The organism is Streptomyces sp. NPDC005423, assembly GCF_040606415.1.
GTDB lineage: Bacteria > Actinomycetota > Actinomycetes > Streptomycetales > Streptomycetaceae > Streptomyces.
On sequence record NZ_JBEXET010000055.1, the window covers coordinates 1 to 43,918 of the forward strand.

The 43,918-nt window shown below is 69.9% G+C and carries 36 protein-coding genes and 1 rRNA gene; 13 read left to right on the top strand and 24 right to left on the bottom strand.

Annotated features, from left to right (window positions below):
• On the top strand, nt 1-993 hold a 993-nt coding region (locus ABZT12_RS34740), incomplete at its 5' end, for a DUF2637 domain-containing protein (protein ID WP_356392327.1).
• 111 nt (nt 994-1,104) lie between these two features.
• Here the strand turns inward: ABZT12_RS34740 and lysS are convergent.
• Complete coding sequence (lysS, locus tag ABZT12_RS34745; RefSeq protein WP_356392330.1) at nt 1,105-2,844, bottom strand: lysine--tRNA ligase; 1,740 nt, start codon at nt 2,842-2,844, stop codon at nt 1,105-1,107.
• A gap of 218 nt (nt 2,845-3,062) precedes the next feature.
• On the opposite strand from lysS, the gene argS reads away from it, so the two are divergent.
• On the top strand, nt 3,063-4,841 hold the full coding sequence (gene argS, locus ABZT12_RS34750) for an arginine--tRNA ligase (protein ID WP_356392332.1): 1,779 nt from the start codon (nt 3,063-3,065) through the stop codon (nt 4,839-4,841).
• 39 nt (nt 4,842-4,880) lie between these two features.
• Here argS and ABZT12_RS34755 read toward each other — a convergent pair whose 3' ends face one another.
• Nucleotides 4,881-5,315, bottom strand: a complete 435-nt coding sequence (locus ABZT12_RS34755; RefSeq protein ID WP_356392334.1) for an ATP-binding protein — start codon at nt 5,313-5,315, stop codon at nt 4,881-4,883.
• A 149-nt stretch (nt 5,316-5,464) separates the two neighbouring features.
• Between ABZT12_RS34755 and ABZT12_RS34760 the strand changes: the two genes are divergently transcribed.
• The 4 genes from ABZT12_RS34760 to ABZT12_RS34775 all read left to right on the top strand — a co-directional run bounded on the left by ABZT12_RS34760 (nt 5,465) and on the right by ABZT12_RS34775 (nt 7,906).
• Nucleotides 5,465-6,250, top strand: a complete 786-nt coding sequence (locus ABZT12_RS34760; RefSeq protein WP_356392419.1) for a helix-turn-helix transcriptional regulator — start codon at nt 5,465-5,467, stop codon at nt 6,248-6,250.
• Nucleotides 6,247-6,486 carry a DUF397 domain-containing protein gene (locus tag ABZT12_RS34765; RefSeq protein WP_356392336.1) on the top strand — a complete coding sequence of 80 codons (240 nt, stop codon included), beginning with the start codon at nt 6,247-6,249 and terminating at the stop codon, nt 6,484-6,486. Before ABZT12_RS34760 ends, ABZT12_RS34765 begins: the two co-directional genes overlap by 4 nt.
• 241 nt (nt 6,487-6,727) lie before the next feature.
• Nucleotides 6,728-7,504: a DUF4253 domain-containing protein gene (locus ABZT12_RS34770; RefSeq protein ID WP_356392339.1), complete on the top strand. Its 777-nt coding sequence runs from the start codon at nt 6,728-6,730 to the stop codon at nt 7,502-7,504.
• Nucleotides 7,505-7,591: 87 nt separating this feature from the next.
• Nucleotides 7,592-7,906, top strand: a complete 315-nt coding sequence (locus tag ABZT12_RS34775; RefSeq protein WP_356392342.1) for a hypothetical protein — start codon at nt 7,592-7,594, stop codon at nt 7,904-7,906.
• Nucleotides 7,907-7,964: 58 nt separating this feature from the next.
• On the opposite strand, the gene ABZT12_RS34780 is transcribed toward ABZT12_RS34775, so the two are convergent.
• Nucleotides 7,965-8,240: a hypothetical protein gene (locus ABZT12_RS34780; protein ID WP_356392345.1), complete on the bottom strand. Its 276-nt coding sequence runs from the start codon at nt 8,238-8,240 to the stop codon at nt 7,965-7,967.
• A gap of 104 nt (nt 8,241-8,344) precedes the next feature.
• Between ABZT12_RS34780 and ABZT12_RS34785 the strand changes: the two genes are divergently transcribed.
• The gene (locus tag ABZT12_RS34785) at nt 8,345-8,569 is read left to right on the top strand and encodes a hypothetical protein (RefSeq protein ID WP_356392348.1); all 225 of its coding nucleotides are present in this window, start codon (nt 8,345-8,347) and stop codon (nt 8,567-8,569) included.
• Between the two features lie 136 nt (nt 8,570-8,705).
• Here the strand turns inward: ABZT12_RS34785 and ABZT12_RS34790 are convergent, their stop codons facing one another.
• From ABZT12_RS34790 to ABZT12_RS34805, 4 genes are read right to left on the bottom strand one after another with little or no spacing between them, the layout of a single operon-like run.
• The gene (locus tag ABZT12_RS34790; protein WP_356392351.1) at nt 8,706-9,044 is read right to left on the bottom strand and encodes a hypothetical protein; all 339 of its coding nucleotides are present in this window, start codon (nt 9,042-9,044) and stop codon (nt 8,706-8,708) included.
• Between the two features lie 47 nt (nt 9,045-9,091).
• Nucleotides 9,092-16,021, bottom strand: coding sequence for a polymorphic toxin-type HINT domain-containing protein (locus tag ABZT12_RS34795; protein WP_356392354.1), 6,930 nt, complete (start codon nt 16,019-16,021; stop codon nt 9,092-9,094).
• A 31-nt stretch (nt 16,022-16,052) separates the two neighbouring features.
• Nucleotides 16,053-19,673, bottom strand: coding sequence for a LamG-like jellyroll fold domain-containing protein (locus ABZT12_RS34800; RefSeq protein WP_356392357.1), 3,621 nt, complete (start codon nt 19,671-19,673; stop codon nt 16,053-16,055).
• A 32-nt stretch (nt 19,674-19,705) separates the two neighbouring features.
• Complete coding sequence (locus ABZT12_RS34805) at nt 19,706-21,184, bottom strand: VCBS repeat-containing protein (RefSeq protein WP_356392360.1); 1,479 nt, start codon at nt 21,182-21,184, stop codon at nt 19,706-19,708.
• Between the two features lie 483 nt (nt 21,185-21,667).
• Here ABZT12_RS34805 and ABZT12_RS34810 point away from each other — a divergent pair, with 483 nt between their 5' ends.
• Together ABZT12_RS34810 and ABZT12_RS34815 are read left to right on the top strand one after the other, a co-directional pair.
• Nucleotides 21,668-23,599, top strand: coding sequence for a glycosyltransferase family A protein (locus ABZT12_RS34810; RefSeq protein WP_356392363.1), 1,932 nt, complete (start codon nt 21,668-21,670; stop codon nt 23,597-23,599).
• A gap of 442 nt (nt 23,600-24,041) precedes the next feature.
• Complete coding sequence (locus ABZT12_RS34815; RefSeq protein ID WP_356392366.1) at nt 24,042-24,251, top strand: hypothetical protein; 210 nt, start codon at nt 24,042-24,044, stop codon at nt 24,249-24,251.
• Between the two features lie 32 nt (nt 24,252-24,283).
• On the opposite strand, the gene ABZT12_RS34820 is transcribed toward ABZT12_RS34815, so the two are convergent.
• The 7 genes from ABZT12_RS34820 to ABZT12_RS34850 form a co-directional block, all read right to left on the bottom strand.
• Complete coding sequence (locus ABZT12_RS34820; protein WP_356392369.1) at nt 24,284-24,643, bottom strand: DUF805 domain-containing protein; 360 nt, start codon at nt 24,641-24,643, stop codon at nt 24,284-24,286.
• A gap of 362 nt (nt 24,644-25,005) precedes the next feature.
• Entirely contained in the window at nt 25,006-26,004 is a 999-nt protein-coding gene (hemB, locus tag ABZT12_RS34825; protein WP_356392372.1) for a porphobilinogen synthase, read from the bottom strand.
• A 130-nt stretch (nt 26,005-26,134) separates the two neighbouring features.
• Nucleotides 26,135-27,838, bottom strand: a complete 1,704-nt coding sequence (locus ABZT12_RS34830) for a uroporphyrinogen-III synthase (RefSeq protein WP_356392375.1) — start codon at nt 27,836-27,838, stop codon at nt 26,135-26,137.
• Nucleotides 27,835-28,794 carry a hydroxymethylbilane synthase gene (gene hemC, locus ABZT12_RS34835; RefSeq protein ID WP_356392378.1) on the bottom strand — a complete coding sequence of 320 codons (960 nt, stop codon included), beginning with the start codon at nt 28,792-28,794 and terminating at the stop codon, nt 27,835-27,837. The genes ABZT12_RS34830 and hemC overlap by 4 nt, the downstream gene beginning before the upstream one ends.
• Complete coding sequence (locus ABZT12_RS34840; RefSeq protein WP_356392381.1) at nt 28,791-30,563, bottom strand: glutamyl-tRNA reductase; 1,773 nt, start codon at nt 30,561-30,563, stop codon at nt 28,791-28,793. Before ABZT12_RS34840 ends, hemC begins: the two co-directional genes overlap by 4 nt.
• Nucleotides 30,560-31,321 (bottom strand): redox-sensing transcriptional repressor Rex, encoded by a 762-nt coding sequence (locus ABZT12_RS34845; protein WP_356392384.1) that lies wholly within the window; start codon nt 31,319-31,321, stop codon nt 30,560-30,562. Before ABZT12_RS34845 ends, ABZT12_RS34840 begins: the two co-directional genes overlap by 4 nt.
• 235 nt (nt 31,322-31,556) lie before the next feature.
• Nucleotides 31,557-31,829, bottom strand: a complete 273-nt coding sequence (locus ABZT12_RS34850) for a glutaredoxin family protein (protein ID WP_356392387.1) — start codon at nt 31,827-31,829, stop codon at nt 31,557-31,559.
• Between the two features lie 103 nt (nt 31,830-31,932).
• Between ABZT12_RS34850 and ABZT12_RS34855 the strand changes: the two genes are divergently transcribed.
• From ABZT12_RS34855 to ABZT12_RS34865, 3 genes are all read left to right on the top strand, one after another.
• Nucleotides 31,933-32,880 carry an HAD-IB family hydrolase gene (locus ABZT12_RS34855; protein ID WP_356392390.1) on the top strand — a complete coding sequence of 316 codons (948 nt, stop codon included), beginning with the start codon at nt 31,933-31,935 and terminating at the stop codon, nt 32,878-32,880.
• Nucleotides 32,881-33,184: 304 nt separating this feature from the next.
• Complete coding sequence (locus tag ABZT12_RS34860; protein WP_356392393.1) at nt 33,185-33,964, top strand: ECF subfamily RNA polymerase sigma factor, BldN family; 780 nt, start codon at nt 33,185-33,187, stop codon at nt 33,962-33,964.
• Nucleotides 33,965-34,198: 234 nt separating this feature from the next.
• Nucleotides 34,199-35,413, top strand: a complete 1,215-nt coding sequence (locus tag ABZT12_RS34865; protein ID WP_356392396.1) for a DUF5667 domain-containing protein — start codon at nt 34,199-34,201, stop codon at nt 35,411-35,413.
• Between the two features lie 70 nt (nt 35,414-35,483).
• On the opposite strand, the gene ABZT12_RS34870 is transcribed toward ABZT12_RS34865, so the two are convergent.
• The 5 genes from ABZT12_RS34870 to ABZT12_RS34890 form a co-directional block, all read right to left on the bottom strand.
• Nucleotides 35,484-36,557 carry a lysophospholipid acyltransferase family protein gene (locus ABZT12_RS34870; RefSeq protein ID WP_356392399.1) on the bottom strand — a complete coding sequence of 358 codons (1,074 nt, stop codon included), beginning with the start codon at nt 36,555-36,557 and terminating at the stop codon, nt 35,484-35,486.
• Between the two features lie 14 nt (nt 36,558-36,571).
• Complete coding sequence (locus tag ABZT12_RS34875; RefSeq protein ID WP_356392401.1) at nt 36,572-37,627, bottom strand: NAD-dependent epimerase/dehydratase family protein; 1,056 nt, start codon at nt 37,625-37,627, stop codon at nt 36,572-36,574.
• Between the two features lie 227 nt (nt 37,628-37,854).
• Nucleotides 37,855-37,953, bottom strand: coding sequence for an AURKAIP1/COX24 domain-containing protein (locus tag ABZT12_RS34880; protein WP_003948845.1), 99 nt, complete (start codon nt 37,951-37,953; stop codon nt 37,855-37,857).
• 109 nt (nt 37,954-38,062) lie between these two features.
• Nucleotides 38,063-38,275: a helix-turn-helix domain-containing protein gene (locus ABZT12_RS34885; RefSeq protein ID WP_004984898.1), complete on the bottom strand. Its 213-nt coding sequence runs from the start codon at nt 38,273-38,275 to the stop codon at nt 38,063-38,065.
• Between the two features lie 129 nt (nt 38,276-38,404).
• Complete coding sequence (locus ABZT12_RS34890; RefSeq protein ID WP_356392403.1) at nt 38,405-39,220, bottom strand: phosphatase; 816 nt, start codon at nt 39,218-39,220, stop codon at nt 38,405-38,407.
• 232 nt (nt 39,221-39,452) lie between these two features.
• Between ABZT12_RS34890 and ABZT12_RS34895 the strand changes: the two genes are divergently transcribed.
• Nucleotides 39,453-39,884 (top strand): spore-associated protein A, encoded by a 432-nt coding sequence (locus tag ABZT12_RS34895; RefSeq protein ID WP_356392406.1) that lies wholly within the window; start codon nt 39,453-39,455, stop codon nt 39,882-39,884.
• Nucleotides 39,885-39,932: 48 nt separating this feature from the next.
• On the opposite strand, the gene ABZT12_RS34900 is transcribed toward ABZT12_RS34895, so the two are convergent.
• The 5 genes from ABZT12_RS34900 to rrf all read right to left on the bottom strand — a co-directional run.
• On the bottom strand, nt 39,933-41,105 hold the full coding sequence (locus ABZT12_RS34900; RefSeq protein ID WP_356392408.1) for an acetoin utilization protein AcuC: 1,173 nt from the start codon (nt 41,103-41,105) through the stop codon (nt 39,933-39,935).
• Entirely contained in the window at nt 41,056-42,267 is a 1,212-nt protein-coding gene (locus ABZT12_RS34905) for an MFS transporter (RefSeq protein WP_356392411.1), read from the bottom strand. Before ABZT12_RS34905 ends, ABZT12_RS34900 begins: the two co-directional genes overlap by 50 nt.
• 67 nt (nt 42,268-42,334) lie before the next feature.
• Nucleotides 42,335-43,042: a VC0807 family protein gene (locus ABZT12_RS34910; RefSeq protein ID WP_356392413.1), complete on the bottom strand. Its 708-nt coding sequence runs from the start codon at nt 43,040-43,042 to the stop codon at nt 42,335-42,337.
• Nucleotides 43,043-43,134: 92 nt separating this feature from the next.
• Nucleotides 43,135-43,779: an HAD family hydrolase gene (locus tag ABZT12_RS34915; RefSeq protein WP_356392416.1), complete on the bottom strand. Its 645-nt coding sequence runs from the start codon at nt 43,777-43,779 to the stop codon at nt 43,135-43,137.
• A 62-nt stretch (nt 43,780-43,841) separates the two neighbouring features.
• Nucleotides 43,842-43,918: ribosomal RNA gene (gene rrf / locus ABZT12_RS34920) — 5S ribosomal RNA — on the bottom strand; the annotation flags it as partial.

A 43,918-nucleotide genomic window follows, 5' to 3' on the forward strand; every position in this document is an offset into this window, starting at 1 on the left:
ACCGCCGACAAGCACATGGAGGGCGTCCGGCTCACCCGCTGGCTGCTCTCCCCGCTGCCGACCTTCCTGCTCTGGCGCCGGATGAAGCTGTGGGAGCTGCGCTCCTACGAGCAGGTCATCAAGCTCGAACAGGAACGTCTCGTCTACCAGGCCCGCCTGCACTCCCGCTTCGGCCGCGCCTGGCGCCGCAAGGCCCCGGTCGAGTCCCTGATGCCCCTGCGGCTCGCCCGCTACGGCGTCCCGCTGACGGAGACGGCCCCCTCGGGTCTGGCGGCGGCCGGCATCGAGCCCGCGCTGCTCCCGCCCGCGCCGCAGCCCGCCCTGGATCCGGCCGGCCCCGTCCCGGCCGGCCGCGCCCGCGAGACGGCGCCCGCCATACCCGACGGCGGGCCGGCCGTCCGCGAGCAGCGTCCCGCGCTCCCAGCGGACGAGCCCCCCGAGCCGCAGGACTACACCGAGCCGCAGAACCCGTGGCTCCAGGCGCGGGACCCCCAGTCCATCGCGTACCACGGCGGCTACGACCCGACGTACGACCCGGAGGCCGCGTACACCCAGTGGTACGAGGAGCAGCAGCAGGCCGAGGAGTTCGAGGCCCAGCAGCAGGAACAGCAGCAGCAGGCCCAGCGGTACGAGGTACGGCAACGGGCCGAACAGCCGCCGTTTCCGCGGCAGCAGGGGCTCCCGCGGCAGTACGAGGAGCCGCCGGTCCTCGCGCCGGAACCGTCTTCGGAGGACACGGGTACGTTCCCCATCCCGTCGGGGCCGGGCCGTACGCGTGAGCTGGGCGCGGGCGGCGGCTCGGAGCCGACCGAGGAGGACTACTACCTGGTCTTCAAGAAGTCGATAGACGGCAGCTACCCGACCTCGGGCCAGTACCGGGGCGACGTGGAGGCGACGTACGGCATCACGCTCCCGCAGCGCGAGGCCGACCGCATGGTGAACCGCTTCACCAACCGCCACACGGCGGAACTCCAGGAGGACCACATCGCGTAGCGGCGGACGCCCGGAGCGGACGACCGGCGCGGCGAACGACCGAGGGGGCCCTCGCCATGAGGGCCCCCTCGTCGTGTCGCCGTGCAGCCGTGTCGCCGTGCGGCTGCCGGGTTACTCCCCGAGGAGGTTACGCACCCGGTCCTGGCCCACCGCGAGCAGCAGCGTGGGCAGCCGCGGCCCGGTGTCGCGCCCGACCAGCAGGTGGTAGAGGAGCGCGAAGAACGCGCGCTGCGCGGTCTTGATCTCGGGCGGGAGTTCCTTGGGCGTGGCGTCCGGGGAGAAGCCTGCCTGGATCTTGGGAACGCCGTAGACGAGGTGGCTGAGGCCGTCCAGCGACCAGTGGTCGGCGAGGCCGTCGCGGAGCAGGCGCAGGGACTCGCGGCCCTGCTCGTCGAGGGACTTGAGGAGTTCGGCGTCGGGTTCGTCCCGTACGACGGTCCGCTGCTCGGCGGGGACCTGGGTGTTGATCCAGGCCTCCGCCTTGTCGAGCCGGGGCCGTACCGCGTCGAGGGAGACCAGCGGGTCGGCGGGGTCCAGCTCGCTCAGGATGCGCAGCGCCTGGGTCTGGTCGCCGCTGGTGATGTCGGCGACGGACGCGAGGGTCCGGTACGGCAACGGGCGGGGCGTACGCGGCAGTTCACCGGCGGCCGTGCCCACCGCGCGGGAGTGCGCGGCGATGTCGGCCGGCAGGGAGGAGCCCGCGGCCACCTTCGCGTCGAGCTTGTCCCACTCGTCGTAGAGGCGCTGGATCTCCTGGTCGAAGGCGATCTTGAAGGACTGGTTGGGGCGGCGGCGGGCGTAGAGCCAGCGCAGCAGCTGCGGTTCCATGATCTGGAGGGCGTCGGCCGGGGTGGGGACCCCGCCCTTGCTGCTGGACATCTTGGCCATGCCGCTGATGCCGACGAAGGCGTACATCGGCCCGATGGGCCGCTCACCGCCGAAGATGGAGACGATCTCGCCGCCGACCTGGAAGGACGACCCCGGGGACGAGTGGTCGACCCCGCTCGGCTCGAAGACGACGCCCTCGTAGGCCCAGCGCATCGGCCAGTCGACCTTCCAGACCAGCTTGCCGCGGTTGAACTCGCTGAGCCGGACGGTCTCGGTGAAGCCGCACGCGTCACAGGTGTACGACAGCTCGGTGGTGTCGTCGTCGTACGCGGTGACGGTGGTGAAGTCCTTGCCGCAGCCGCCGCAGTAGGGCTTGTACGGGAAGTAGCCGGCGGAGCCGGCCGAGCCGTCGTCCTCGGCGGCGGCGCCGGAGCCCTCGACGGCCTCCAGCTCGGCCTCGTCGACGGCCTTCTGCTGCTTCTTGGCCGGGGCCTTCTTCGTGCGGTACTGGTCGAGGACGGCGTCGATGTCACCGCGGTGCCTCATGGCGTGCAGGATCTGCTCGCGGTAGACGCCGGAGGTGTACTGCGCGGTCTGGCTGATGCCGTCGAACTCCACGCCCAGCGCGGCGAGCGCCTCGGCCATCGGGGCCTTGAAGTGCTCCGCCCAGTTCGGGTACGACGAACCGGCCGGGGCGGGGACGGAGGTCAGCGGCTTGCCGATGTGCTCGGCCCAGCCGGCGTCGACGCCCGCGACCCCGTTCGGCACCTTGCGGTAGCGGTCGTAGTCGTCCCAGGAGATGAGGTGACGGACCTCGTGGCCCCGGCGGCGGATCTCGTCGGCGACGAGGTGCGGGGTCATGACCTCGCGCAGGTTGCCGAGGTGGATCGGGCCGGAGGGCGAGAGCCCGGACGCGACGACGACCGGTTTCCCCGGGGCCCGGCGCTCCGACTCCTCGATGACCTCGTCCGCGAAACGGGAGACCCAGTCGGTGGTCTCGGTGCTCTGAGCCACGATCGGCACGTCCTTCTTTCTCCGGGGCAGCCGTACGGTCCAGCGGCCAACCCCGTCATTCTCCCAGCTCCGGCGGCAACCACGAAAACGCCTTTCCAGGGACCGGCCCAGGGGCACGGGGAACCGCGCGGCACGCCCCCCCGGGCCCGCACCCGAAAAACCGGCTTTACCCCCCATGGGATACTGACCGTGTCCACCGAACCCACGAGGAGAACGGCACCCACCCCATGACCTCGGTCACGTCGCTCACCGACCTAGTCCACCAGCGCCTCTCCGACGCCCTCGCTTCCGCCCTCCCGGAAGCCGACGGCGTCGACCCGCTGCTGCGACGCAGTGACCGGGCGGACTTCCAGGCCAACGGCATCCTGGCGCTCGCCAAAAAGGCCAAGGCCAACCCGCGGGAGCTGGCGACGCAGGTCCTCGCGCGGGTCGAGTCGGGTGAGCTGATCCGGTCCATCGAGGTGTCGGGGCCCGGCTTCCTGAACATCACCGTCGGCGACCCGGCGATCGTCCGCACGCTGGCCGAGCGGTACGCGGACCCCGACCGCCTCGGCGTGCCCGTCACCGAGCACCCGGGCACGACGGTCATCGACTACGCCCAGCCGAACGTGGCGAAGGAGATGCACGTCGGCCACCTGCGCTCGGCGGTGATCGGCGACGCGCTGGTCCAACTCCTGGAGTTCACCGGGGAGAACGTGGTGCGCAGGCACCACATCGGCGACTGGGGAACGCAGTTCGGCATGCTCATCCAGTATCTGGACGAGCACCCGGGCGAGTTGGACCACAAGGCGGCCGAGGACGGCGCGGCCAGCGGCGAGGAGGCGATGTCGAACCTCGACCGCCTCTACAAGGCGGCCCGTCGACTCTTCGACTCCGACGAGGAGTTCAAGGCGCGGGCGCGGCGCAGGGTGGTCGACCTCCAGGCGGGCGAGCCGAAGACGCTGGCGGCCTGGCAGCGGTTCGTGGACGAGTCGAAGATCTACTTCTTCTCGGTCTTCGAGAAGCTGGACCTGGAGGTCCGGGACCCGGACATCGTCGGCGAGTCGGGCTACAACGACATGCTGGACGAGACGTGCCGGCTGCTGGAGGAGTCCGGCGTGGCGGAGATCTCGGAGGGCGCGCTCTGCGTGTTCTTCGACGACATCAAGGGCCCCGACGGCAACCGGGTCCCGCTGATCGTCCGCAAGTCCGACGGCGGCTACGGCTACGCGGCCACCGACCTCTCCGCGATCCGGGACCGGGTCTTCGGACTGAAGGCGACCTCGCTGCTGTACGTGGTGGACGTCCGGCAGTCGCTGCACTTCAAGATGGTCTTCGAGACCGCGCGGCGGGCCGGCTGGCTGGGCGACGACGTCACCGCCCACCAACTGGCGTTCGGCACCATCCTCGGCGAGGACGGCAAGCCGTTCAAGACGAGGGCGGGCAAGTCGGTGAAGCTGGAGGACCTCCTCGACGAGGCCGTCCAGCGCGCCACCTCCGTCGTCCGGGAGAAGGCCGGGAAGGTCGGCCTCTCCGAGCGGGAGATCGAGGAGAACGGCCGGTACGTCGGGATCGGCGCGGTGAAGTACGCCGACCTGTCGACGTCCGCCGTGCGGGACTACAAGTTCGACCTGGAGCAGATGGTGTCGCTCAACGGCGACACCTCCGTCTACCTCCAGTACGCGTACGCCCGTATCCAGTCGATCCTGCGCAAGGCGGGCGAGGCCCGCCCGGTGGCCCACCCGGAGCTCGGACTGGCCCCGGCGGAGCGGGCGTTGGGCCTGCACCTGGACAGGTTCGGCGAGACGGTGACGGAGGCCGCGAAGGAGTACGCGCCGCACCGGCTGACGGCGTACCTGTACCAACTGGCGTCCACGCTCACGACGTTCTACGACCAGTGCCACGTGCTGTCGCCGGAGAACGCGCCCGAGGTCGTCGAGAACCGCCTCTTCCTGGTGGACCTCACGGCCCGCACCCTGCACAAGGGCATGGCCCTGCTGGGCATCAGGACACCGGAACGGCTGTGAGCCGCTTCGGCACCGCGGTGATCCGCGGTGCCGAAGCCCTCACCGGCCGGCGGTCGGGGCACCCGGGGCGATTGCCCGGCGTTGCTGTGCGGCGGTGAACTCGGCCCACACCACCTTGCCGAGTTCCCGCTCCGCCACTCCCCACTTGTCGGACAGCGCGTCGACCAGCATCAGCCCGCGCCCGCCCTCGTCGGTGTCGTCAGGGTGGGCGTCGACGCGCGGCACACCTCCACCGCTGTCGTGCACCTCGACCCGCAGCACGTGCCCGTCGTACCGCAGGAACACCCGGAACAGCCGCCCCGCCGGCACCGCGTGCACCAACGCGTTGGTCGCCAACTCGCTCACACACAGCAGCACATCGGCGTCGCGCCCGGCGTCGGCGAGTCCGCACTCGGCCAGGAACGCGCGCGCGAACTGCCTGGCCGCGGGGACGGACCGGCGTTCACGCCGGAAGAAGTGTTCACTCAGGTTCACCGGACAAGAGTCGCGCAGCGTCACTACTGTTGACAGGGCGTAAGACCCGCTCCTGATTTCGTACGGTCGGAGTACGGGTCCGCGCGTGGTCCGGGACGGGTAGGCGTGGGGAGCACCACAGCGTGAACACCAGGAAGAACCGCTCGACGATGCGCATGCTGGGCGCACAACTGAAGGCGGCGCGCCTGGCGGCCGGCCACACCCAACGCGCCCTCGCGCAACCGGCGTTGGTCGACGAGGAGACCATCGCGTCGATCGAGCAGGGCAGACGGCGACTGATGCCTGACCTGGCCCGGACGCTGGACGTACTCCTCGACACGAAAGGCATGTTGGAGGCGGGCGTCGGCAACCTGCCGGAGATCGACCAGTTTCCGCAGTACGCGGAGGAGTACATGCTCCACGAGCGCGAGGCCATCGCCCTGTCCTGGTACGACAACGCCGTCATCCCCGGCCTGCTTCAGACACCGGAGTACGCCCGCGCGGTCCTGGCGGAACGCATTCCGGCCTACGACGAGGACGAGATCGCGGCCAAGCTGGCGGGCCGCGTCGAACGCCAGGAGATCCTGCGGCGCAGGTGTCCGCCGACGATGAGCTTCGTCGTGTGGGAACCGGTGCTGCACCTCGGCATCGGAGGTTCGCAGGTACGCCGCGACCAGCTCCGGTCTCTGCGCAAGTGTGCTGAACTCCCTGGGCTGGCACTCCAGTTCCTGCCGAGAAACGCCTCCTCCCATGCGGGACTGGCCGGTCCCTTCACACTCCTCGAAACACTGGACCATCAGCACCTGGCATACACCGAGGGGCAACGTGGCAGCCAGTGGGTTTCCGACCTGGACGAGGTGTCCATCCTGGCGCGCAAATATGCGATGCTGCGGTCACAGGCTCTGTCACCCCAGGAGTCCAGGGGCCTGCTCGACCGTTCGCTAGGAGATCAATGAGCACCACACTTGCGTGGTTCAAGTCGACCTACAGCGGCAGTGAAGGCGGCCAGTGCCTCGAAGTCGCTTACACCTGGCGTAAGTCCAGCTACAGCAGCGACGAGGGCGGCCAGTGCGTCGAGGTCGCCGCCTGCCCCCACACCATCCACATCCGTGACTCCAAGAACCCGGAGGCCGGCGGACCCATGCTCCAACTCGGCCCCGCGGCCTGGGCTGCGTTCACCGCCACCCGGTAGTCGACGGGTGCGGTGCCTCCGTGGGGGTCGGTATGCGGGAGCGCTCGGGGCGAGGGGGGTGGGGCGTGAAAGCGTGACACTCTGCGCCGAAGCGTCACACTTCCGCGAGGAAGGTCCCCCCGGCAGGCACCCACACCAGGTGGCACTCACCAGCCGCCTCCACGGTCCAGGTCGCTCATTCTTCTGAGCCGCGCATCGCCCGGCACGGACGTTGTCAGTGGCTGCCCCTACAGTCACCGGCATGGCGACCCTTCCCAACCCCCTGCCCCAGCTGGCGGCCGACCCGACCGGCCGAGCGCTGGGACTCGACCTCCCGCCCGGCACCGTGGTCCGCGCACCCGAGCCGCTGCTCTGGTACGCGGACGACGCAGCGGACCCGGAGGACTGGCCGACGGTACGGTCCGCCGCTCGCGGCGCCGGTCTCCTCCCCTTCCTGATAGACACCGGCGGCAGTCAACGCGGCCCGGAGGAATGGGAGTTGATGCCGGACGAGATGTCGTACCCCGGGGACCACGACGCCGAAGAGGTGCTGGCCGACTTCTGGGAGGAGTACGCGCCGCAGGAGGCGGACAGCGACGGATGGCCCGGACTCGCCCCCGCCCCTGCCCGCGCCCTGGGCGCCGACCCGGACACCCGGGCCGCCGAAGCCGCCGCCGTCCTCCTCACCACCGGCTGGTTCAAAGCACCGCGGCTCGCCCTCGCCCCCGCCCGCCGCTCCGCCGACCTCCCCGCGGCGATCGGCTGGAGCGGCCCGCTCAACCACGAGAACGACGTGGCCCGGCTCTGCGCCGTCCTCCGCTCCTGGGAGGACCGGTTCGGCCTGCGGGTCGTGGCCCTCGGCTTCGACCGCCTGGCCGCATCGGTGGCGTCCCCGCCGGCCACCCTGGCGGAGGCCGAGGCGATAGCCGTGGAGCACTACGCGTTCTGCCCGGACACCGTCGACCAGGGCCCCGGCTCGCTCGACGACTACGCGGAGAGCCTGGTCGACGAGGGCATCTGGAGCTTCTGGTGGGACTGACAGCCGACACGTCCGCGCCCTCAGCTCCGCCCGCGGGCCCGCGCACCGGCCCCCGCGACGCCTGAGCCACGAAGCACAGTCCCCTCCGTGCGGAAGCGCGGAGGGGACCTCACGGTCGAGGGTGGCTACCCGGTCCACGTCGAAGCGCTCGGCCACCGCGACGACCGAGGCATCGACCCCGCCGAGCGGGAAGTCGGCGTACTGGAGGACCAGCTCACCCCTGCGCGTCAGATCGGTGGGAGTGAGGTGGACCAGCTCGAATGTTCCCCGTGCGATCTCGGCGAGAAAGGCCGCTTCGACCTGGGCCAGCGCTCAAGCAGCCGGCAGACCTCGGTCATGACCGGGCTGGGCAGCAGACGGCGGCCGGTCAGCGAGGTCAGCAGGGAGGCACACTCCGGGTGACGCCGGTCGGCCGCGTTGAACGCCGCAGCCAGGGGTCCGGTGTCCAGGACCGTGGCAATCACGCCGAGTCGCCGAAGCGCTCGCGCATCCGCTCGCGGATGTAGTCGTCGTGCTGTTCAGCCAGATCCTCTGGGCCATTCACTCTGCCGATCAGGGCCAGCAGCCCGACAGGGACCGACTCCTCGACCTCGTTCGCGTCGACTGCCGACAGTGACTGGGCAACCTGGGACAGTTCCTCATCCTGGGTGACGAGCAGGCACAGGCGCCGCACCCGGGTCGAGGAAAGTCGGTCCACCAGGTGGTGCATGTCCTCGTGGTCGAACGCAGCGGTCACGCCGGCAGAGCAGGACGGCCCGCGGCGTTGGAAAGCTGGATCGGCAGAGGTTCACCCCCGCCGGCGGGCGGGTAGTCGCCCGAGATGCGTGAGGAACTCGGTCGATGTCTCGCCCGACGGTAGGTCGGTCGGCGATTTTCGGCCGGTGCACGGAACTCCTCGGCCACCCCCATATCGGCGTCACCGCAGGCGTCTACGCCCACGTCCGGCTCCGCCTCCAACGCGACGCCATCAACACCCTCAGCACCGCCCTCGGCAACCCGGAGAGCACCGAGACGGAAAACGGCGACGGTGACAAACCGCTGCCCTGCGCCGTCTCCGTCCGCTGACATTGCCGTCAACTACTGCCGTCACGACGCGCAGAAGCCCCGCCAGGACATGCCTGACGGGGCTTCATAAGTCCGCTTGCGTGCCCTCACAAGCCCTAAGCGGACTCACGGAACTACATAAAGGAAAAACCCCCGGTTAGGCACTCCCGGAAGGTTCTCCGGTCCAGTCAGGCGCTTCCCCGACGGCACTCACCAACCCGCCAGCCAATGCAAGTGCCTGCTCCCGAAAGAAGCCGATCCTTTCGTAGAACACCTCCTCAGAGGGCATCATGACTGGAGCGGAAACCAATGCCGCAAACAGCACGTGAATCTCATTCAGCTGGAACTCTGAATTCGACCCGGCAGCCTTCTTCATCATCTGAGCAGCGCTTGCGCGATCGACACCGAGGCGCACAATCGAAGGACAATCCCCATCGGGGCGATCCGCGTGGAACATGAGCGTCTCGCAGATCAACTGCTTCTGCACCTCCGTCAACCGCAAGAGGACTCCACTGCGAGTCGCCGTGGCTGCAACTTTCACCCTCATGGCGTCACATACCTCCCGCTTTCAAAGGCGCCTTGACTGTACCTAAACCCGTGTATGTTACGGCCAGTCGTCACAAGTAGCACACCTCGACTGGAGTCGTATGCCACACGCGATCCAGTCCTAGTATCCGTATGCGTCATCTTGCCTCGCCACGACGCAAAGTAGGAAGCCAACGCATCAGGGTCATGCCCGATACCAGGAAGATCGTGATCCGCGGCAGTGGAGGAGCCGTCATGCATCCTCTGCACCTGGTGCTCGACTCCGTCGGCTACATCCGGGCCGTGCGCACCATCTATTCGGTCATAGGTGTCGTCATCGAGCCCGCCATTGACAGGATCCATTCCATTGCAGTTGTGTACGAGTACCGGAGTTTCGCCCGCCAGCACATAGTACGTATGCAGCTCGCCCACGGTGAGGTTGTGGACCGTGGCTCTCGGGGACGTCCTGCGCTGCACGGACGTGATCTGGACGTGTGTACCGGCGCCGGTGCTCAGCCATTCGCCGGAGTGGAGGTTTGTGGCGTTGATCCACTCACCCAGCTCCGGTACCCAGAAGGGGTGTTGATCCGTCGCGGTGACCGATGCCGTCTTCGTGCCCCGTTTGCCGTCGATGTCGATGACGACCTTGACGAGGTGTTTGCGGCCGATGCCCTTGATCTGGGCGGTGACCTTCTCGGGTTTGGTCTTTCCGGTGTCCGGATCGGTCGCGAGGACTCTGTCACCGATCTTGACGTCCTTGATGGCCTTGGCCGTACCGTCCGCCATCAAAACCTTGGTGTCCGGGGTGAAGCTGTTCGGCGTCTCGCACGATTCGGCGATCTTCGCGAGCCGGTCCGCTTCCTTGCGGCCCTTCCGCCAGTCCTTGAAGGAGTCCAGCAGCTTTTTGCCGAGCCCCCAGATCCGCTTGCCCAGCTTCTCGGCCTTGGCCCACTTCCACGGCGCCGCGTACTTGTTCGCCAGCTTCGCCAGAGGCCCCCCGCCCAGGAAGGACGAGACGACGTTGAGGGCCGTGTTGCCGCAGGCGGCCAGGTTGCCGGTGGTGAAGCAGTCCAGGGCGTCCGTGATTCCGAGTTCATCGGCGGCGATCTTGCCGAGTTCCTTGGCGACGGCGATCGCCGTCTGCTCGGCCGAGTTCTCCTTCTCCTTGGCGGCGTTCGCCTGTGACGCGGCCGGCGTGGCGGATGTCGTGCCCCCGCCGCCCGTGCCTACGTCGCCGCCCGAACCGCCGCTGTCCCGCGTGCCGCCCACGCCCGGGTGCGGGGACGGACCAGGGCCGCACGCGTTCCAGCCGCCCACACAGTCGGCCCGGCGGAGGCCCGACGCGTCGCTGTGGGAGACCGGGCTGTTGTCGGCGTACGCGTAGCCGTTGATCTGCTGCGGGTCCGTGTAGTCGACCACCGGGTCGGCAGAGATGAAGCGGCCGGTGTCGGAGTCGTACTCGCGAGCGCCCAACGTCGTCAGGCCCGTCGACGCCTCCATCGTGCCGCCCACGAAGCCCTTGTCGTTCAGCCAGCCGGTGGACGAGGACGTGGAGTCGTCGCGCTCGTTGCCGAACGCGTCCATGCGGCGCCGGGTCGTCGCACCCGTCTTCGCGTCGATCGCCAGTTCCGCCGTGCCCTGGTTGTCCGAGGCGAGGAAGTGGACGCCGTCCGCTTCGCGCATCGCGACCGTGGTGCCGGCGAAGCTGTAGTAGCGGGTGGCCGTCACCTTGGCGGTGGACTTGTCGTAGTGGAGTTCCGTGCCCGGGAGGTAGAACGTCTTCTCGTCGGGTGTGTCCCGCAGCAGCCGGGCGCCCGAGGCGTCGTACTTGTACGTCGTCACCGACGCGTCGGCGTTCGTGACCGTGGTCAGTTCGCCCTGCTTGTCCCAGGCCAGGGACTGGGTGTCGCCGTCCAGGACGCGCCTGGTGGTGTTGCCCGACGCGTCGTAGGCGTACGAGTCCTGGGAGGTGACCTGCGGGGTGGTGGCCGTCGCGTCCGTCTTGGTCGTCACCGACGAGACCGTGTGCGGGCCTGAGTCGGTGCCGTTCGGGCCGGAGCCGTTACCGTACGCGTACGAACGGGTCGACGTCGCCGCCCCGTTCAGGCCGTGCCGGACCTCGCTCTTGCGGTTGCCGATCGTGTCGTAGCCGTAGTCCGTCCAGTACGGAGTCGTTCCGCCCACCGTCGTCGTCGACGCTCCCGACGCGCAGGACGCGTCCGTACTGCCCGTGCCCTGCGCGTCGTTCGAGACCACCGAAGACGTCCAGGCCGAGGAGACCCGGCCCAGGCCGTCGTACGAGAAACACTGGACGTCCGAGGTGCCGCCGGTCGGGGTGTCGGCGATCGACAGGATGTCGCCGGCGTCGTCGTAGGTGTAGTTCGCGTCGTACGCGACGCTCGACGCGCCCTCGACGTCCACCCGCGAGGTGGCCAGACGGTCGGTGCCCAGCTCGTAGCTGTTCGTGATCAACGTCTTCTTGGCCGTGGACTCGCCTGTGTACAGCTCCAGCGTCTCCAGGTCCGACGTCGGCGAGTACGACGCGTCCGTGACGTAACTCAGTCCGCCCAAGGAGGTGTTGAGACCCACAGGGCGCTGGAGGTCGTCGTAGACGTTCGCCACCGCCTCCGCGGGCAGGTCGCCCACCGCGGGCAGACCCTCGTTGTGCACCGTGCCGTCGTCGTAGTACTGGGTGGTGTACTCGTACGTTCCGCCCAGTTGCGGCTCAGCCGTCTTGGACAGGTAGTACTTCGTCGAGAGGGGCGCGTAGTCGTTGTCGGGGTCAAGGGTCGGGTAGGTGACCGACGAGTAGACCGCGCCGTCCTTGTAGGTGTAGACGCCGTACAGCTCACCCTTGTAGGCGGTGTCGTACTTCGACACCGACAGCTTGGTGCCCGTGGTCGCCTCGCCCTGCCAGGTCGAGACCGCGCGGCCCAACTCGTCGTAGAGCGTCGACGTCTTGTCGCCGTTGACCGTGACCGACGTCTGGCGGTCCAGTGCGTCGTACGTGTAGGAGGACGAGCCGGTGTCGGGGTCGACGGCTGTCTTCTTCCGGCCCAACTGGTCATAGGTGTAAGTCCAGTTGTGGCCCTTGTCGTCCGTGACCCCGGTCAGCAGGCCGGCGGCGTTGTAGCCGTACGACGTGGTCACCGCGTCGCCGCCCGTGGGGTACTGGACCTGGGTCGTCGTGTGGTCCCGGGCGTCGGTCACGACCGTTGTCCTGATGCCGCCCTGCGGCGGGGTGGTCGTGACGCGGTCGCCGCCGTACGCGTACGTCGTGCGGTACCGCTCCGTGCCCCGGACCTTGAGGACCGTCGCCGTGGTACGGCTCGCGCCGTCGTACTCCGTCACCGTCTGGGAGTCGAGGTCTGCGTCGAGCGGGTCGAAGAGCGTCGAGGTCGGGGCGCCGGCGGCGTAGTAGGTGTCGTTGACCTGCGCCACGCGGCCCGAGCCGTCGTACAGCGTGTCGGCGACCATACGGCCGCCGCCTTCACCCTCCGTCTGATCCTGTCGGGGCCTCAACCAGCCGTCGTACAAAGACCATTCACTGCCGTACGAGGTGCCGTCGTTCTCGATTTTCTGGGTGTGGACGGCGGTCGGTCCGTCGTCGCCCCGGACCAGGTACTCGTACTTGAGGGACGGGGTGGAGGAGTTGGCCTTGGGGCGGTCCGGGAGCCAGACCGAGACCAGGCGGCCGAGGCCGTCGTAGGCGAAGTCGGTGCGCAGGCCGTTCTGGTCGACCTTGGCCGTGGGCTGGCCCCAGGCGGGGGCGTACTCCGTGGACGTCGTCCAGCCGTCGATGTTGGTGACCGTCGACTTCGTCGCCAGGCCGTAGGTGTCCGTGTAGACCGTGGAGGACGTGTACTGCGTCGTCGACGCCGCCGTCTCCGCGTCCTTGACCACCAGCGGGCGGCCGTAGGCGTCGTACGTCGTCACGGCGGTCGTCTGGTAGGTGGGCGTCGTGCCGCTGTACGCCGACAACCGCTTGGTCATGGTGATGTCGCCCTTGGTGGGGGCGGCGCCCGACGTCGTCGAGTTGTCGTAGTAGGTGAGGTCGTCGGAGATGACGTTCTTGGAACGGTCGGGGGTGGTGGCGCAGTCGACGCCGACCGTCTCCACGCGCGAGATCAGCGAGTAGATGTGCGCGCTCGCGCTGTCCGCGTACTCGTTGCGGGTGCACTGGTTGTCGGCGACGCCGACCTCGCCGTCGTCGTCGACCGTCATCTCGCGGCCGGTCGCACCGTCGTACGTGGTCGTGGACCTGGTGTGGCGCCAGCCGCCCACGGTGAGCGCGGTGTAGGTGTCGGTCGAACCGGTCGCGAGATAGCGGGCCTTGTACGTGGCCCAGTCGTCGGTCTCGGTCGCCGTCACCGCGGTCCACGGCACGGTCACGGACTTCTCGGTGACGGCGGCGCCGTTGTAGGTGAGTGTCTCCAGTTCCTGGCCGGCCTTCCAGTCGGAGTCGTCGTAGGAGACGCCGTTGGAGTCGGTGACCGTCGCCGAACGGGTGTCGCCGTCCTTGTCGACGTCACCGTCGAGGCCGCGGAAGAAGACGTGCTCGGTCTTGGTGTTGGAGGGGTCGTTGCTGCCGTCGGAGGTGGTGACCTGAACCCTGCCGTAGCCGCGCCAGTCGCCCCAGGTGCGGTACTCGGACTTGGTGACGCCGTCGGCCGGTGTCTTCCGCCAACCCGCGTCACCGAGGTAGGTGTACGAGGTGATCTGGTCGGCGTTGTCGCCGGTGAGGTCGGTCTGGACGACCGAGGCGACCACGTACTTGTGGAACCAGTCCGTGATCGGATCGGTGACGCCCGGCGGGTTCCACTTCACCGGGAAGCAGCGCTTGGTGGACGAGTCCTCCGCCGGAACGTTGCTCGGCGTGCACTGGTTGTCGGCGTAGGTGACGCTGAGCGCGCCGCCGGACTCGTTCAGCACACCGGACAGACGGAAGCGGTAGAAGGGCTGAAGGTTGTCGCCCGACTCGTCGACCCGGTTGGGGAGTTGGATGCCGTGGAGCTCGACGGACGGGACCGAGGCGTCGGTGCCGAACGCTCCCTTGTGGTCGATCTTGCTCAGCCACAGCGACTTGGAGGCATCGCCGTTGTCGGTGAAGACGTGGGTGAGGCTCCACACGTCGACCGGGCTGTACGTCGAGTCCCCGGTGCGGATCTGTGTGGTGACCTTGGTCAGTTCCTTGCGGGTCCAGAACGTCGGCGAGTTCTGCCCGGCGCACTTGGTGCCCGACTTGCAGTTCTGGTCCCATGGCACGTCCGGCCAGTCGGCGGCCGTGGAGTCCGTGAGGGCGTCCGCGGAGCAGTCAGTCAGGGAGCCGACGCAGCGCTCGGCGGTGGTGAAGACGACCTGGGCGGCCGGCTTGGTGGAGTACGCCGTGCCGTCGCGCTGGCCGTAGTCGATCCGCTTGAGGTAGCCGCCGCGGATGTAGGCCTTGCCGTTCTCGGTGGTCTTCAGGCCCTGGGTGTAGTAGTTCGTCTCAGTGCCGTAGAAGTACGACATGGCGTTGCCGTGCGGATCGACGACGTAGTCGAGGTTCCAGCGCCAGGCCTGCGTGCAGTAGGCGTCGGCGAACGTCGCGTTGTAGCAGGGCTCGCCGGAGTCGTCGCCGTAGACCGGGGTGGTCCAGGTGGAGTTGGTCTCCTCGTTGCCGCTCGCGTAGCCGGTCAGGTGGTTGAGGCCGAAGTAGTACTTGGTGCCGTCGGCGACCGTGATCTTCCAGTACTCGCCGTTGTTGTCGCCGTTGGTGGCGCCGGTGAGGTGCTCGACCTTGGAGTTGTCGTCGGAGCTGATCCGCCACTCGCCGGTCGTGTCGTCCTTGACGAGCCGGCCGGAGGAACCGCCGGTGAGCGAGATCGTGGCGTTGTCGAACGCCCAGCACTGGTCACCGTTGGTGTCGTCGTGACCGTCGTCGGCACACGGCTTGTAGCTGCGCTCGATGTAGCCGGGGTCATAGGAGAAGCCCTGGCCGATCCACGAACCCTGGTTGTTGGTGGTCGCCGTCTGGCCGTCGATGGACTGGGAGTTGTACTCCAGGCCGACCTTCGGCTGCATGCCGCCGGGCACCGGCGGGACGGACATCGGGTACGACCAGGTGAAGGCGCCCGAGCTGGTGTCGACGCCCCACTGTGATGACTGGGCCAGGCTGGTGGCCTTGTAGTCGCCGCCGTCACCGCCGCTGCTCGCGGTGGCCGCGACGACGGTGGCCGAAGCACTGGTCGAGTCCGCCGTGTCGGCTTCGAGGAGCTGGGCGGAGGGACCGGAGGTGTCACCGGCCGCCTGCACGGTCGCGGTCAGCGTCTGCCCTGCCGTGTCGTTCGTGGACTTCAGATACGTCGGCGTCGAGCAGGCCTTCTTCTGCGGGGTCGTCAGAACGCACGCCGGGTACGTGGCCAGTCGCAGCCGGGAACTGTAGTCACCGCCATAGGCGTCGGCGAAGTCCGCGTAGTCCAGGGTGACTCGGGCCGCACCGGCGGCGGTGTCGCCGTCCGTGCGGGCGACGGTGAAGAGCACACCGTCGACGCCGGCCGCCTCGGTGACCTTGCGGTCGAGGACCTCCACCCGGACGGAGTCGGCGCCCTTCGTGCCACCGGCCGCCTTCGCGGTCAAGGGCAGGCCCTTGACCTTGACCGCCTTGCTCGTGAGATCGACCTCGGCGCTCCCGGCAGGGGGCCAGTGCGCCTTGGCCGTCTTCTTCACCGCGGCCTTCTCGGCCTGGTCGGTCTTCTCATAGGTCCTGGCGGTGGCGTTCTCGCCCCGCACCGGTCTGTCGAGGCCGGTCTGTGCCTTGGGCCGGGTCAGGCCGGTGTCAGCGGTGGCCGTGGGGGCGTACTGCGGGAGCAGTCCGACGGACAAGGCCAGTCCGAGGACCAGCGCGGCCCGTCTGCGACCGCTCCGCCAGGCCGGTCCGCTGGACCGGTACCAGGGAGACTGGGACATCAACTCTCCTAGTTTCAAGGGGATCGGCACGTCAGGCCGAGGACTCTTCGATGCTGGAGCCGCCCGGCAGCCCGGCGACGAGGGACACCAGCGAGGCGTCCAGCGGGCCCTGGTACACACGCACCTCGTCCACGGCACCGGAGAAGTACTCGCCCGCCGCCGTCCCGGTCAGCGCACGGCCGACCTGAAGGCTGGTCGTGCTGAAGTCCCACGTGTTGTCCCAGGCGGCGTCGACGGCGGCGACCCCGTCGACGTACAGCAGCACATCTCCGAAGACCGCGTTGTAGACCAGTGCGAGGTGGTCGCCGGCGCCCGTGGATCGCGGCGTGTCACCGCTGTCGAGCAGGGTGGTGGTCACGGCGGTGGCCGAGTCCGCGTCCGTCACCACCAGTTGCCACCGGGCCGCCGAGGCTGAGTACTTGACCTTGATCGCGCTACCGTGCGCGCCGGTCAGCGACAGCACCGTCTGGTCCGTCGCCGGGTTCGCCGAGGCGAGCCGGGCGCGGACGGTGAGGGTGAAGCTGTCCTGGGCGGTGAGAGGTCCGATGGCCGCGCGGGTCGCGTAGGCGTCGGTACCGTTGAGAGTCAAGTGCCCGTCGCCCCACAGGGGTTCGGCCGGAGGCACGCAGTCCGGGTCGGCCTCGGGATCGCAGGAGTCGTCGGGTACGTAGATGGAGGCGCCGCCGCCGAGCGTTAGACCGGTGCCGCCGCCGGTCTCCGGTGAGACCGCGCCGGTGGCCGAGTCGAGCTGCCAATAGGCGAGTTGGTGCGGCTGGATGCCGCCGAGCTGCTGGCCCTCGGCGGGTGGAATGACCCGGTCGTGGAGCTTGACGTCGGCGACGCTGCCCTTGAGCTGGTTGGTGTAGCCGTCGAGCGAGATCTTGCGGCCGATCTGGACGGCGCCGGTGGCGCTCCACGTGGTGTGGCGCGCCTGGACGTCGTCGGCGACGAGGACGCCGTTGACGTAGAGCATCATCTTGCCGAGTTCGGCGTCGTACACCCCGATGAGGTGGGTCCAGCTGCCGGCGACGGCCGCCGCCCCCGAGACCTTCCACGTGCCGAGCGACTCCATGTCGCTGACGGGGATGCGGAAGGTCCAGGACGCACTGTCGACGTCGTAGCCGAGTTCGAAGCCGGGCTGGGCGGTGCCGTCCTGGCTGACGACGGTGACGTTCGAGGTGGGCAGCGTGGGCAGCATGACCCAGGCACTCACGGAGAAAGTCCGTCCCGTGTCGACGCCGGCCGTACCCGAGTCGAGGTAGGCGCTCTCCGTGCCGTCGAAGGAGGCGGCGGTGTCGGTGGAGCCGAGGGGACCCTGGACGCCGAAGCTCACTCCGGAACCGGCGGTCGCGTCGGGGGTGCCGCTGCTGCCGGTCGCCGCGGGAGCGCCCTTGGCGTCGCCGAGGGTCCAGGCGGCGACGGGCGCGCGGCCGTCCCCGACCAGGAAGACATACGCGGTCGGTGTCTTCTGCGCGTTGCCCGCGCCGTCGACCGCGGTGACGTGCAGGGCGTACGAGCCTTCGCTCGGGGGCATCCAGCGGACGGTCGCCGGACCGCCCGTGGATTCGGCGGGCACGGACTTCTTCGCGCTGTCGGCCTGCGGGCCGGTGATGTAGTACGAGTAGCTCGCCACGTCGGCGGTCGGCGAGTCCATGGTGAAGTCGCCGTAGTCGCCGACGCCGGTGTGCCAGGCGTCGTCGTCGGGGTACGCGGCCGCGGTGATCACGGCGGAGGCGGGCTTGCTCACGTCGAAGACGAACTCGCAGCGGGTCTGTGCCCCGTCGGTCGACCAGGCACCGTAGGCCTGCTGGTCGTAACCTCGCACCGACCAGGCGATGGTGGTGTTCTGCGGAATGCTGAACCCTGCCTCGCCGTCACCCGACAGGTCGTCGCCGATGGTGTAGGAGAAGGTGGCCTGGCCGGTCTGGCCGTCCTTGCTCGCGTCGACCGTGGTCTTCTTGGCCGTCGTCGCGTAGTGATCGACCTCGTTGCCCGAGGAATCGGTCCACCAGACCCTGAACTGGGCTTGCAGCGTCTCGCTGTTGGAGCCGGTGTCACCATGGTCGTAGTCCTTGACGACCGCGTAGGCCTTCGGAGCCCTGGTGACGTAGTGCTCGGTGGCCTTGCCGTACTCGCAGCGGTCGCCGGGGTTCATGGTCAGGGCGTCCTGGTCCGGCTCCAGCGGCGGGCGGTTGTACTTCACCGAGAGGTACGCGTTACCGCAGAACCGCTTCCAGTACGACGTGTCGGACTCGCTCGCGGCCTTCAGCCGGAAGGTGGTGGTGTCCCAGCCCTTGTCGGCCGCCGTCTGCACGGTGCTCGTCGCGTCGAAGCGGACGTTCTGGTTGGTGGATGTGCACGAACCGGCGTTGTCCGTCGGCGACTTGGTGCCGACGGTGGCCTTCGAGGACGGCTGGTTCGACCAGTTGGTCGAGGAGCTGATCGCACTGGCGCCCGTGCTGTTGACCCGGGCGAGCTGCACCTCATGGGCAGCGGAGCTGTAGGCGAACACCTGGGTCACCGCGAACTCGGCATCGACGATGTCCTTGTCCTCGAACGTGCCGGTCGGGATCGCGAAGAACTGCCGCTTGACGTCGGAGGAGCTGGCGCAGCGGACCGACACGTCGGAGGGGCACAGGCCCACACCCTCGTCGTCGTCGAACTTCCAGAACTCCGAGGACGAGTAGTACGACGACACCACGGTCCAGGAGCTACGGCTCGCGGTTTTCACCACCGGGTCGATGTAGACCGGGTAGACGGTGTCCGCGTCGGTGAGCAGGTCGGCGTCAGGGGTGAGCGTCATCGTGTCCGCGGACACCTGCACGCCGACATCCGCGACTTGGGCGCCCTCGGGAGGGGTCTGGGCACTCTCCTCGGCGGCGGACGTGTCCGCCGTGGCGTGGCTCGAGTCCCACATCACCGGCTGCGGCGCCTCGAAGACCGCGCCGCCGGCGCCGGGGTCGGTGGCGGTGAGGCCGCCGTCCGTGTCCTCTGTGAGCCGCACTGAGTCGGTGGTGAAGGGGAGTTGCAGCTTCGCCAGCTCCGGATCGTCGGCCGCCTTCGCGTTCTTGACGACCAGCACGTGCGAGAAACCCTCGGCACTGGCGGTGACCTTGAGGTCGACGCCGTCCAGGACGTTCGCGTAGGTGGCGGTCGAGCCGTCGAGCTTCGGCTCGGGCAGTTTCGTCGGCCAGTCGAGGGACAGCGCGTGGCCGTCCTTCTCGATCGTGGCGAAGGTCGTGCCCCCGCCGCCGGAGAAGGACATGCCGGTGAGCGCGGCCTTCGGGGTGAGGGTGCCGTTCTTCCGCCGGACCAGGGTGGTGTCGATGTCCGTCCACCTACCGTCGACACGGGTGCGGACGGGCTGGACGTACTGCTTGGTGGTGAAGGTGCCGTCGGGATCGGCGACGGTGGTGCTGCGCTCGTCGCGCAGGCTCTGGATCTCGACGGCCTTGCCCGACTTCTTCGCCTTGGCCTGAGCGGCGTTCGGAGAGAGCGACGAGCTGCTGCTCGCGTCGGTGGGGCTCGTACCGGCCGACGTCGTCTGCGCGGCGGCGGGTGCAGGGGCGGCACCCAGGCCGGGTGTCAGCAGGGCCGCGACGGCGGCGGCTGCGACCAGCGGGCGGCGTCCGGATCTCGTACGCGTGCTCATCGCGCTGTGCCCGCGTCTCCTCAGCCCGCCCTTCACCCGATCGCTCCGAGCGCCGCGCCCGCGTCGGGCAGTCCGCCCGAGCCGGGCTGGTAGGTGGTGGTACCGGTGCTCGTGGTGCCGTCGGCATCCGTCCACGGCACCACGTAGAGAACGCCCTTCGAGGTGTCCGACGCCTTGCTGTAGGGCACGCCTACGTAGAGGTAGGTACTGCCGGCCTTGAGCGCGATCCCCGTGTAGTCGCGGGCTGTCGCCGTGCCGGGCAGCCCCGAGCCCCGGATGAGGCTTCTGTCGGCCGCCCCGATGGCCGCGTCAAGTGGCCGGAAGATGTGCACGGCGCCGGCGTCCTTCGCCTTGGCCGTGTCCTTGCCGGGCTCACCGACTGCGAGGCGGACGTTCGCGGAGACGGTGACGACGTTGGTGTCGGTGTTGGTGATCGCCACCCGCTGGCCCATGAAGTCACCGGCGACGGCATCGCCCTCCACGTCCGCCGTACTGCCGTCCGCCGCTGTGACCTGTGTGTACGCGCCGGACGGCTGGACTCGGACGACCGCGATGCCGCCCGCGTCCGCCAGCGTCCCGACATCCTCGCCCGGCATCCCGATGGCGAGCAGCACGTCGGAGTTGTACGTCTGGTCGCTCGGCCGGTAGCCGGTCATGGATATCGAGGTGCCGAAGCCGTCGCCGGCCTCCGGCGTGCCGGCGATCCCGGTGCTGTCCTGATCCAGACCCATAAGTGGCGTGGGCATGCCATTAGAGAGAGTGTGGCTGAAGATCGAAACACCACCGGCGAACGCCTCGTCGCCGATCGCCTCACCTGGGCTGCCGACCGCGAAGTAGCGGTTCGTACCGGCCAGCGAGTAACCGAATTTGTCGTTCCCCTCGACCTCGCCGGGCACCCCCGGGTCCTTCTCGCTCACGCCTGTCGTGGTGGCGCCCTGGGAGTACTCGATGCAGCCGGCGTCACCGTAGGTGGTGCCGTCCACGGTGACGTTCTCGCCGGGAACCCCGACGACCAGGTACGGCGCGCCGCTGGCGTTCGCACCCGCCTTCAGGGCGAAACCGAACCAGTCGTAGGCCTCGGTGGAACTGTTCGTGTCGAAGGCCGCCTGGGTGTACCCGACGATCGCGGAGCCCGCGCCGATACCGGTGGGGGTGCCGTGGATGACATAGATCGCCCCCGCATCCACGAGATCGACGCCGTTCGTCACGACATCCTCGAATGGCGTTCCCACCACCAGGTCGGTGCAGCCGTCGCCGTCGGCGTCATAGGTGTCGTAGGAGGTGCCGAAGCCGTCACCCGCCTCCGGCGTAGCGGACATTCCGGCGGTGGCCTGGGATATCTCGGACACTCCCTTGCCACCCCCCAGGACCACGCGCACGAGTCCGGCCTTCTTGGCTCCGTTCACCGCGGCATCCGGGTCGGCGAGCACCACGTCACCCAGACCGTCACCGTTGAAGTCGTTCGCTGTGCCCGCTGTGCACGTGGCAGCCGCCGCTCGCGGCGACGCCATCGTCACAACCCCCGTAGCGGCCAGGAACAGCCCGGCCAACACGGCCAGCCCCCTGGCCGGTTGTGTACGCGTACGCACACCCCACCCCTCGCTGCTTCCTCGGACGCACCCAGGTAAGAACGCCCTGTGAATGACGTAAGAGGAGACTAAATACGAGCGAAATAAAGAACGTCAAGAGTTTTCTAGATACTGCATGCGCATAGCAAGTACACAGGCCGTGACCATAGTCGCTTTACACGCCTCAATGATCAACAAGTGGCCTTTCCGGCCGAAGGCGGACAAAATCGCGACCCCCTTGACAGCCCAAATCAAGCCAACCAACCGGCACTTCACAGAATCTTCACATGACGGGTACGGTAAGGTCGTGATAAGTTCATGTGGCCAATCAGCTTTCTCCGTGCAATTAAGCTTCGGCCTTCACATTTACGTTGAACACAGAATTCACTAACCAAAGCCGAGTGAAGCAAGTCGAAGGTCCGGAGAATGCCGAAAGTCAAAGTCAGCGTGATCGTTCCCGTGTACAACACCGGGAAATACGTCGACGAGTGCGCACCGTCACTGCTGGAGCAGAGCCTGCCGGCCGACGAATACGAGGTCATCTACGTCGACGACGGGTCGACGGACGACACGCTGGCCCGGCTGAAGAAGATCTCGGCCATGAATCCGAACGTCCAGGTGCACACGCAGCCGAACTCGGGCTGGCCGGGCGCACCTCGCAACCTCGGTATGCGGCACGCCCGGGGCGAGTACATCCAGTTCGTCGACCACGACGACAAGCTCGGGCCTGAGGCCCTGGAGCGGCTGTACGAGCACGCCAGGCGGAACGACGCCGACGTGGTCCTCGGCAAGATGTCCAGCACGATGGTGCGGCCGAGACGGCTGTTCCGGCACACGGTGGACGTCTGCACGATCGAGAACGACGAGCTGATGCAGAGCATGTCTCCGCACAAGATGTTCCGGAGGGCGTTCGTCGAGGAGCACGGACTCCGCTTCCCCGAGGGGCCGTGGATCCTGGAGGATCTGGCCTTCGTCAGCGCCGCCTACCTGAAGGCGGAGCGGATCTCGATCCTCGCCGACTACGCCGTCTACTACTGGATGAAGCGGGACGACGGCGGCAACAACACCCAGCACCGTTTCAACCCTCGGCACGGATTCTGGCGCAACACTCGCACGGTCATCCGTCAGATCAAGGACGGCACGACCCCGTCCGACGACATCGACGCCCTGCAGAACCGACTTCTGCACCGGCTCTACAACGTGGAGATCCTCGGCCGCACCCGTGCGCCCGAGATCCTGCGCGAGGACCCGGCCGAACAGCGGCAGCGTTTCGAGGCGGCCCGGGAAGTGGCCCTGGAGGAGTTCCCGGCGGCCGTACGGGAGGGTCTGCCCGCGGTGTCCCGCCTGCGCGCCGAATATCTCGAACGCGGCGACTTCGACGGTGCGGTGGTGTTCGCGGAGCGCGTCAGCAAGGTGAGGGCCCGCAGCGAGGTCGGCGCCGTGCGCTGGGCGGACGGCTCCCTGATCACCGACGTCACCCTCGACCTGGTGCGAGGGGACGGCGAGCCGCTGGTCCTCGTCGAGCGGGACGGGAAACAGTGGCTGGACCCCGAACTGCTGGACGGCGTGCCCGGCACGGAAGGCGCCTGGGAGGTCCGCGACCCGTTCCGGCTGGCATACGCGGAACTGGTCGTCAAAGACCGGGACCGCGAGGACTGGTGGTACCCCGAGGGCGATCTCGACGTGCGGCTGCGACCGCTCGGCGAAGGCCGTTCGCAGCTCGTCGCCTGTGGACGGCTGCGTCTCGACCCGGAGCGGCTGGCCGGCGGACGACCGCTGCAGCGCGGGGTGCACGACGTGTGGGCGTACGTCCAACTGCTGGGCGTGGACCGCATGGTGCGGGTGACCGGCGACGGCACCACGGACAGCCCGGTCGCGGGTCCGGCACTGACCGGCGGGCGGCTCGCGCTGCCGTACTGGACGAACAAGGGTCAGCTCGCCCTCGACGTGGACCAGCGCCAGCGCAGGCTGGGCCCCGACATCGCCGCTGCCGCCGTGACCAACGCCGAGCGCGGTAGGCGGTCGCTGCCCCTGCCGTACGTGGCGGCGACGGCGGCCGGTGCCCCGGTGCCCGTCAAGGTCACCGTCTCCACCCTGACGGTGAAAGCCGAGCTGCTCCCCGCGTCCGATGGTGCGACGGCCCGGCTCCGCCTCCCCGCCCACCTCAAGCTCCCGTCCGGCCGCCACGCGGTCGCCCTCCCGGAGGCGCCCGATCCGCTCGGGTACGCGGTCGTGGATGACGGCACCCTGCTCCGCTTGGAGGGCCCGGCGTACGCGCCCGGCAGCGGACGCCGGTTCCTCAACTCGGTGGCCGACAACCGGCAAGTACGGGCGCTACGACAGCGGTTGGGCCGCTAGGAGCCGCCGCCTGGTGGCCCTGTTCGGCGGCGGCGCACTCGGCCCGCGCCCGCTTCGTCGGTGTCGTCGACGCGGGGAGACGCCGCCACCGCCGGCCGTGCCACGCGCGGGCGCAGGCTCGCCCTCGCGCTCCCGCTCCGTGACGGTCATGACGCGGCTCCTTCGGCGGCGCGGCAACGACAGCTCATGCTCCGCGGCCCGGGAAGGCCGCAGCCGCCGGCCGCTGCCGCCCACAAGCTGACTTCCGTGATTCGGACGCCCCCGCCCACCCCGGGTGGCCTGCGGCGTCCCGCGCCGGATCCCGTCGGGACGGCGTTTTCGCAGGTCAGAGACGGTGGCTTCGGTGCCGTGTCCCGGATCGCGGGCGAACTGTGGCGTCCGGGGCCGATCGGAGCCGAGGCTGGGGTGCCCGTCCCGACGCCCACGGAAGGCCCGTACGCCCATGTCCGTCCAAGCGCACCGCGCGCCCCTCCGCCTCCTCGTCGCCCTCGCCGTCACGCTCGCCCTGCCGGCGCTGACGGGATGCGAGGACGGTGAAGGGGTACGGGACGAGGGCCCGGCGGGGACGCATGCCCCGGCCGTGCCCGCGGGACACGGCTCCACCCCGCACAGCTCCACGGGCCGCGGCACGACGAAGCCGCCCGGTCGGTGAACCGGACGGCTTCGCGGAGCGCTGGCGCGGGATCAGACCTGCGCGGGAACCGCTTCCTTGGGGTTCGGGCCGTACTTGTTGGCGCCGGCCTCGCTGTCCGTGCAGAGCAGGACGAGCAGCCAGATGCCACCGATGAGCGGAATGAGCCCGATGAAGAAGAACCAGCCGGAGCGGCCCGAGTCGTGCAGGCGGCGCACGGTGACGCCCAGGCTGGGCAGCAGGACCGCGAGGTAGAAGACGATGCCGATGATCGGCGTCTTCAGCGCGACACCGATGCCGAGCAGTACGACTCCGATGATCGCGACGAAGAGGGAGTACATCCAGTACTCCTTGCGGCGCGCACGGCCGCTGAAGACCGCGTACTTCTTCAGTGCCTCGATGAACCAGCTCATGGTGTCCCCCCAGGGATCGATGTCCGGCCATCCGGAACGGATCAGGCCAGACGTCAGAAGGTAAGGACGGCGACGAGAACACGTCAATTCGGCCCAGGAGCCCAGCTCATGACGGTTAACGCGTTTCCTACCTCCGGCCACCCTCACCCACAGCCGGTGTTTTCCGGACAGATCCATCGAAGATCCGTCGAAGATCACCGAGGGTTATCGATCCGTCAACACCCCGCTCCCCCGAGCGAGTTCGGCCCGTTGCCGAACCGAGTGCGTACCGATGCCGGTCAGAAGCCGCTTCGAGGCCGGAACGATCTCGAAGCGTTGCCCACCACACTTTTTCCGGAACGGCGCCCGCGCGGTCCGGGTGGTCAGCGCAGCCCGAGCTGGAGCGCCACCTCGACCGCCCAGTACGTGAGGATGTTCCGCGCGCCGGCCCGCTTGATCCCGGTCAGCGACTCGACGATGGCCCCTTCCCGGTCCACCCAGCCCTTCTCGGCGGCGGCCTCGATCATCGAGTACTCGCCGGAGATCTGGTAGGCGGCGACCGGCACGTCCACCGCGTCGGCGACCCGCGCCAGGATGTCGAGGTAGGGGCCGGCCGGCTTGACCATCACCATGTCGGCGCCCTCCTGGAGGTCCAGCGCCAGCTCACGCAGCGACTCCCCCACGTTGGCCGGGTCCTGCTGGTACGTCTTCCGGTCGCCCTTGAGCGCGGAGCCGACGGCCTCGCGGAAGGGGCCGTAGAACGCGGAGGAGTACTTGGCGGTGTAGGCGAGGATCGACACGTCCTCGCGGCCGATCTGGTCGAGCGCGTCCCGGACGACCCCGATCTGGCCGTCCATCATCCCGCTCGGCCCCACGACGTGCGCGCCCGCGTCGGCCTGGACCTGCGCCATCTCGGCGTACCGCTCCAGGGTGGCGTCGTTGTCCACCCGCCCCTGGTCGTCCAGGACCCCGCAGTGCCCGTGGTCGGTGGTCTCGTCCAGGCAGAGGTCGGACATGACGAGCAGCTCGTCCCCGACCTCGGCCCGTACGTCGCGCAGGGCCACCTGGAGAATCCCGTCCGGGTCGGTGCCCGGCGTCCCCAGGGCGTCCTTCTTCGACTCCTCCGGCACACCGAAGAGCATGATCCCGGAGATCCCGGCCGCCACCGCCTCCGCGGCCGCCTTCTTCAGGCTGTCCCGCGTGTGCTGCACGACCCCGGGCATCGCCCCGATCGGCACCGGCTCGCTGACACCCTCGCGCACGAACGCCGGGAGGATGAAGTCGGCCGGGTGCAGCCGCGTCTCGGCGACCATCCGCCGCATCACGGGGGTGGTCCGCAGCCGCCGCGGCCGGCTGCCGGGGAAGGATCCGTACGTCGTCATGCCTTCTACGCTACGCCCGGCCCGCCGCTGCCTTTGCCGACGGTGAGTCGGCGGCCGGAGCGGGCCGGGGGCGCCGCCCCGAAGGAGGCGCGACCCCGCCCGCACCGGCCGACGGCCGGGGTTCCGTCGCTCAGGTGCTGCGTCTGCGCCGCGCCCCCGGCCGCCGCTCGCTCGGCCGGGTGACGGGGTCACCCGCCTCGGCCGCCGCGGCCCGCCGGCGCAGCCCGAAGTCGGCCAGCGCCTCCGCCAGCTTGTGCACCGACGGCTCCGGCGCCATCACGTCGACCCGCAGCCCGTGCTCCTCCGCGGTCTTGGCCGTGGCCGGCCCGATGCACGCGATCACGGTCACGTTGTGCGGCTTGCCGGCGATACCGACCAGGTTCCGCACGGTGGAGGACGACGTGAAGAGAACGGCGTCGAAGCCACCCCCCTTGATCGCCTCCCGCGTGTCCGCCGGCGGCGGCGACGCCCGCACCGTCCGGTACGCCGTGACGTCGTCGACCTCCCACCCGAGCTCGATCAGCCCGGCGACGAGCGTCTCCGTGGCGATGTCGGCCCGCGGCAGGAAGACCCGGTCGATCGGGTCGAAGACGGGGTCGTACGGCGGCCAGTCCTCCAGCAGACCGGCGGCCGACTGCTCGCCGCTGGGCACCAGGTCCGGCTTCACGCCGAAGGCGACGAGCGCCTTCGCGGTCGACTCGCCCACCGCCGCGACCTTGATCCCGGCGAAGGCCCGGGCGTCGAGCCCGTACTCCTCGAACTTCTCCCGCACGGCCTTGACCGCGTTGACCGACGTGAAGGCGATCCACTCGTACCGCCCGGTCACCAGACCCTTGACCGCCCGCTCCATCTGCTGGGGCGTGCGCGGCGGTTCGACGGCGATCGTCGGCACCTCGTGCGGTACGGCACCGTAGGACCGAAGCTGGTCGGAGAGCGACGCCGCCTGCTCCTTCGTACGCGGCACGAGGACCTTCCAGCCGAAGAGCGGCTTGGACTCGAACCACGACAGCTGGTCGCGCAGGGCGGCGGCGGAACGCTCACCGACCACGGCTATCACCGGCCGGCCGCCCTCGGGCGACGGCAGCGCCTTCGCCTGCTTCAGCGTCTGCGCGATGGTGCCGAGGGTCGCGCTCCAGGTCCGCTGACGCGTGGTGGTACCGGCGACCGTGACCGACATCGGTGTGTCGGGCTTGCGGCCGGCGGCCACCAGCTCGCCCGCCGCGGCGGCCACCGAGTCCAGCGACGCCGACACGACGACCGTGCCGTCCGACACCCCGACCTCGGTCCAGCAGCGGTCGGAGGCGGTACGGGCGTCCACGAACCGGACGTCCGCGCCCTGCGCGTCCCGCAGCGGGACACCGGCGTACGCGGGCACGCCGACGGCCGCGGCGACGCCGGGCACCACCTCGAACGGAACACCCGCGGCGGCGCAGGCGAGCATTTCCTCGGCGGCGTACGTATCCAGTCCCGGGTCCCCGGAAACCGCACGCACGACCCGCCTGCCGCCCCGCGCGGCCTCCATGACAAGATGTGCGGCATCCCGCACGGCGGGAAGGCCGACTGGTGCTGACGTACCGTCAACAACCGTTAGCTGAGGCGTTCCTGTGCCCGGCAGCGGGTCCCCGGAGGGACCCGTGTCCGTGTGCACGACGGTGACGCCCTGACGGGTGTGCGAACGGACGACGTCGAGCACCTCGTGCTCGACGACGAGAACGTCCGCGGCCGCCAGCGCCTCCACGGCGCGCAGGGTGAGCAGTCCCGGATCTCCGGGTCCGGCACCCAGGAAGGTGACGTGCCCGTGTGCGGGACCGGTGGGAAGAGAGGTGGGGCTCACTTGACTTGCTCCCCCATCAGACCGGCCGCGCCGTGCGCGAGCATCTCGGCGGCGAGTCCGCGACCGAGCGCCAGCGCCTGGTCGTGTGTCTCGGGCACGGGACCGGTGGTGGACAGCTGCACCGTACGCGTGCCGTCGGGGGTGCCGACAACTCCGCGCAGGCGCATCTCCTTGACAATCTGCCCGTCGGCCAGAGGGTCGGCCAGCGCACCCACAGGTGCGCTGCATCCGGCCTCCAGGGCGGCGAGCAGTGACCGTTCGGCGGTGACGGCGACCCGGGTGAGCGGGTCGTCGAGCTGGCCGAGCGCCGCGACGAGGTCCGCGTGGTCCGCGGCACACTCGATCGCCAGGGCCCCCTGGCCGGGGGCGGGCAGAACCGTATCGACCGACAGGAAGTCGGTCACCTCGTCGAGCCGGCCGATCCGGCTCAGTCCGGCGGCGGCCAGGACGACGGCGTCCAGCTCACCGTCCCGTACGAAGCCGATCCGGGTGTCGACGTTCCCGCGGATCGGGACCGTCTCGATGTCGAGGCCGTGGCTGCGCGCGTACGCGTTCAGCTGGGCCATCCGGCGCGGGGAACCCGTGCCTATGCGCGCCCCGCGGGGCAGGTCGGTGAACTTCAGGGCGTCGCGGGCGACGATCACGTCACGCGGGTCCTCGCGCTCCGGAACGGCGGCGAGCGCCAGCTCCGCGGGCTGCCCGGTCGGCAGGTCCTTGAGCGAGTGAACCGCGAAGTCCACCTCCCCGCCGAGCAGCGCGTCCCGCAGCGCGGTCACGAAGACGCCCGTGCCGCCGATCTGCGCGAGGTGCTCGCGGGAGGTGTCCCCGTACGTGGTGATCTCGACGAGTTCGACGGGCCGTCCGGTCACCTGGCTCACGGCGTCCGCCACCAGCCCGGACTGGGCGATGGCGAGTCTGCTCCGTCTCGTTCCGAGCCTCAGTGCCTTCTTACTCATGCTGGCCCTCGGTTCTTGGCGTTCTGGTCGTGCTTCTCGGTGCTTTCCCCGGCCAGGGAGACGGAGGCCACCGTCTCCTGGTCGAGGTCGAACAGGGTGCGCAGCGCGTCCGCGTACCCGGCGCCGCCGGGTTCGGCGGCGAGCTGCTTGACCCGCACGGTCGGCGCGTGCAGCAGCTTGTCGACGACACGGCGGACGGTCTGGGTGATCTCGGCGCGGTGCTTGTCGTCGAGCGCCGGCAGCCGCCCCTCCAGGCGGGCGATCTCGCCCGCCACCACATCGGCGGCCATGGCACGCAGAGCGACCACGGTGGGCGTGATGTGCGCCGCCCGCAGGGCCGCCCCGAAGGCGGTGACCTCGTCCGAAACGATCCGCCTGACCTGGTCCACGTCGGCCGCCATCGGCGCGTCGGCCGAGGCCTCGGCGAGCGACTCGATGTCGACGAGCAGCACACCGGCGAGCCGGTGCACGGCCGCGTCGACATCCCGTGGCATCGCGAGGTCCAACAGGGAGAGCACGGGTGCGGGGCGGGGTATTCCGGCGACCGGCTCGGGCCGGCGCCGCTCGGGGATGCGGCCGACGGTGGCGGAGGCGGCGGCCAGCGCGGCGATCGCCTCGGCCTCGGCGGCCGGGTCGAGTACGACGACCGGGCCCGGCCGGGCGGGCGTGCGCTGGGCGCGGGCGGCCGGATCGGCCGTGCCCTTGTCCACCCAGGCCGCGTGCTGTTCCAGGTCGGCGGCGGCCAGGCCGGCCACGGCCGCCTCGCCGAGTACGGAGAAGCCCGCGGTGCCCTGCACCGCCGACAGGTCCAGCGGACAGTTCTCGTCGCCCGGCACCTGGTCGCGTACGGCGGCGGACGCGGTCGCCGGTCCGGCCGCGGCGGCGCTCCGGCCGCCGCCCCGCGTGCCCGGGGAGGACGGCTCGGCCGTACGCCCCTCGACCGCCGCGGCGACCGTGCCCGCGGTGAGGACCAGCCCGGTCGCTCCGGTGCAGGACACCGCGAGGTCGGCACGTGTCAGCTCGTCCGGCACCGACTCCATCGGTACCGAGCGGGCCAGCACGTCCGTGTCGGGGCTCTCGCTGAGGATCCGTACGAGGCGCTCGGCGCGGTCGGGGGTGCGGTTGGCGATGACGATCTCGGCGACGCCCGCCCGGGCGAGGGTCGCGGCGGCCAGCGACGACATGGAGCCGGCGCCGATCACCAGCGCCCGCTTGCCCTTGGCCCAGTTCTCCACCGCGGTGCCCGAGGTGAGCTGCTGAAGGCCGAAGGTGACCAGGGACTGCCCGGCGCGGTCGATGCCGGTCTCGGAGTGGGCGCGCTTGCCGACCCGGAGAGCCTGCTGGAAGAGGTCGTTGAGCAGCCGGCCGGCGGTGTGCAGCTCCTGTGCCCGGGCCAGCGAGTCCTTTATCTGGCCGAGGATCTGGCCCTCGCCGACGACCATCGAGTCGAGACCGCAGGCCACCGAGAAGAGGTGGTGGACGGCCCGGTCCTCGTAGTGCACGTAGAGGTAGGGAGTGAGCTCCTCCAGGCCGACCCCGCTGTGCCGGGCGAGGAGCGTGGACAGCTCGGCGACGCCCGCGTGGAACTTGTCCACGTCGGCGTAGAGCTCGATGCGGTTGCAGGTGGCGAGCACCGCGGCCTCGGTGGCCGGCTCGGTGGCGACGGTGTCCTGGAGCAGCTTGATCCGGTCGTCCGCGCCCAGGGTGGCGCGCTCCAGGACGCTGACCGGTGCGCTGCGGTGGCTCAGCCCCACGACGAGGAGACTCATGCCGGCATCACGGCGGGGAGGTCCCCGTCCGGGCCCTGCTCGGTGGGGACGACGCGGCGCGCGGCGACCGGGTTGGCGGCCTGGGCCGCGGCCTCCTCGCCGGCCTTGCGCTGCTCGTGGAAGGCGAGGATCTGCAACTCGATGGAGAGGTCGACCTTCCGTACGTCGACGCCGTCCGGGACGGACAGCACGGTCGGCGCGAAGTTCAGGATGGAGGTGACCCCGGCGGCGACGAGCCGGTCGCAGACCGCCTGGGCGACGCCCGGCGGGGTGGTGATGACGCCGATGGAGACGTCGTTGTCGTCGATGATCTTCTCCAGGCCGTCGCTGTGCTGTACGGCGATCCCGGCGACCTGCTTTCCGGCCATCTCCGGGTCGGCGTCGATCAGCGCGGCGACCCGGAATCCGCGGGACGCGAACCCGCCGTAGTTGGCCAGCGCCGCACCGAGGTTGCCGATGCCGACGATCACTACCGGCCAGTCCTGGGTGAGACCCAGCTCGCGGGAGATCTGGTAGACGAGATACTCGACGTCGTAGCCGACCCCGCGGGTGCCGTAGGAGCCGAGGTAGGAGAAGTCCTTGCGCAGCTTGGCGGAGTTGACGCCCGCCGCCGCCGCGAGTTCCTCGGAGGAGACCGTGGGCACCGAGCGCTCCGACAGTGCGGTCAGCGCGCGGAGGTACAGCGGAAGCCGGGCGACGGTGGCCTCGGGAATTCCTCGGCTACGGGTCGCCGGTCGGTGAGTTCGGCCAGTTGCCACGGTGCTCCTGCGGGTAGAGCGGGGCTGTAGGCGGTCACACGTTCCCAGACCGCCCCGTCTGAAGCAGGCTATGTCTTTGTGAACGCGTGCACAAAGATGGTGTCCGTTTTGCCCGGCCAACGTGACCGGGGTCACGCCCGTCATTCCAGGGGGCAAAACCGCCACACTCCTCGCTAATCCCACCCCCGAGACCAAACCGCCGTCGATCCTAAGCCCAGATCCGGCCGGAGTCGCACTACTCGGTCAGCGCCCTGCGCAGCCGATCCTCGTTCACGCGCCAGAAGGTGTGCTGGTCGCCGTCGATCAGGACAACCGGAATCTGCTCCCAGTACCGCTCGTGCAGGGCCGGATCCTCGGTGATGTCGCGCTCCTCCCAGGAGACTCCGACTTCGCCACAGACTCTCTCGACCACCGCTTGTGCGTCATCGCACAGATGGCAGCCGGGCTTGCGGACAAGTGTGACAAATCGCTCACGGGGAGCGGCCTTACGCCGGAAGACGGGACTCATACGGACCATTGTCCCCTTTGTTTAACGGCGCGGTCGCGGAGAGTTCACGCCCCGCGCACCTCGCCACTCCGGAAGCTCCGAACAAACTGGCTATGCTCACGCCATGGCCGCTCTTGGATGGCTCACCCCCCGTAGGCGTTCCGCCACGGCGCGGAGCGTGTTGGCAGGCGAAGCCTCGGCCGAGGCGGCGCGCAAGTCCTCACAGGACGTGCTCGACGCCCAGGACGGCCAGGGCGTCGAGAACGCCCCCGCGGAGGAGCCGGTGTTCCCGGTCCTCGGCGACGTCCGGGCGGCCGCCTTCTTCGACCTCGACAACACCGTGATGCAGGGCGCGTCGATCTTCCACTTCGGACGGGGCCTGTACAAGCGGAAGTTCTTCGAGACCCGCGACCTGGCCCGGTTCGCCTGGCAGCAGGCGTGGTTCCGGCTCGCCGGGTCCGAGGACCCCGAGCACATGCAGGAGGCGCGCGACTCCGCGCTCTCCATCGTCAAGGGCCACCGCGTCGCCGAACTGCAGTCCATCGGCGAGGAGATCTACGACGAGTACATGGCCGAGCGCATCTGGCCCGGCACCCGCGCCCTCGCCGAGGCGCACCTGGCCGCGGGCCAGAAGGTGTGGCTGGTCACGGCCGCCCCCGTCGAGATCGCCACGGTGATCGCCCGCCGGCTCGGCCTGACCGGAGCGCTCGGCACGGTCGCCGAGTCCGTGGACGGCGTCTACACCGGCAAGCTGGTCGGCGAGCCGCTGCACGGCCCCGCGAAGGCGGAGGCCGTGCGCGCCCTTGCCGCGGCCGAGGGCCTGGACCTCGCGCGCTGCGCCGCGTACAGCGACTCGCACAACGACATCCCGATGCTCTCGCTGGTCGGCCACCCCTACGCGATCAACCCCGACAACAAGCTCCGCAGGCACGCGCGCGAGCTGGACTGGCGGCTGCGCGACTACCGAACCGCCCGCAAGGCGGCCAAGGTCGGCATCCCGGCGGCGGCCGGCGTGGGCGCGGTGGCCGGCGGCACGGTCGCGGCGATCGCCTTGCACCGCCGGCGCCGTTGACCGTCAATCCATCGGCACTACCCACGTAACCCCCTGTCCAGTCACGTTGGCTGCACACGGCCACAACACGCCCCGGACCGTGACTGATTTCGAACCGCTTCGCTCAACAAGCGGTCACTCTCCGGTACTTGATAGGGCGCCAATAGGTTACGGAAACGACGTAACCGATGATTTTAGCAACTGGGTGTAGCAGAGCCTGTACGAAGCGTTATTCTCCCTAGACGCAATCCGGTACCCCTCCGTCGCTACGACGGGTGAAAGGTTCCGCACTGCACGTGATGGAAGCTCTGCCTCTGGGAGTCCCGTGTACCCACACGTCGGGGTTGACGCCTCGGGCCTGGCCACGCTGCGCGCAACGGTCCAAGAACTGCTGCGCGGCTTTGTCCCCACCGCGTACGCCGTCGCCGTCCCCGTCCTGGCCGTGGCCGCGGCGCCGGTCGGTCCGTGCTACGCGCTGGCCGACGGCACCGCCGCCGTCGGCAGACGAGGGCGCTCGGCCGGCGCCCCCACCGCACGACGCCCGGCCGCGGACAGCGACAGCGCCCGGATGATGGACCTCGTCGAACGAGCACAGGCCGGCGAGGCCGACGCCTTCGGGCGCCTCTACGACCAGTACAGCGACACCGTGTACCGGTACATCTACTACCGAGTGGGAGGCAAGGCCACCGCCGAGGACCTCACCAGCGAGACCTTCCTGCGCGCCCTGCGCCGCATCGGCACCTTCACCTGGCAGGGCCGTGACTTCGGCGCCTGGCTGGTGACGATCGCCCGCAACCTGGTCGCCGACCACTTCAAGTCCAGCCGCTTCCGGCTGGAGGTCACCACCGGCGAGATGCTCGACGCCAACGAGGTCCAGCGCTCCCCGGAGGACTCCGTCCTGGAGGCCCTGTCGAACGCCGCACTGCTCGACGCGGTGCGCCGGCTCAACCCGCAGCAGCAGGAGTGCGTGACCCTGCGCTTCCTCCAGGGCCTCTCGGTCGCCGAGACCGCCCGTGTGATGGGCAAGAACGAGGGCGCGATCAAGACCCTTCAGTACCGGGCCGTGCGCACCCTCGCCCGGCTCCTCCCGGCCGACGCCCGCTGACGGCACACTGTGGGTGACACCCAACTCGCGCTCAGTGAAAGTCCGTTGAGTTCGCGGTCGGATCATCCGCCGTCCGTAACCCAAGTGCTACGCCACTCGTTGTGCGGGATACAGGCTCCCTGTGGTCGCACCCGGCCCCTCCCCGATCACCTGATCGGGGGCTGCGGTCGGGCTGTGCAACCCTCAGAACCCCCTGGGGAGTCGACCGTCATGACGTGAGAGGAGGTGCCGCCAGTGATCGCGAACGTATCGGCGCACCGGCGGGCGAACGCCTTCGCCCAGGCCCTGGAGGAGCAGTCCGACCAGGGCACGGCGGCCGAGCAGTCCGAAGGACCGGCACCGGCCCCGGCTGCTGCGGAACAGACCGAGCGAGGCCGCCTGCTGGCCCTCGCCACCGGTCTCGGCGAGCTGCCCAAACCGGTGCTGGACCCGGACGTGAAGGTCGTCCAGCGGGCCCAGCTGGTCGCCGCCTTCGAGGCCATGCTGCAAGGGGGCGAGGCGCCCGCGCCGTCACTACCGGAGCAGCGCTCCCACCGGGCCCGGGGTGCGCATCGGGCCACCGGCCTGGGCAAACTCCGGCCGCGGTCCCGGCTCACCAAGGGCCTCGCGGCCGGCGGCCTCAGTGTCGGGGTGGCCGCCGGAGCCTTCGGCGGGGTCGCCGCCGCCAGCTCGGACGCCCTGCCCGGGGACTCGCTGTACGGCCTCAAGCGCGGCATCGAGGACTTCCGGCTCAACTACCTCTCCGACGGCGAGGGCCAGCGCGGCCAGGCCTTCCTCGACCAGGCGTCGACCCGGCTCAGCGAGGCCCGCAGGCTGATGGAGCGCGGCCGGGGCGGCCATCTCGACCACGAGTCCCTCGGTGAGATCCGCCGCACCCTGTCCGGGATGACGCACGACGCCTCCGAGGGCCACCGCCTGCTGCACGAGGCGTACGAGCACGACCCGAACTCGCTGGGTCCCATCCGGGCCCTCGACGCCTTCGCCCGCTCGCACCGCGAAGCGTGGGGCGCGCTCCGCGACAGGCTGCCGGTGCAGCTCGGGGACGTGAGCCAGCAGGTCTCGTCGGTGTTCGACGCCATAGACCAAGAGGTCGCCCCACTCCAGTCCCTGCTCCCGCGGCCCCCCGCCCACAACGGCGGCGGTACGCGGCACAGCGCGGGCACGACACCCACCGGCCCGACGGGCTCGCACCGCTCGACGGCGCCCAGCTCCGGCGGCTCCGGCTCCGCCCCCGGGAACGGCCACTCCAGCACGCCGAGCGAGCCGGCGAGCACCGGCGAGGGCCTCCTCGACGGCAGCGCGGGCGGCCTCCTGGACCCCCCGAAGTCCGGCAACACCGCCTCCCCGTCCACCACGAAGCCTCCGTCCACCCACCCGGACGTCACGCTCCCGCCCCTCCTCCCGGGCCTCCTCCCCGGCCTGGGCATCGACAACGAGGAGAGCAACTAGCCATCCCCGGTACGAAGTTGGGGGCGCCCCTCGCACAAGGGGCGCCCCCATCGACGTACCTCCACCGGGCTCAGAAGAAGACCGACCGCCGCTGCACCAGCAGCTTGTAGAGGGTGTGCTGGATCTGTTCGCGGACCTGGTCGGTCAGGTTGAACATCAGCATCGGGTCCTCCGCCGCCTCCGGCGGATAGCCGTCCGTGAGGATCGGCTCGCCGAACTGGATCGTCCACTTCGTGGGCAGCGGGATCGCGCCCAGCGGGCCCAGCCAGGGGAACGTCGGCGTGATCGGGAAGTACGGGAAGCCGAGGACACGGGCGAGCGTCTTGGCGTTGCCGATCATCGGGTAGATCTCCTCCGCCCCGACGATCGAGCACGGGATGATCGGGGTGCCCTTGCGCAGCGCCGTGGAGACGAAGCCCCCGCGGCCGAAGCGCTGGAGCTTGTAGCGCTCACCGAACGGCTTGCCGATCCCCTTGAAGCCCTCCGGCATCACCCCGACCAGTTCGCCGCGCCCCAGCAGCCGTTCGGCGTCCTCCGCGCAGGCCAGGGTGTGACCGGCCTTGCGGGCCAGCTCGTTGGCGACCGGCAGCATGAACACCAGGTCGGCGGCGAGCAGCCGGAGATGGCGGCCGGCCGGATGGTTGTCGTGGACGGCGACCTGCATCATCAGGCCGTCCAGCGGCAGCGTCCCGGAGTGGTTGGCGACGATCAGCGCCCCGCCCTCGGACGGGATGTTCTCGATGCCCTTCACCTCGACCCGGAAGTACTTCTCGTACAGCGGGCGCAGCACGGACATCAGGACCTGGTCGGTGAGTTCCTCGTCGTAGCCGAACTCGTCGACCTCGTACTCCCCGGTGAGCCGGCGGCGCAGGAAGGAGAGCCCGGCGGCGATCCGCCGCTCCAGGCCGCCGTCCGGCCGGCCGTCCCCGGGCTCGTCCCGCGGCCGGGGGTCCGGTTCTTCCTCACGCGTCACGGGAACATCATCCTGCGCGGGAGCCACGCCCGGCAGGGGCTGGACCTCCCGGACCGCGGCGGCCTCGCCGTTCTTGCGCCGGCCGGCCGTGCTCCGGCGCCTCGGCGGCCGCTGTACGGCGCCTCCGCGGGACCGGTCGTCGTCGAACGGAATGACCTTGGCATCCGCCATCGTTGATGCGCTCCTCAGTTGGCGCTCGGCGTCGGGGAGCCGCCCGGCCGGGGCAGCGCGGCGATCCGGTCGACGGCCCCCGCGAGCGCCTCCGGCGGCAGCAGCCCGGGCCCCTGGGCGCGCGCGAAGTCCGCGAAGGTCTCGGCGGTCGTGTACTTCGGCCGGTAGCCCAGCGTCTCGCGCATCTGGTCCGTCGACACGACGCGGCCGTGGGTGAGCAGCCGGATCTGTTCCGGGGAGAAGTCCGTCATGCCCAGCGTACGCACCAGCGAGCCCGCCCAGGTGACGGCGGGCAGCAGCAGGGGCACGGTGGGGCGGCCCAGCCGCCGGGAGCACTGGGAGAGCAGCAGGACGCCGTCCCCGGCGATGTTGAAGGTGCCGCTGTTGAGCGTGGACCGCTCGGGGTCGTGCGAGGCGATCCGCAGCACCTCGATCACATCGTCCTCGTGCACGAACTGGAGCCGCGGGTCGTAGCCGAACACCGTCGGCAGGACCGGCAGCGCGAAGTACGAGGCGAGCGGCGTCTCCGCGGTGGGGCCGAGGATGTTGGCGAAGCGCAGCACGCACACCGCGACATCGGGCCGGCGGCGCGCGAAGCCGCGTACGTACCCCTCGACCTCGACGGTGTCCTTGGCGAAGCCGCCGCTCGGCAGCGACTTGGGCGGGGTCGTCTCGGTGAAGACGGCCGGATCGCGCGGCGCCGAACCGTAGACGTTGGTACTGGACTTGACCACCAGCCGCTTCACGGTCGGCGACTTCTGGCAGGCGCCGAGCAGCTGCATGGTGCCGATGACGTTGGTCTCCTTGACCGTGGTCCGGCTGCCGCTGCCGAGCGCGGTGCCCGTCACGTCGAGGTGGACGACCGTGTCGGCCGCGGTCTCGGCGAGCACCCGCGCGATGGTGGGGTGCCGGATGTCGGCCTGGACGAAGTCGGCACCGCCCAGATGGTGCTCGGGCGGCACAGCGTCCACGGCGATCACCCGGTCCACCCGGGGGTCGCGCTGGATCCGTCGTACGAACCGGCCCCCCAGCTGACGGGCCACCCCGGTCACGAGCACGACCTTCCCCAAGAGCTGCGCCTTCCTCTCGCGTTACCCGTGTGCGGCCAACCTAGCGGGTCGGCGTCGCGCTGTGAGGACCGCCCACCGCGCCATGTCACGGGCCCCGCGTCCGGACGACCGGACCGGGCCACCCGCGAGGCGGGCGTACGCGCGGGGCACCTGCCCGGAACATGACTGTGGCCCCCCACCATGCATGGCGGGGGGCCACAGGACACGCTCTCGCGGCGTCGCGTCGCTTACTTCTTGTTACGACGCTGGACGCGCGTGCGCTTCAGCAGCTTGCGGTGCTTCTTCTTAGCCATCCGCTTGCGCCGCTTCTTGATAACAGAGCCCACGACTACCCTCGCTCACTTCTCATCACTCGGTGCTGGGCATCATGGGCCCATACGACCTACGAGGGGTCAGCCTACCCGCCCGAGCGCTGAGGTCGTAATCGAGGGGCCGTCAGGCCGTCTCCACCCCCACATAGCTCTCGCGGAGGTACTCGTGAACCGCTTGTTCCGGGACGCGGAACGACCGCCCCACCCGGATCGCGGGCAGATGACCACTGTGCACCAAGCGGTACACGGTCATCTTGGACACTCGCATCACCGAGGCGACTTCCGCCACGGTAAGGAACTGAACCTCGTTCAGAGGCCTCTCGCCAGCTGCAGCCATGACACACCTGAACCTTCCGCACTCGACGGCCACCGGCTTCCCCTTCCGGTGACTCTTCGTCGCTGCGTGCTCACTCCCCAATGTAGGGGCGGGTGATGCGAGTGGGGAAGAGGTGCACCCATCGGCGGCCTACTGTGACAGACACGCTCGATTGAGTACGTAGCGGGTCAGCGGACCGTAGTAGTGCGACCGCACCGCGTCATCAAGTGGAACCACCACGGAGACGGTTCCCTCGGCCTCCCCCACGAAGAGCGCGGGGTCGTCGGTGTCGGCCAGACCGATAGCCTCGAACCCCAGCTGACCTGCGCCGCAGACCCATCCGTGGTCCCCGATGACCAGCTCGGGGAGCGGCCCGCCGGCCTCCGCCGCGGCGGCCAGAACGGTACGAACCGGCAGCGGTGAGTGGGTGTGTGCGCCCGGCTCACGACCGGGGCGTCCGGCGTCGGGTTCGCGGACGAGCGCGACTCCGCGGACGTAGTCAAGGTTGTACGTGCGTAGACCGAACCGGGTCGTTATGTCGACACAGTGACCCTGCGCCGGGGTGAGGACAGTACATCCCGCCGCCGACAGAGCGTCCGCCAACGCGGCGTAGAAACCGAGCAGCCGGTGCGGATGACCGGTCCCCAGGAGCAGCGGAGCGCCACGCTGGGCGACCGCGGCCAGCCGCTCGGCGAAGGCGAGCAGCGCGGCGAGGGTCCGCTCGGGGTCGATCACATCATGACCGGAAGTACGGCCGGGATCGGCCGAAACACCGCACCTGTCCGACATCAGTGCGAGCAACTCCCGCTGCCCCCAAGCCCCTTCGGGGTCGAGCCCGATCAGCGCCCGGGGGTCCCGTGCCGCGAACAACCGGTAGCTCCGCAGGCTCGCCTCCCGCGCGGTGGCCACGGGTCCGGCCAGCCCGGCGGCCAGGAGGTGGGCGCGGAGCGCGCCGGTGCTCAACACGGGAGCGATGCTGACGGACCCCGGCGGCGGAGCGGGCCGGAAGCCGGAAAACACCGCACAGTTGGCCTAACACCAGAACTCCGGACAGCTACGACTTCAGTAGCGGAACAGTGACAAAGCACACCACAACTGCCGTACCGTTTCCCGGGTCTCACTCCGCGTGGACGACAACGACCGACCGTGCACGCCGCATTGACCGCACAGACACCACCGACCAGCAGGGGGAACCACCATGGAACTGTCCCGTCGCGCCATCACCGCCGCCGCACTCACCGCGCTGGCCCTCGGCGGCACCGTCGCCGCCACCTCTCCGGCCTCGGCCGCCACGACGGCGCCGGCAGCCGCCGCGTACAACGGCGCCTGCGGCACCGGCTACCAGGTGATCGGCTCCACCCCGGTCGGCAACTCCGGGAAGGTCTTCCTGACCTGGAACGAGTCGACCGGCAAGAACTGCGCCGTGACCATCCGCAACACCCCGGGCGCCAAGATCCACATGGGCGTCGAACTCACCATCGTCACCGGCCACGAGACCACCCCGGTCAGCGACACCGGCCAGTACACGTCGTACGCCGGTCCCGTCTACCTCAACGGGCGCGGCCACTGCATCGAGTGGTACGGCGTCATCGGCACGGCGACCGGCGGGGACACCGGCCACTGCGGCTGACGCCCCGCGCCGGGGGACGGGCCGACCACCCGCCCCCCGGCGGCACCCCTACGCCAGCAGCCCGCGCAGCGGGAACACCGCCCGCCGCGCCGCCAGGACCGCCTGGTCGAGGCGGTCGGCGGGATCGTAGCCGGACTCCCAGTCGGCCCAACGCACCGGCGACCGCCCGTCGGTCATCCGGGCCGGCGCCAACTGCCGTGTCCGCGCGAAGACTTCCTGCCGCCAGCTCTCCGGGACGACCGTCTCGGGCGCGATCTCCCGGCCGGCCGCGATGGCGACGAGATGCGTCCACGAGCGCGGCACCACCTCCACCACGGCGTAACCGCCGCCGCCCAGCGCCACCCACTTCCCGTCCGCGTACCGGTGCGCCAGCTCGTGGCACGCCACCTGCACGGCCCGCTGCGCGTCCAGCGACACGGCCAGATGCGCCAGCGGATCCTCGAAGTGCGTGTCGGCGCCGTGCTGGGTGACCAGCACCTGTGGCCGGAAGTCCGCGAGCAGCTCCGGTACGACCGCGTGGAACGCGCGCAGCCACCCCGCGTCACCGGTCCCGGCCGGCAGCGCCACGTTCACCGCCGAGCCCTCCGCGCTCTCCGCCCCGGTCTCCTCCGGCCGGCCGGTCCCCGGGAAGAGCGTCCGCGGATGCTCGTGCAGGGAGACCGTCAGCACCCGGGGGTCCTCCCAGAAGGCGGCCTGCACACCGTCCCCGTGGTGCACGTCGACATCGACGTACGCGACCCGCTCGGCCCCCAGCTCCAACAGCCGGGCGATCGCGAGGGACGCGTCGTTGTAGACGCAGAACCCGGAAGCGGCCCCCGGCATCGCGTGGTGCAGCCCGCCGGCGAAGTTCACGGCGTGCGGGGCGTCCCCGCGCCACACGGCCTCCGCCGCGCCGACCGACTGCCCGGCGATCAGCGCCGAGACCTCGTGCATCCCCGCGAAGGCCGGATCGTCCATGGTCCCCAGGCCGTACGCCGCGTCCGCCGACGCCGGATCGGCCGACGCGGCCTTCACCGCCTCGACGTAGTCCTGCCGGTGGACGAGCCGCAGCGTCGACTCACCGGCGGGCTTCGCCGACACCACGTCGACATCCCGGTCGAGCCCGAAGGCGTCGACGAGTCGCCGGGTCAGGGCGAGCCGGACCGGGTCCATCGGATGGTCCGGCCCGAAATCATAGCCCGTTACTGCCTCGTCCCACATCAGCTGTGTGCGGCCGTTCATGCCCGTCACCGTATCGGTCCTCCTGCGGCGCGAACGACCTGGCGTACACCAATGTCACCAGGACCAACACCATCGGCACCAGCATGGCCCCGCGGTAGCTCCAGGCGTCACCCAGCGCCCCGACCAGCGGCGAACCCACGAGGAAGCCGACGTAGTTGAAGATGTTGAGCCGCGCGACGGCCGTGTCCGACGCCCCTGGGAAGAGCCGCCCCGCCGCCGCGAACGTCTGCGGAACCAGCACACACAGCCCCAGCCCGAGCAGTGTGAACCCCAGCATCCCGACCCCCGCCCCGGGCGCCACGGCCACCACCGCGAACCCGAGCGCGGCCACCACCGCCCCCAGCCGTACGACCGTCACGGCCCCGAACCGCCGCACCCCGAAGTCCCCGATACCTCGCCCGACCAGGCACATCACCATGTAGACGTTGTACGGAACCGTCGCCACCTGCTCCGAGCTGCCCAGCACGTCCTTGAGGTACTTCGCGCTCCAGTTGGAGACGGTCGAGTCCCCGATGTACGCGAAGGTCATCACCAGGCAGAGCGGCAGCAGCAGCTTGAAGACGAGCGGCCCCGCCTCGGCCGCCTCCCCCGCGCCGCCCGGCGCACCACCGTCGACGTACCACCGGCTCCCCACCAGCGCGGCCGGCAGCAGCACCGCCACCACGGGCAGGTACGACACCCACAGCGCCAGCTGCCAGTGCGCCCCGGCCCACGCCAGGGAGGCCCCCACGATCCCGCCCAGGCTGTACGCGGCGTGGAAACTGAGCATGATGCTCCGCCCGTACGACCGCTGCAGGCTCACCCCGAGCATGTTCATCGAGGCGTCCAGCGCACCCACGGCGAGCCCGAACGCACCGAGGGAGACGGCCAGTTCGGCCATCCCGTCACCGGACCCGGCACCGAGCAGCGCCAGCAGCACCACCGGCTGGGACCAGCGCAGCAGCACGCTGGGCCGTATCCGCTTCACCAGCTGCTCGGTCGTCACGCTGCCCACGCCGGCGAGGATCGGCACCGCCGCCAGGAACAGCGGCAGCAGCGCGTCGGAGACGCCGTACCGATCCTGGATGGCGGGGATGCGCGTCACCAGCAGCGCGAAGGCGGCGCCCTGCGCGAAGAAGCTGAACGCCAGAGAGGCCCTACCGCGCCGCAGCACATCTGTCATGGCGGCGAGCGTAGGGCCCCAGTAGTACTCGTGGGTAGATCCGGCCAAAGGTGAATTCGGCTCAGCTTTACCGGGCGACGGCCATCGCGGGGACGCGGGCGACCACGGGCACCTGGGCGGGCCGGTCCACGGTCTTCAGCTCGTCGGCGATCATCTCAGCCATCGGCACGACGGCCAGCCGGCCACTGACCACTGCCGCCACGGCCATCGTGCTCACCATGACGACCGTGCCCAGCCACACCATGGTGTCCACAGGCAGCGTGTACACACCCACCACCCGGGCGACGCACTCGGCGAGCAGCAGCACACCCCAGACGAGCGAGAACCGGCGCTCGGCCCTCCGGAAGGCCGCGGACCCGGCCAGCAGCCGCTCGAAGGCGGCGTCCCGGGCCGCGTCCCCCTTCACCAGCCAGGGCTTCATACCTGCGGTCATCAGCGGCTTGCCCAGCGCCACGGAGACCAGGATGCCGATCCCGACGGCACTGCTGACCCCGCTGTCCTTGGCGAGCATCAGCCGCGGATCACCGGCGACGAGGCTGAGGGCCAGCCCCACGACGTTCACGAAGAGGATCAGGGTGGCGAAACCGTTGAGCTTCCGCTCCGCCACGAACCCCCACACGGTCCGTGCCGCCGGCACCACACTGCTCCACCCCAGCGCCGCCATGGTGCTCATCCCGAACCCGCTCTTGAACAGGTAGTACGACCCGATCGGCACCGCCACGTCCATCAGGAGCGGCGCGAGGTTCTGCGTCTTGGAGCCCGTGTTCGTCGTCATGTGCTCAGCTTGCCGCCGGGACCCCCACCGCCAGTAGAACCGATCGTCCGGAGCTCGGCATGACAAATGTCAGCGCCGATCCGAGGGGTCGGTCATACCAGCAGACTCGGCAACTCCTCCATGCTGCCGAAGAGTTGCGTGGCGCCGGCGAGCCGCTCGGCGGGGGTCATGGCGGTGAAGCCGTACACGTCCATCCCCGCCGCCACAGCGGCCCGCACACCGAGGGGACTGTCCTCCACGACGACGCACCGCTCCGGCGCGACCCCCATCCGCTCGGCCGCGTGGAGGAAGAGGTCCGGCGCCGGCTTCCCCCGCCCCACGTCCTGCGAGCTGAAGATCCGCTCCTCGTTGAACCACCGGTCGAGCCCGGCCGCCCGATGCCCGACCCTGATCCGCTCATGACTCCCGGACGACGCCACGCAGTACGGCACCCCGTCCGCCGCGAGCCTCTCCAGGACGTCGGCGGCCCCGGCCACCGGCTTCAACTCCCGCTCGAACGCGGCGAACACCCGCGCGTGGAACACGTCGTCGAAGTCGTCCGGCAGCCGCTGCCCGGTCCGCTCCCGCACCAGATCGTGTACGCGGTGCATGGCGGCGCCCATGTAGTCGCGGAGGGAGTCCTCGTAGGAGGTCGGGTGCCCCAGCTCCGTGAGATAGCCAGCCAGAAGCCGGTTGGAGATGGGCTCGCTGTCGACCAGGACACCGTCGTTGTCGAAAATCACTAGGTCATGGCGCATACCACCGAGCCTAAACGCAGAAAACCCCCGTGCCGAATGGCACGGGGGTTTTCGCAATGATTGTTCGGCGGTGTCCTACTCTCCCACAGGGTCCCCCCTGCAGTACCATCGGCGCTGTAAGGCTTAGCTTCCGGGTTCG

Bases quoted from the DNA above. Each gene is read 5' to 3' on its own strand.
- argS (WP_356392332.1), top strand. From the start codon at position 3,063: ATGACCTCGGTCACGTCGCTCACCGACCTAGTCCACCAGCGCCTCTCC.
- ABZT12_RS34760 (WP_356392419.1), top strand. From the start codon at position 5,465: ATGCGCATGCTGGGCGCACAACTGAAGGCGGCGCGCCTGGCGGCCGGC.
- ABZT12_RS34765 (WP_356392336.1), top strand. From the start codon at position 6,247: ATGAGCACCACACTTGCGTGGTTCAAGTCGACCTACAGCGGCAGTGAA.
- ABZT12_RS34770 (WP_356392339.1), top strand. From the start codon at position 6,728: ATGGCGACCCTTCCCAACCCCCTGCCCCAGCTGGCGGCCGACCCGACC.
- ABZT12_RS34785 (WP_356392348.1), top strand. From the start codon at position 8,345: ATGTCTCGCCCGACGGTAGGTCGGTCGGCGATTTTCGGCCGGTGCACG.
- ABZT12_RS34795 (WP_356392354.1), bottom strand. From the start codon at position 16,021: ATGTCCCAGTCTCCCTGGTACCGGTCCAGCGGACCGGCCTGGCGGAGC.
- ABZT12_RS34800 (WP_356392357.1), bottom strand. From the start codon at position 19,673: ATGAGCACGCGTACGAGATCCGGACGCCGCCCGCTGGTCGCAGCCGCC.
- ABZT12_RS34805 (WP_356392360.1), bottom strand. From the start codon at position 21,184: ATGGCGTCGCCGCGAGCGGCGGCTGCCACGTGCACAGCGGGCACAGCG.
- ABZT12_RS34810 (WP_356392363.1), top strand. From the start codon at position 21,668: ATGCCGAAAGTCAAAGTCAGCGTGATCGTTCCCGTGTACAACACCGGG.
- ABZT12_RS34815 (WP_356392366.1), top strand. From the start codon at position 24,042: ATGTCCGTCCAAGCGCACCGCGCGCCCCTCCGCCTCCTCGTCGCCCTC.
- ABZT12_RS34820 (WP_356392369.1), bottom strand. From the start codon at position 24,643: ATGAGCTGGTTCATCGAGGCACTGAAGAAGTACGCGGTCTTCAGCGGC.
- hemB (WP_356392372.1), bottom strand. From the start codon at position 26,004: ATGACGACGTACGGATCCTTCCCCGGCAGCCGGCCGCGGCGGCTGCGG.
- hemC (WP_356392378.1), bottom strand. From the start codon at position 28,794: ATGAGTAAGAAGGCACTGAGGCTCGGAACGAGACGGAGCAGACTCGCC.
- ABZT12_RS34840 (WP_356392381.1), bottom strand. From the start codon at position 30,563: ATGAGTCTCCTCGTCGTGGGGCTGAGCCACCGCAGCGCACCGGTCAGC.
- ABZT12_RS34850 (WP_356392387.1), bottom strand. From the start codon at position 31,829: ATGAGTCCCGTCTTCCGGCGTAAGGCCGCTCCCCGTGAGCGATTTGTC.
- ABZT12_RS34855 (WP_356392390.1), top strand. From the start codon at position 31,933: ATGGCCGCTCTTGGATGGCTCACCCCCCGTAGGCGTTCCGCCACGGCG.
- ABZT12_RS34870 (WP_356392399.1), bottom strand. From the start codon at position 36,557: ATGGCGGATGCCAAGGTCATTCCGTTCGACGACGACCGGTCCCGCGGA.
- ABZT12_RS34885 (WP_004984898.1), bottom strand. From the start codon at position 38,275: ATGGCTGCAGCTGGCGAGAGGCCTCTGAACGAGGTTCAGTTCCTTACC.
- ABZT12_RS34895 (WP_356392406.1), top strand. From the start codon at position 39,453: ATGGAACTGTCCCGTCGCGCCATCACCGCCGCCGCACTCACCGCGCTG.
- ABZT12_RS34900 (WP_356392408.1), bottom strand. From the start codon at position 41,105: ATGAACGGCCGCACACAGCTGATGTGGGACGAGGCAGTAACGGGCTAT.
- ABZT12_RS34905 (WP_356392411.1), bottom strand. From the start codon at position 42,267: ATGACAGATGTGCTGCGGCGCGGTAGGGCCTCTCTGGCGTTCAGCTTC.
- ABZT12_RS34910 (WP_356392413.1), bottom strand. From the start codon at position 43,042: ATGACGACGAACACGGGCTCCAAGACGCAGAACCTCGCGCCGCTCCTG.
- ABZT12_RS34915 (WP_356392416.1), bottom strand. From the start codon at position 43,779: ATGCGCCATGACCTAGTGATTTTCGACAACGACGGTGTCCTGGTCGAC.